The sequence below is a fragment of the Thalassospira sp. A3_1 genome, assembly GCF_017744215.1.
GTDB lineage: Bacteria > Pseudomonadota > Alphaproteobacteria > Rhodospirillales > Thalassospiraceae > Thalassospira > Thalassospira lucentensis_A.
Genome location: NZ_JAGHQQ010000004.1, coordinates 115,344 through 173,014, shown reverse-complemented (window position 1 = coordinate 173,014; position 57,671 = coordinate 115,344). Strand labels below are relative to the sequence as shown.

General features: G+C 57.3%; 34 protein-coding genes (1 of these 34 only partly in view). 9 read left to right on the top strand and 25 right to left on the bottom strand.

Annotated features, from left to right (window positions below; translation table 11 throughout):
• The 14 genes in view from J7395_RS17460 to J7395_RS17395 are tightly spaced (at most 56 nt apart) and all read right to left on the bottom strand, a layout consistent with a single transcriptional unit that may run on beyond the window.
• Positions 1-581, bottom strand: the 5' portion of a protein-coding gene (locus J7395_RS17460) for a DUF3261 domain-containing protein (RefSeq protein ID WP_209222751.1). Its footprint begins 10 nt before the window's first position; only the first 581 of its 591 coding nucleotides appear in the window; its start codon is at positions 579-581; its stop codon lies beyond the left edge, outside the window.
• 56 nt (positions 582-637) lie between these two features.
• Positions 638-1,876: an NAD(P)/FAD-dependent oxidoreductase gene (locus J7395_RS17455; RefSeq protein ID WP_209222749.1), complete on the bottom strand. Its 1,239-nt coding sequence runs from the start codon at positions 1,874-1,876 to the stop codon at positions 638-640.
• Entirely contained in the window at positions 1,876-4,197 is a 2,322-nt protein-coding gene (locus J7395_RS17450; protein WP_209222747.1) for a hypothetical protein, read from the bottom strand. Before J7395_RS17450 ends, J7395_RS17455 begins: the two co-directional genes overlap by 1 nt.
• On the bottom strand, positions 4,197-4,832 hold the full coding sequence (locus tag J7395_RS17445; RefSeq protein ID WP_209222745.1) for an outer membrane lipoprotein carrier protein LolA: 636 nt from the start codon (positions 4,830-4,832) through the stop codon (positions 4,197-4,199). The genes J7395_RS17450 and J7395_RS17445 overlap by 1 nt, the downstream gene beginning before the upstream one ends.
• Positions 4,829-5,236, bottom strand: a complete 408-nt coding sequence (locus J7395_RS17440) for a thioesterase family protein (RefSeq protein ID WP_209222743.1) — start codon at positions 5,234-5,236, stop codon at positions 4,829-4,831. The genes J7395_RS17445 and J7395_RS17440 overlap by 4 nt, the downstream gene beginning before the upstream one ends.
• Positions 5,233-6,795, bottom strand: coding sequence for an aromatic amino acid ammonia-lyase (locus J7395_RS17435; protein ID WP_209222741.1), 1,563 nt, complete (start codon positions 6,793-6,795; stop codon positions 5,233-5,235). Before J7395_RS17435 ends, J7395_RS17440 begins: the two co-directional genes overlap by 4 nt.
• Positions 6,788-8,509: a glycosyltransferase family 2 protein gene (locus tag J7395_RS17430; RefSeq protein ID WP_209222739.1), complete on the bottom strand. Its 1,722-nt coding sequence runs from the start codon at positions 8,507-8,509 to the stop codon at positions 6,788-6,790. The genes J7395_RS17435 and J7395_RS17430 overlap by 8 nt, the downstream gene beginning before the upstream one ends.
• Positions 8,506-10,194 carry an AMP-binding protein gene (locus J7395_RS17425; protein WP_209222737.1) on the bottom strand — a complete coding sequence of 563 codons (1,689 nt, stop codon included), beginning with the start codon at positions 10,192-10,194 and terminating at the stop codon, positions 8,506-8,508. Before J7395_RS17425 ends, J7395_RS17430 begins: the two co-directional genes overlap by 4 nt.
• Positions 10,191-10,790, bottom strand: coding sequence for a hypothetical protein (locus J7395_RS17420; protein ID WP_209222735.1), 600 nt, complete (start codon positions 10,788-10,790; stop codon positions 10,191-10,193). Before J7395_RS17420 ends, J7395_RS17425 begins: the two co-directional genes overlap by 4 nt.
• Entirely contained in the window at positions 10,771-11,019 is a 249-nt protein-coding gene (locus J7395_RS17415) for an acyl carrier protein (protein ID WP_062953537.1), read from the bottom strand. Before J7395_RS17415 ends, J7395_RS17420 begins: the two co-directional genes overlap by 20 nt.
• Before the next feature lie 2 nt (positions 11,020-11,021).
• Entirely contained in the window at positions 11,022-11,285 is a 264-nt protein-coding gene (locus J7395_RS17410) for a phosphopantetheine-binding protein (protein WP_007090636.1), read from the bottom strand.
• Positions 11,260-12,087, bottom strand: coding sequence for a lysophospholipid acyltransferase family protein (locus J7395_RS17405; protein WP_209222733.1), 828 nt, complete (start codon positions 12,085-12,087; stop codon positions 11,260-11,262). Before J7395_RS17405 ends, J7395_RS17410 begins: the two co-directional genes overlap by 26 nt.
• A complete protein-coding gene (locus J7395_RS17400; RefSeq protein WP_209222731.1) occupies positions 12,080-12,823 on the bottom strand; it encodes a beta-ketoacyl synthase chain length factor in 744 nt (247 codons plus the stop codon). The genes J7395_RS17405 and J7395_RS17400 overlap by 8 nt, the downstream gene beginning before the upstream one ends.
• A gap of 8 nt (positions 12,824-12,831) precedes the next feature.
• A complete protein-coding gene (locus tag J7395_RS17395; RefSeq protein ID WP_209222728.1) occupies positions 12,832-13,233 on the bottom strand; it encodes a hypothetical protein in 402 nt (133 codons plus the stop codon).
• Positions 13,234-13,374: 141 nt separating this feature from the next.
• Here J7395_RS17395 and J7395_RS17390 point away from each other — a divergent pair, with 141 nt between their 5' ends.
• Entirely contained in the window at positions 13,375-13,911 is a 537-nt protein-coding gene (locus J7395_RS17390) for a hypothetical protein (protein WP_209222726.1), read from the top strand.
• Between the two features lie 83 nt (positions 13,912-13,994).
• On the top strand, positions 13,995-14,732 hold the full coding sequence (locus tag J7395_RS17385; protein WP_209222724.1) for a thioesterase domain-containing protein: 738 nt from the start codon (positions 13,995-13,997) through the stop codon (positions 14,730-14,732).
• A 4-nt stretch (positions 14,733-14,736) separates the two neighbouring features.
• On the opposite strand, the gene J7395_RS17380 is transcribed toward J7395_RS17385, so the two are convergent.
• From J7395_RS17380 to J7395_RS17370, 3 genes are all read right to left on the bottom strand, one after another.
• The gene (locus J7395_RS17380; RefSeq protein WP_209222722.1) at positions 14,737-16,410 is read right to left on the bottom strand and encodes a cyclic peptide export ABC transporter; all 1,674 of its coding nucleotides are present in this window, start codon (positions 16,408-16,410) and stop codon (positions 14,737-14,739) included.
• Positions 16,411-16,412: 2 nt separating this feature from the next.
• Positions 16,413-18,062 carry a cyclic peptide export ABC transporter gene (locus J7395_RS17375; protein WP_114109912.1) on the bottom strand — a complete coding sequence of 550 codons (1,650 nt, stop codon included), beginning with the start codon at positions 18,060-18,062 and terminating at the stop codon, positions 16,413-16,415.
• A gap of 125 nt (positions 18,063-18,187) precedes the next feature.
• The gene (locus J7395_RS17370; protein ID WP_209222720.1) at positions 18,188-19,270 is read right to left on the bottom strand and encodes a diaminopropionate ammonia-lyase; all 1,083 of its coding nucleotides are present in this window, start codon (positions 19,268-19,270) and stop codon (positions 18,188-18,190) included.
• A 273-nt stretch (positions 19,271-19,543) separates the two neighbouring features.
• Here J7395_RS17370 and J7395_RS17365 point away from each other — a divergent pair, with 273 nt between their 5' ends.
• Positions 19,544-20,809, top strand: coding sequence for a TAXI family TRAP transporter solute-binding subunit (locus tag J7395_RS17365; protein ID WP_097053441.1), 1,266 nt, complete (start codon positions 19,544-19,546; stop codon positions 20,807-20,809).
• Positions 20,810-20,818: 9 nt separating this feature from the next.
• Here the strand turns inward: J7395_RS17365 and J7395_RS17360 are convergent, their stop codons facing one another.
• Genes J7395_RS17360 through J7395_RS17345 form a run of 4 tightly spaced genes read right to left on the bottom strand, consistent with a single transcriptional unit; the run spans position 20,819 to position 25,285 of the window.
• Positions 20,819-21,490 carry a GNAT family N-acetyltransferase gene (locus J7395_RS17360; RefSeq protein ID WP_209222718.1) on the bottom strand — a complete coding sequence of 224 codons (672 nt, stop codon included), beginning with the start codon at positions 21,488-21,490 and terminating at the stop codon, positions 20,819-20,821.
• Positions 21,487-22,503 (bottom strand): ABC transporter substrate-binding protein, encoded by a 1,017-nt coding sequence (locus J7395_RS17355; RefSeq protein WP_209222716.1) that lies wholly within the window; start codon positions 22,501-22,503, stop codon positions 21,487-21,489. The genes J7395_RS17360 and J7395_RS17355 overlap by 4 nt, the downstream gene beginning before the upstream one ends.
• Positions 22,500-24,506 carry an MFS transporter gene (locus J7395_RS17350; RefSeq protein ID WP_209222714.1) on the bottom strand — a complete coding sequence of 669 codons (2,007 nt, stop codon included), beginning with the start codon at positions 24,504-24,506 and terminating at the stop codon, positions 22,500-22,502. Before J7395_RS17350 ends, J7395_RS17355 begins: the two co-directional genes overlap by 4 nt.
• Positions 24,503-25,285 (bottom strand): hypothetical protein, encoded by a 783-nt coding sequence (locus tag J7395_RS17345; RefSeq protein ID WP_209222712.1) that lies wholly within the window; start codon positions 25,283-25,285, stop codon positions 24,503-24,505. Before J7395_RS17345 ends, J7395_RS17350 begins: the two co-directional genes overlap by 4 nt.
• 206 nt (positions 25,286-25,491) lie before the next feature.
• On the opposite strand from J7395_RS17345, the gene J7395_RS17340 reads away from it, so the two are divergent.
• The 5 genes from J7395_RS17340 to J7395_RS17320 all read left to right on the top strand — a co-directional run bounded on the left by J7395_RS17340 (position 25,492) and on the right by J7395_RS17320 (position 29,206).
• Positions 25,492-25,998 (top strand): DUF697 domain-containing protein, encoded by a 507-nt coding sequence (locus J7395_RS17340; protein WP_062959061.1) that lies wholly within the window; start codon positions 25,492-25,494, stop codon positions 25,996-25,998.
• A gap of 44 nt (positions 25,999-26,042) precedes the next feature.
• A complete protein-coding gene (locus J7395_RS17335; protein ID WP_062953552.1) occupies positions 26,043-26,240 on the top strand; it encodes a hypothetical protein in 198 nt (65 codons plus the stop codon).
• 181 nt (positions 26,241-26,421) lie between these two features.
• Positions 26,422-27,684, top strand: a complete 1,263-nt coding sequence (locus tag J7395_RS17330) for a prohibitin family protein (protein ID WP_247742257.1) — start codon at positions 26,422-26,424, stop codon at positions 27,682-27,684.
• 101 nt (positions 27,685-27,785) lie between these two features.
• On the top strand, positions 27,786-28,346 hold the full coding sequence (locus J7395_RS17325) for a DUF697 domain-containing protein (protein WP_062953554.1): 561 nt from the start codon (positions 27,786-27,788) through the stop codon (positions 28,344-28,346).
• Between the two features lie 98 nt (positions 28,347-28,444).
• The gene (locus J7395_RS17320; protein WP_209222708.1) at positions 28,445-29,206 is read left to right on the top strand and encodes a hypothetical protein; all 762 of its coding nucleotides are present in this window, start codon (positions 28,445-28,447) and stop codon (positions 29,204-29,206) included.
• A gap of 12 nt (positions 29,207-29,218) precedes the next feature.
• On the opposite strand, the gene J7395_RS17315 is transcribed toward J7395_RS17320, so the two are convergent.
• From J7395_RS17315 to J7395_RS17300, 4 genes are all read right to left on the bottom strand, one after another.
• Complete coding sequence (locus tag J7395_RS17315; RefSeq protein WP_209222706.1) at positions 29,219-32,743, bottom strand: alpha/beta fold hydrolase; 3,525 nt, start codon at positions 32,741-32,743, stop codon at positions 29,219-29,221.
• Positions 32,743-48,309, bottom strand: a complete 15,567-nt coding sequence (locus tag J7395_RS17310; protein ID WP_209222704.1) for a non-ribosomal peptide synthetase — start codon at positions 48,307-48,309, stop codon at positions 32,743-32,745. The genes J7395_RS17315 and J7395_RS17310 overlap by 1 nt, the downstream gene beginning before the upstream one ends.
• Positions 48,309-54,674 carry a non-ribosomal peptide synthetase/type I polyketide synthase gene (locus J7395_RS17305; protein WP_209222702.1) on the bottom strand — a complete coding sequence of 2,122 codons (6,366 nt, stop codon included), beginning with the start codon at positions 54,672-54,674 and terminating at the stop codon, positions 48,309-48,311. Before J7395_RS17305 ends, J7395_RS17310 begins: the two co-directional genes overlap by 1 nt.
• 355 nt (positions 54,675-55,029) lie before the next feature.
• The gene (locus tag J7395_RS17300) at positions 55,030-55,917 is read right to left on the bottom strand and encodes a LysR family transcriptional regulator (RefSeq protein WP_114109923.1); all 888 of its coding nucleotides are present in this window, start codon (positions 55,915-55,917) and stop codon (positions 55,030-55,032) included.
• A 146-nt stretch (positions 55,918-56,063) separates the two neighbouring features.
• Here J7395_RS17300 and J7395_RS17295 point away from each other — a divergent pair, with 146 nt between their 5' ends.
• Entirely contained in the window at positions 56,064-57,563 is a 1,500-nt protein-coding gene (locus tag J7395_RS17295) for a CoA-acylating methylmalonate-semialdehyde dehydrogenase (RefSeq protein WP_209222700.1), read from the top strand.
• Positions 57,564-57,671: the final 108 nt, after the last annotated feature.

Here is a 57,671-nt window from a genome sequence, read left to right as displayed (position 1 = left end):
GATCCGGTCCGTTGTGAACGGATCGTGATGACATAGCCAAACCGTTCATTGCGAAGGTTTGCCACACCCTGCCAGACATCGCGGATCGGGCGTTCGATCCGGGCATAGGCGCGGCCGTTGTCATCCATGCGAAGCATGCGTTCGCCCATGGTTTCGCGGATCGACATATTGCCCGGCAGGGCATCGCGCACGACATCGAGCGGCCAATAGACCATGACGATATCGGCAAGCATGCGCCCGGCATCAAGCGTTTTGGGCAGCCAGTCGGCGGTTTGGACCGACAGGGCATCGGTCGACCAGTCGATATCAATCGCGCGACGGCCCAGATCATCGATCATGACGATGCGGACGTGATCGTGTTCAAGGGACAGGCGGGCCTGAAAGGTGCCGGTTTCGGTTTCGTTGCTGCTGGTGTTTTTCCAGCTTGCCGTGACCTGCTGGGTGACGTCGATGGTGTCATCATCGGCCCATGGCTGTTCGGGCAGGGTGAATTCGTAACCCTCGTCAAGCATCACGGCTTGCGCCGGTGTTGATGTAAAGACGTCCGGCATGGAAAAGTCGGGCATTGTCAGATCGGGCATGTTCATTGTTTCACAGGCGCTCAGGCCCGTGGCAAGCATGCCAGCGACAAGGGTTTTTACGACGACGGAGCGCATAGATCGTGCAACATCTCAAGATAGCGTTCGGTTTTGGCGACCAGCGGGTTTTCCATATTCCATGCATAACCTGCAAGGATCGAAACGACCATACGTTTCAGTTGTGAATCGTCATCGGGCTGATTGAAAATAATCGTCTGTAACCGTCCATCATACCATGCATCGACGTAAGCCCGGAACGTATCGACGCCCTTTGACAGTGGTTCGGCAAAATCCATGTTCCAGTCAACGGCACTGCCATTATGACGCGCGATCAAGGCCTTGGCGGCCAGTTCGGCGGAATGCATGGCAATGGTGACCCCCGATGAAAAGACCGGATCAAGGAAGCCCGCCGAATTGCCCAGCAGCACATAACCATCGCCAAAAAGTTTTTCCGACTGCGCGCTATATCCGGCGATGGAATTGAGATCGCGGATCGGTTCTGCATTGGCCAGAAGGCTTCCGAGCCGCGTATCGTTGATCAGCTGATTGAAAATGTCCTGATCGGACATGCCGACAAAGGCGGGGTCATTATCGGGATAGATCGCACCGACGGATGCGGTGCCATCGGAAAACGGGATCAGCCAGTACCAGATTTCATGACGGGTCGGATGCACCGTGATCAGGATTTTTTCGCGGTCATAGCCGGGATCGGTGATGTGATCGCGCATATGGGTGAAAAGGGCACGGCGTTCAATCGACTTGCCGGGCCGGGCAAGGCCGAGCATCCGGGGAAGGACGCGGCCATAGCCGCTGGCGTCGACCACGAACCCGGCACGGAGTTCACCAGGATTGCCATTGGCATCGGTGAAACCAAGGCGGCAATCGCCATCGGCAAGTTGTGCGGATGTGACGCGATGGCCAAAGCGGATATCGACCCCGGCGCGGGCGGTTTCACCTGCCAGAATCTGGTCAAAGCGGGCGCGTTTGACCTGAAACGTGGTGCCCCAGCAATCGGATGGTTCGAAATTCTGGCGGAAATCAATCGACATATATTGGGGGCCGCATTCGAAGACGGCACCGTTTTTAAACTGGAACCCGGCATCGGTCACGGCATCCAGAAGCCCGGCACGTTCAAGTACATTCATGCAGTTGGGCAGCAGACTTTCGCCGATGACGAAGCGCGGGAATGTTTCGGCTTCGAGCACGGTAACGGCCATGCCGGCATCATGCAGGAATTTGGCAATGACCGATCCGGCAGGTCCGGCACCGATGATGGCGATATCGCAATCGGGTCTCACTATTCCTGTCCCCGCTGGTTTTGGGTTTGCGTGTTATTTTTTGCTGGCGCGGTCATCCAGAAGGCCAGGAACCACGCACCGATCAGGCCGATGGCAATCACCGATCCGATATCGCGCACCAGTGGTACGGATGATGTGGCAAGCAGGCCAAAGGCCAAGACGCTGCTGATCAGCGACAGCAATACCGCAAGTCGGGTGTCGTCATCATGGGTTTCGTTACGGCTTTCGGCCAGAAACAGCACGTAATCAGCCCCGATGGCAAAGACCAGAAACAGCGCCATGGTGGTAAAGAAGCTTTGGGCGATGCCAAAGGCATAGCCGCCCAGCACTGCAAACAGGATCGCCCCGGCGGGCGCGGCAAAAACGCAGACGCCGGTGCGAAGCCCGTAACGCAAAACTGCAAGGATGGCGGCGACACAAAGCGCACCGCCCAGGGCAATCCATGCCCACAGGCGGTAGGCGGCAAACTGGTTGTTGATCGCGGTGGGTGGATTGATCAGGGTGACGTTTTGGATATCGCCAAGGGCGTCACGAATGGCGTCAATATCGGTGGCGTTGCGAAGCCGGATGATGTCCGACCCGCCGGAATGCAGGCGGGTGATTTCGGGCAATGTCCTTGCCGCATTGTCATCGGGGATGAGGTAATCGGCATCTTTATCCGGCGCAGTGATGTTGACCGTTAACTGATCGGAAAGGGCCAGGCCAAAGCGATCATAAAGGCCGGTTGTGACCAGATCGCGGTTTTCGGTTTGCCGGGTGATGGACGGGATCAGATCGGACAGGCCGATCATGCCACCAAGCCGGTTATCGGCGATCAGCGGTGTCAGGGCACCCCGCACCGCTTCGCCGGTTTCAAGGCGGGTTTGGGGATCGGTGTCGTCAATGCGAATGAAGACGGGGCTGCCGCCGAGGCCGAGGATATCGGCGATTTCACTGGCGTCTGATATCAGCGCGTCATTGCCGTGGCCGAACTGGCGGATATCGTTATTGCCGGGGATCAGGAAGGCCGCAAGCGCAAGGGTGATGATGATCGCGGCACTTGCGATCAGTCGCACCCGGATCGGGGCAAATGTTTTGCCAAGGATAGCTTGCAGACCGTCATGCAATTTGCGGATCGGCGAGGAAGACCTGACATCACGGGCCGGGATCAGGGGCAGCAGGAACAGCACCGAACAATAGGCCGCCACCAGACCGGCGACGGAATAAACCGCGATCTGGGACAGCAATTGCGTGGGGCTGAGTGACAGCGCGCCAAAGCCGATCACGGATGTCAGAAGGCCAAGGCTTAGCCCCGGTCGGATTTTGCGCAGCCGGTCCGTGGGGGATCCGGCGGCAGAGCGCAGCACAAGGTAATGCAGGGCATAATCGACCGAAATGCCGATCATGGTCGCGCCAAACACCAGCGCAATCGAATGGATCGCCGGGAAGATCGCGATCACGGCGGCGAGCCCCGCCAAAAGACCGCTGCCGACGACGAGAAGCGCCCCCAGAAGCGGGATGGGTGAGTAGAACACCAGCCCGATCATCATAAGGATGCCGATGGTTGCGATGATTGCGATGCGTTGCACATCAGCTTGGGCGCGGGTGGCTTCTGCCACGGCAAAGAAAATCTGGCCGGTTTTGGCGGTGGTCAGGCCGGGGGTGGCATCGGTGATGGATTGCAGGGCGGTGTTGGCCCCGGTGACCCAACGTTGATCATTGCCGGAGCTGCGCAGATCGGGTGACAGGCTTGCCATCACCGGCAGGTAAAATTGCCCGTCGCGGGTGATGATATCGTTGCCGGTGCCGAGCTTGGTGCCAAGGTCGGACAGGAAGGCGGGCAGAAGCGCGAACGGGTCCTGTTTTAGCGACTGGCTGCTTAGGGTCGTTGCCGGGGAATAGAGGTTCTGAAGTGCGCGGCGATAAAGGGTTTCGGCGTTGCCATTTGCCAGCTTTTCGCGATCAGACGGTGATAGCAGGCTGTTGGCGTGCGGACCATAAAGCGCCATCAGGTCGGCAAAGCGGTCGTTGTTGTGACCGGGAAGGGTGATGGTTTGCGTGCCATCAAGGGCCGCGATCCGGCCCGCGAAATCAGTGGCGGCGGTTTCAAGTGTGTCGCGGTCGGGGTGCGAAAGCATGAAGATCGCCTGCTGACCATCATTTGCCAGCAGATGGCGGACGGTGGCGATATCGCTTTGCGGGCCGTTTGGGTCGGCATTTTCCTGCCCGATCAGGGACAGGATATCGGCATCGATCCCGGTATGGCCGCCGCATAATTGCCACGTGGCAAAAGCCGCCATTGTGATCAGGCACAGGGCCCAGAGGGTTGCGCGCAATGCCATTACTGAACCGGGCCGGTCAGAAGGTCGGCAAATTCGGGCGGCAGCGGCAGGCCTTGCAATGCCTGATCGGAAAGGGTGATGGCATCATGATCGCCGGTCGGTTTTTCCAGTCGGACATTTTCAACAAAATCGGTGCCGGTGGCGGTGATTTTGCTGATCTGGTTTTGGATGGTGCTGCCATCCTTTGGCGTCAGGATGACCTTCCATGCGCCTTGTTCGGTTGTGTCCTTGGCGATGTCAAAACGCTGTTCCAGCGGTTGCCAGTTTCCGGCAAGCACAGCCGAAATCAGTTCGACAAACTGGCGGAACTGATCGCCACGCGCCAACTCGTCGCGGTTGCCCTGATCATCGATCCGGGTGATGCCGTGATCATCAAGGATCGTGGTGCCGGGAAACGGGGCAAGGGTGCGCCAGACCAGCCCGTTTGCAGGAGACAGGACGAAATCACCGTTCGAGGTGAGCGGCTTTTCAAAGCCGTCAAGGTGGCGGTCCATGGTGAAACTGCCGCCGAGATATTGTTCGGTGCCGATGGTGGCCGGGGCCGGAATATCATCCGCCCGTGCGGTGCCGGCCATGCCTGCAGCCAGCAGGGCGGCGGTTGCGATGGATGCGATCAGGCGGCGGATCGGGATCAAACAAGGGCCTCCATCTTTTCGATGAAGAAATCGGGGCTGCGGTAAAGCATTTCGCCGGTGGATTTTTCGACAGCGACCTGAATGGTGAATCCCTTGGTCAGTTTTTCACCGGTTTTGCTGTCGCTGACCAGATAGTCGATTTTAAGCCGGTTTTCATATTCGCGGAGCGTTGCGGTGATCGTGATGTTTTGCCCGAATGTGCAAGGGCGGACATATTTGACCCGCATGTCCACTACCGGCCAGACATAGCCCGACGCATCCATTTGCGGATAGTTGTAATCGACCCTGTCCAGCAACGCGCAGCGAGCATTTTCAAAGAACTGCACGTAATTGCCGTGCCAGACGACATTCATCGGATCAAGGTGATAGAACTGAACCGTTTCGGTGACCGACGCACTGATCATGATGCCAAGTCCCCGCCATAAAGCGCCCAGTGACGTGATTGAATGCGATCAATCAGAAGGCGGAGTGTTGCTTCAAGCGGCTGGTCTTCGGCGATGAAGGGGATGTCATTGCCAAGCGCATCAAGGAAGGTTGTGATGTCGCTGCCAAGCTGATCGGCTTTGATATCACCGTTTTTAAGACGTAGCGTGATCGCCTGTTTGACGGCGATCAGGTTGGCAGCGGCGACCTGTTCGGTCAGTTGCAGGATGCGCAGGCAATCGCGCGCGGCAATTGTTCCCATGCTGACCTTGTCCTGGTTATGGCATTCGGTCGAGCGCGAAAAGACGCTGGCGGGCATGGTGTTTTTTAATGCCTCTGCCGTCCAGGCGGAAACGCCGATCTGCACGGCCTTTAGCCCATGATTGATCGAAGCGCGATCCGCATCCGATCCCGACAGGTTCGATGGTAGGCCATGATTGAATTTGGTATCGACCAGAAGCGCCATCTGCCGGTCCATCAGATCGGCCAGATTGGCGATCAGGGTTTTCATGCCATCAGCGACAAAGGCGACATGCCCGCCATAGAAATGACCGCCATGCAGGATGGTTTCGCCTTCGACATCGATCAGCGGGTTGTCATTGGCACTATTAAGTTCGGTTTCGAGCGTCGCGCGGAAGGTCGGCATCATGTCGGCCAGAACGCCGATGACATGCGGTGCACAGCGCAGCGAATAGCGATCCTGCAAGCGGGCCGGGGCATAATTGGTGCCGAGATCGGCAAGGTCGGTTTCAATAAAGGCGGCAATGCGGGCCTGCCCCGGATGGGGTTTGGCGGCAAACAGGCATTTGTCAAAATGGGCCGGATTGCCGAGCAACCCGATAGAGGCAAGTGCTGTGATGCGCGCGGTCAGGCGGCAGAGGTAATCCGCGCGTACGAATGCCTGACACATCATGGCGGTCATGACCGATGTGCCATTCATGATCGCCAAGGCTTCCTTGGGGCGTAGCGTTAACGGCGTTAACCCGGACGCGCCAAGCGCATCCAATGCGGTCATTTTCTGGCCGCGATAAAGCACGTCGCGTTCGCCAATCAGGGCGGCTGCCACATAGGAAAGCGGGGTCAGATCGCCGCTGGCGCCGACCGATCCTTCTTCGGGGATCAGCGGCGTGATGTCATGTTCGAGAAGGCCGGCAAGCTGGCGCAGAAGATCAAGGCTGACGCCGGAATAGCCGGTGCAAAGTGATGCCAGCCGGACAGCAAGGACGGCGCGCGCCTGATCGGGCCTGAGAATATCGCCAAGGCCGCAACCGTGAAACCGGCTGAGATGAAGCGGCAGTTCGGCGACCAGTTCGGGCGGCACACGGCGCGAAACGGAATCACCATAGCCGGTGGTGACACCGTAGATATGGCCGTGATCGCGCAATTCCCGATCAAGGAAATCGGCCCCGGCCTGAATGCGGCTGGTGAATTCCGGGTCGGATGACAGGACGGGCAGGGCGCGTTGTTCGGCAAGGGCAACGATATCTTCGATGCGCAGGTTTTCCTCGCCAAACAGGACAGTGGTGCGGCTGTTATTCATTGTTGTCCTTTTTATTCGCCCAGAAGTCATAGAAATTGAACCATTGCAGCGGCCGCGTCACAACAAGCTTTTCAAGCCAGCCTGCATATTGTTCGGCATATTCGGTGATTTTACCGACCCGGTTGGCACGCGGCAGGGTTATTTTATCGGCCAGTTTTTCCCACGCGATTTCAAACCGGTTTCCGTTGCGCCATGCCGCAGCCATATAGACCGGGCATTGCAGCAGATGGGCCAGAACAAACGGCCCCTGCGGGAACGGAGCCGGATCGCCCAGAAACGGGACACTTACCGATTTATCACGCGCACCAATGGCAACGCGATCCGCCGCAATCACGATCCATTCGCCGCGTTCGACCTTTTCACGCAGCAGCATCGCGGTATCGGGGCCGATTTCGGTGACCTCGATCAGGTCGACCTGACTTTCGGGGGCGAATTTTTGCAGGACACGGCCAAAGCGGGCGGCGTTTTTCTGATGCAATAGCACATTGACGCGAAAATCGCGGTCGCGGCTGGCGATGGCGCGGACCAGTTCGATATTGCCGAAATGGGATACGAACAGGATGACGGCCTGATCACGCGGCATATAGTCAAACAGGCTTTCGGCGTGATCGGGCAGGTCAAGATCATCGATCTTCATTTCGCCCGACCATGCTGCGATTTTATCCAGCGCGCTTTCGCCGAAATTCATGAAATGACGGAAACTGTCACGCAGACCCGGTTTGGGTTGGCCGGTGATGGCGGCAATCCGGGTCAGGAAATCCTGCGATGCGCGGCGCGCAATTCGCCCGGTGGCAAAGAAATAGGCGATGATCGGAAACATCACGACCATGCAAAGCCGACGCCCGCCATAACGGTAAACCATGCCAAGGAACCGGATGCCCCAATACATGCCGCGTTCATCAATTTCCGACCAGTGCCGGGCGGATTTGCCCCCGGTTTCAGGATGTTTTTCGGGATCAATACCGGTGCGGTGTTTTTGCCCGAAATGACCACCACGGGCGATGAAGCCCGGCAGGCGGATCAGCATTCCAAAGAACAGCCGGGTGTGCATCCAGCTGATCAGGACATTGTCCTTCCACATGCGGAAGTTCGATGTGTTGTTTTCGGGATAAGTGACTTCGGTCGGGACGTGATGGATCGGGACACCGCGCCAGTAAAGGCGCACCATCAGTTCGGTATCGAAATCCATCTTGTGACCGCAGCCTTCTTCGCGCCAGACCGCGAGGCTTTCGGATACCGGATACACGCGAAAGCCGCACATGCTGTCGCGGATATGGGTGGATAATGTTTCGATCCAGACCCAGACATGGGAAATCCAGCGCCCGATGCGGCGTTTTTCCGGAATGCTGTCATCATAGACCGGAAGGCCGGTGATGAGGGCAGCCGGATCTTCGCGGGCGATGCGGATCATTTCTTCGATCCGGTCAAGATTGTGCTGCCCGTCGGCATCGACCTGAATGGCGTGGGTGAAACCGGCGCGTTCAGCCATGGCAAGGCCCGCCATCACCGCCACACCCTTGCCACCATTTTCATCGAGATGCTGACAGGTAACCCCGTTTTCGGGATCATGCAGGCTGGCCACAACATCATGCGTTTGCACGTTCGATCCGTCATCAATGATGATCACCGGCAGATCATATTCGCGGATGCGCGCCACGACATCAGCCAGGACGTGATGGTGGTTATGGGTCGGGATGACGGCACAGATTTTCATGAGGCAGCCTCGCGCCATTTCAGAATACCGGAGCTGTGATCGCCTTCGGCGTCGGAATGATAGCGGAATTTGATTTTCGCACTGTCGCGGTCGCAATCAAGTTCCAGCATCACGGTCGATCCCGGTGTGATCGGCTTTCGGTATTTTAGTTGTGTCACTTCACCGATGGTGACCGGTACGTCAAAAAGCGCTGCGGCCTGATCCACGGCCCAGTGCAGTTGCACCACCCCGGGCAGGATCGGCATGCCGGGAAAATGGCCACGGAAATAAAGCAGGTCCGTTGGCAGGTGCAGCGACAGGTTGACGCGGTCATCATCGCGATTTTGTATAACGATTTCAGGCGTTAAAGGTTCCATATCGGCAAAAAGAGCGCGCAGCAAATGAAGCGGGCGTTTGCCCTGGCTGTCGGATGGCAGCTGATCGACAAAGCGCCAGCGTTGCGGCAGGGCAGCGTCGTCTTCGAATTTGGCGATTTCACGCCGCAATTGCCGGCCCATGCGAAACCGCCCGATATCGGCCAGCATATCGCGGCCCGCGGGTGACAGCACGGCCACCACGCCAAGGCGGCGGTCATTTTCATCGGGGATCAGGGCAATGGCGTCTTCGACCAGATTGCTTTGGCGCAGATGGCGTTCAACCGCACCAAGCGAAATGCGTTTGCCTTCGACCTTGACCACCCGGTCGGCCCGGCCATGCAGGGTGAAGGTGCCGGTTGCGTCATTGATCTTTGCGATGTCTTCGGTCTGATACCAATCATCGCCTGCAATATGGGCGGCCCGCACGCGAAGGCATCCGGCGTCATTTAGGGCGACCTCGACCCCCGGTAGAGGATGCCACGGGCAGTTGTCGCCGGTCTGCTGACGGTGGGCGATGCCGCCGGTTTCGGTGCTGCCGTAAATTTCGGTCGGACAAGTGCCAAGCATGGCGGTGGTTTCGGATGCGGCGGCAAGGTCAAGCGGACCGCCCGATGAAAAGATCAGTGACGGGCGCGGTACACGGGCGAGATCGGGATGCAGGTTTTTAAGATGCGCGGGGCTTGTGATCAGGACATCGCCATTATTGATATCGCCCTGCATCATTTCCCAATAGGGGGCGGGATCGGCGGTAAAGACACGGCCCGTGATCACCGGCCAGACGATGCGGAAAATCAGGCCATAGATATGCTGATGCGATACTAGGCCGACAATGCGCGCGCCTTCGGGGATGTGCGGCTGCCAAAGCGGTTCCTGTATGGTGATTTCGGCTTCGATCAGGGCCAGTGTTTTAGGGATGGGCTTGGCATCCCCGGTCGAGCCAGATGTAAAGAATACCGCGCGGCAATCGGTTGCGGCGGGCAATGTCATGTGGCTGCCGGTATTGGTTGCGGTAGCCGCAGCAAGTCTTTCGAGGATGGCGGCGTCATCCAGATACAGATCGAACTGGCTGCTGATACCATCAAGATAGGCGGGGCGGTCGGTTGCCGGGAAAATCACGGTCGCACCCGCACGCCATGCCGCGGTGATCGCGATCAGGAGCAGACGAGCCGACTGGCAATGGATGGCGATGCACGAAGATTGGCGCAAGGTTGGGGAAAGCCGGTCGATATCTGTCAGGATATCACCCGCACAGAAGACCCGGCCGCCTTCGACGCAAAGGGCGGTGGCGGCGTTTTTCGGATCATGCAGGTTTGCGATAAAGCCGGTCATGGGGTTTCGATATTGTTTCCGGTTTTGCGATCATGGCGGGCACGCAAGAAACGGCGGACCGGCCATTCGCCAATGAACAGGATGCCGATCAGGCCATAGGACAGAAGCCCATTATAAAGCGTCCAGATTTCCATGCTCGCATAAAGTGCCGTCCATGTGGCAATCATCGCGTTGAACGCGAAAAATCCGATCCAGACCTTGGTCAGTTTGCGCGTATAGGCAACCGAATAGGCATCAAGATCGGGCATTTTAAGCCGTGCCAGGCGTTCGACCATGGGGCGTTCGGTAAACAGCGTAACGGTAAAAACCGTGCCCATGGTCAGGCTGACGATCACCGGATAAAAGCGGATGGCGACCAGTTCGCTTGCGATGCCGCCTGCGGCGACAATGGCGGCGACCAGAACCGCAAGACCGGCAGGCCCATAACGTTTTTGCAGCGCAAATGAAGCGGCACGCAACAGAACGAGGATCAGAAGCCCGATCAGGATGATCTGCGGGGAAAAGACCGTCAGTCCGAAATAGACCAGAACCGGATAGATGATACCCAGTATGGCAAGCAGGATGGTCGCGATCCGTTTAGGAACTGACCAGGTCATGGATCTTCTCGACGACGTCATCGACGGTGCGGACAGACCGGAATTCCATGGCCGGGATTTTCTTGCCGGTGATTTCCTGGAATTTGACGATCAGGTCGACGGCATCGATGCTGTCGAGGTCAAGGTCCTCGAACAGGCGGGCGTCCGGGGTGATATCCTCGGACGGGACTTCGAAAAGTTCGACAAGGTAATCGTGAAGCTGCTGATAAACGTCCTGGCGACTTTGCATGATTACCCCTCCTTGCCCGATGCCTGAATGAATTTCGCCAGATTGCGCACGGATGCAAAATGGGTTTTCACATCTTCGTTCTTCGCATCAATCCGGACATCGTATTTTTTCTGGATCGCAACGCCAAGTTCAAGGGCATCGATGGAATCAAGGCCTAGCCCATCGACAAACAGGGCTTCTTCGCTGTCGATATCCTCGACACTTATGTCTTCGAGATTAAGCGTCTCGATAATGAAGGCTTTAAGTTCTGTTTCCAGCGAAGTCATGCGTCAGTCTGTCCAGATAATAATCCTTGATGATCCGGGTCAGCAAACGGGCCTGTCTGGCGCGGCTTAATGTCGGATCAGCAATGTCCCCAAATGATAGCGGTGCATCGACCACGAGGCGAAAACGGATTTTCGACGGCGGAATGCGATACCACGGTACCCCCTTTTTCAGGGTATCGTGATTACAGTGCACAACCACAGGAATCAAGTCGACTTGTGTTTCTATCGCGATATTCGCTACCCCGCGTTGCAATTGGCCCAGTTTGCGGCGGCTGGGCGTGCGCGTGCCTTCGGGGAAAATCAGGATACAGGCACCGTTTGCGAGATGATCGCGCGCCTGCGAAATCAGGTTTTCCGGGTCATCATTATTGCGAATGAAACCAGCCGCACGTACCACACCGGCCATGAACGGATTGCGAAACAGTTCGTGTTTGACGACACACTGGCAGCGATCCATCTGTGCCAGGATCATCACGACATCAAGCAATGTCGGGTGATTGGCGATAATAAGCGCCCCACGCGCGGATCGCAGGCGTTCGATATTTTCGGTTTCGGCAACCGCCACACCGGTGACATCAAGCATCCAGGTGAAAAGGCGAAAACCGCGGCAGATAACAAACTGGGCATAGCGGCGGCGTTTGGCGCGGTCCTGCAGGATGACCATCATGGCGGGGAAGATGGTGATGGCCATCAAAAGCCCGCCCAGACCAAAGGCCGAAAAGGCAAAGCCGGTCGCCAGCAACCGCCAGTACCAGTTAAAGCCTTTTGTCGGCCGTGTCGGCGTGCCTTGTCTTTCAGCCATTCGATTGCATTATCCAGCCGCCGGTCTTTCCTGGCAGGTGCAATCCGGTTTTGGATGACGCATCCAGACAGGCGGCAATCGCACGTGCCTGCCGGTGGGGCATGGGGGCGGGATCATGGTCGGGGATCGGATCGAACCAGAACATTTTGCCATCTGTCGCCGTTGGCTGATCAAAGCGGATGGCAAGGGCAGTGCCGGAAATATCGTCCGGGTCCTGATCCTGATAGATGTCGGGCAGCGGCAGATCGACGTAGCACAGGATGACCGGGCCATCCTCGCTGGTGAGCTGGCATAATGTTTCGGTCAGGGCCGCGATCAGGCTGTCATTCCCGGCCGAAATCGCGGTGTGGCTTTGGGTGATCGACCAGTTGATCGAGGCAACACCGACCAGCGCATTATGCACCGACATGCTGAAATCGGCGGGTGAGAGAGTTTCGTTTGTCGCGACCTGATGGAGGAGTTTCAGCGTGCGATCAATATTGCCGTGGCGGGAGGCAAAAACGATATGCGGGTTGTCGCCATCACAGATGGTGTGGCCGAGCACCTCGGCGGCGGCGCGGCCATACAGATCCAGACGCCGCCGCCAGGCAGGTTTGAGGCTGCGCGCCAGATTGGCATTATTCATGTCGTCAATCGGGACTGCGATGTGCCCGGACGTTCCGGATTTCAGGACCGCATGATCATTGCGGTCTTCCCAGAACGCCCAGTGCGAAATTCTGGCCTGCAGCAGCGTCATATCAAACCTTATTGGGCAAGGGCAGCCTTTGCCGATACCTCACGCAGGATATCCTGTCTCAGATTATTGACCCAGCGATTGTAATTATAATGGATCGAAGTACCATCATAATTCAGGTTGGTGCTGTCGACGTAGGAAATCGAAAATTCGGACTGATCAAAGTCGATTTCGACCTTGGCAAGATGGTCGCGCGGGGAATAGGTCGCGATCAGTTCACCTGCGGCTTTGCGCTGAACGATCCATTCGCGGTCGCCTGCGGCCTTGATGATGCTTTCTTCGATCTGTGCCATGCTGAGTTTTGCCGCATCAGCCGGGAAGGGCTGACTGCTGACATTCTGGACCGGGGCGGTGCGGCACGCGGCAACAACAAGTGCCAGCAAACCGACGACTGCAAATTTCAAACTGCGCATATCCAACCTGCCTTTTGTTGATATTATCCGATTGATCCGGTGCATTGGATCAATTATCGCGTTTTTTATTGCCCGAGCCGGGCAGACGCCCCTGATTTAAAGAACCCGTCGCCAACAACACAACCAAAACTTGCCAGATATATGAAAAAAAACGCAATCATCGATGTCAATACCGCGTTTGAGGGCAGCGTTTTATGGTGCTGGCAGCGGATCAATGATCTGAAGGGGGAGCGTGCGGAAAAGCGCCGCCAAAGTTCGATGCGCGGGTGGCAGATGCTGGGCGGTCTTGGCCGGCATATGTGGCCCGATATTGCGGGGGATGCGGCATTTGAAACCGTGCGGCAAAGTTCCGGCCGGCCCGGCCTGATCATCAATGGTGTGATCCATTGTGCGAGCATCAGCCACAGCCGCGACCTTGTGGCGGTGGCGATTGCCAAAGAGCCCGATGTCATGATCGGCATCGATATCGAATATCGCGAGCCGAGCCGTGATATCGACGCCCTGTCACGCTGGCTGTTTGACGGGGATGCGGATGGCCGGGATTTTTATCAGGGCTGGTGCGATTACGAGGCGGCCTTCAAGGCAACGGGCGAAACCGACCCGTTGGCACAGGCACGCGCGACATTGATCGCGATTGAAACCATCGATAGATTTTCCGGCGCGCTGGCGCGGGTTTGACAGGGTCGGATTTTAGCGGCTTGAATTTGCGCGATAATATTGCGACAGGTAAAGCTGTCGGCAATCGGGGGGCGGAAAGAAACATGACGCAAAATGTCTGGGTCGGTCAGAACATCACGGCGGGTGCCCGGTTGCGGCTGTTCTGTTTTCCGTTTGCCGGGGGTGGGGCGTTGGCCTATCGGCCGTGGCTGACGCAATTCCCCGATGACATCGATGTGGTGCCGGTCAATCTGCCGGGGCGTGAGCAGCGGTTTGGTGATCCGGTGATTGATGATCTTCCGACGATGGTTGAGGCCGTTGCCGCGGGGTTAAAGCCCGTTATGGATCTGCCGTTTGCGTTTTTCGGTTATTCGATGGGGGCGCTGATTTCCCATCATCTGGCCTGTCATCTGCAACAGGCGGGGATGGCTGTGCCGGTTCATCTGTTTGTTGCCGCAAGGCGGGGGCCGAATGTGGCCGGGCATCGGGCGCCGTTGCATCATCTGTCATCGGATGAGTTCTGGCGGGGGATTGCCAATTATGGCGGGACGCCCACCGAAATTCTGGAAAATGCGGAATATCGCGCCCTGTTTGAGCCCAGCCTTAGGGCGGATTTCAGATTGTCGGAAACCGCAGTTTCGACCGGATTGCCCAGACTGTTCTGCCCGATTACCGCCTTTGGCGGGGCGGATGATCCGAACCCGGTGCCGGATGAACTGGATGACTGGGCGGCGGCAACCACGGGCGACTTTGCCAAGCATGTTTTGCCTGGCGGGCATTTTTTCCTGCGTGATGCCGGGGATGACATCATGCGCGTGGTCAGGGATGCGCTGATTGCGTGATGGATCAGGCTTGGGTGGTTTGACGTCCGTCGACAAATTCGCCGTCGCGGACATGATAGATCGTATCGGCGGTATCAAACCAGCGATCATCATGGGTGACACAGATGATGATCTTGCCCTGTTTGCGTAAGGAGGGCAGGATTTTTTCATAGAAGACCGAGCGGAAATGCGGGTCCTGATCGGCGGCCCATTCATCAAGGACAAGAACCGGCTTTTCTTCTAGCAGGGCTGCGATCAGGGCAAGGCGTTTGCGTTGCCCCTGTGACAGCGAGGTCGTTGAAAAGGCGTTATCATCCAGTTCGACCTTGTCGTCGATTTCCATCTGTTTGAGCAGTGTTTCGACCCGCTTCGGATCAATATCATCAATGCCGTAGAGTTCGCGAAACAGGTGATAGTCCGAGAGCACGGTCGCGAAATGATCGCGATAAAGCTGCAGGGCGTCGGTCGGCACCGGGCAGTCATTGACCATGATTGATCCGCCTGCCGCCGGGCGAAGGCCGGTCAGAACGGCGATGATCGTCGATTTGCCCGCCCCGTTGCCGCCGGTGATAAAGGTGATTTCACCCTTTTTGAAGGTGGCATTGATCGGGCCGACGGCAAAACCCGGGCTGTCCGATGTGCCGGGATAGGCGAAACGAACGTCGCGCAGGCTGATTTCGGTGATATTGCCAAGGGCATCCTGGAATTTTTCAAGGGTTTCGAGCGATGACGTGCCGTTTGTGGCTTCCTGCGCGTGCTGGGCGTCAAGGGCGTCTTCGAGCTGATCATCGATATCCTTGATCTTGCGGAGCGCCACATCGGAATCAGTAAAGCTGGGCACGGCGGCAACCACAGCCCCGATCGGGCCGATCATGAACAGGGCTGCGGTCGTGGTTTGCACGGCAACGTCGTGATAGTCCGATGTGAAAATCGGAACGATGAACACCATGGCCGCCATCATCCCGTAGAAAGCCAACTGGATCAGGGCGAATTCGCGTGACCACTGGGCCTTGACCACGGATTTGGTATCGCGTGCCCGGATGGATCGGTCATTGAGCGCACCGAGAAGTGCGGCACGACGCCGACTGTTCATTTTGACTTCCTTGAAGCCATGCAGAAGATCGGACAACCCGCCAAAGAGCAGGTTTTCATCATCGATCGCATCCCGGGTCGCATCATTGATTTTACGGATGCGTTGCAGATGGATGGTCGAAACCACGATGGCCAGAACCGAAATCATCACAAAGGCAAAGGTCGACAGCCACGCAAGATAGGCCGCGACACAGATGATCAGGACCACCTGCTGCACGCCGTTCAGCATCAGGGGCAGGGCGGCGGATACGGTTTGCATTTCCTGGGTCAGCGCGGTTTGAACCGCACCCTGTCCGACCCTGGCCAGGGTATCGGGGGCGGCTTTCCGCACGCGATCAAACATGCCAAGGCGGAGCTGATGGAGGATGTGTTCGACTTCGGCGGCGATCATGTCGCTGGATTTCTTCTGGGCCCAGATATAGCCGATCAGCGACAGGCCCATCATGCCGAGATAGCGCATGCTGGCAACGCCGTCTTCGGCCTGTTCGGCGGCCAGGTTGACGATGATCAGCACCATGGTGGTGGCAATCGAGGCCAGTGACAGCAGGCCAACGGCAAGCCGCAGATCGATGCGGGTTCGGGATCGCAGAAGATCAATAAGCAGCATGATCAGATCCTTCCACGCGGGTCGTTGCGGTCAATTTCGTGCAGGGTGCCTGCTTCGAGATGCAGGCGGCGGTCTGCAGCATCGAAATAATGGTCGTCATGGGTGACGGCGATGATGGTCGTGCCGCGTGCCTTTATCTGTGGCAGGATTTCGTAATAGAATTTTTTACGGAAATAGGGGTCCTGATCGGCGGCCCATTCATCGAGAACAAGGATCGGGCGATGTTCGAGCAGGGCGGTAATCAGGCCCAGCCGTTTGCGTTGCCCGGCCGACAGGGCGGTGGAAACGAACTTGCCATCGCGAATGCCTGTCACATGGGACAGTTCAAACAGGTTCAGCCAGTGGGTGGCTTCGTCGGGATCAATTTCGGCCGATCCGTGCAATTCCGAAAACAGGTGGAAATCGGAAAACACGGTGGCGATCTTGTCACGGAAGGAGGCGATGGTTTGCGCGCCAAGCTGGATATCATCAAACCGGATGGCCCCGGATACCGGCCGATAAAGGGCTGTCAGAAGCTTGATCAGGGTTGATTTGCCCGCCCCGTTGCCGCCGGTAATAAAGATCAGTTCGCCCTTTTTGACCGAGAGGCTGATCGGGCCAAGCATGAAGCCGTGGCGCGGGTCGCGGTTGGGATAGGTAAAGCAGACATCCTCGAACGCGATGTTTGAAAATGTATCGGGGAGACTGGTGCCGTTTTCTTCAACCGGTTCGGCAATCGCGCGCAAATCCTGTGACAGGGTGACCATGCGCGCAGCAGCCTGTTCTGCCGAACCCAGTACCGCCATTGCCTGCACCACCGTACTGATCGGGCCGATCATGAACAGGACGGCCGTGCTGACCTTTGATATCGTTGATCCGAAATTATCGGCATAGACCGGCACGATAAAGACGATCACGGCCAGCAGGACATAAAAGGCCGTCATACCCATGATCATCTGCCGGAACATCAGGCTGTGGGTTTCAGCGGTGATCTGTTCCTTTTGCAGTGAATTTGCCGAAAAGGCATTGAAAAGGGTGCTGCTGCGCGACGACCACATCCGGACTTCGCGGATGCCGGAAAACAGATCGGCGATCTTGCCAAACAGGGCATTTTCGGCGTGATGGAGTTTGCCAAACCACATGCCGAGCTCTTTGCCCATGCGCAGGTAAATGACGATCCCGGCCCCGATCACCAGCACGATCAGGAAAAAGGCCAGCGTGGAGAGCCAGAAAACATAGCACATCACCGCAACGACCAGCAGAAGGGATCGGAACGACATGCCGATCATGTGCGAGTTTTGCGAAATGACCTGTGTGCTTTGGGTTATGCTGTCAAACAGGCGGGCCTGACCAAAGGTTTCAAGCTGGGCGAAGTCGGCATGCGCAATCTGATCGAGCAGTTTGCGGCGCACCTTGTCGATGCCCTGTTCGATCTGGGTCGAGATATTGGCAAGCAGGAAAACTTCGGCCAGGAAATAGACCACGGCAAGGGCGATGAAGCCGCCTGCCAGAAGCCAGTCAACCCGGTCCACCCCGTTATCGGCGATGCCTTCGGCGGCGGTATTGACGAGCCCCAGCAGGACCGCACTGCCCGCACCCGATAGCGCACCGGCAAAGGCAAGCCGGGCCATCAGTCTGTTATCTCCCCAAGACAACAGTTCGAGCAATTTCATCTGTTTGCAGTCCCCATAGAACCCGACGCGGGTGTTTGTCCGCGACTGTACCGGTGCCCGGCAGGGCTGTCCAGTCGCTGTCCAGTTGGGGGCATAACCGAAAGCCTTTTTCGCGTCGAAAGAATTCAGATCGTTGCGCGGTAGGGCAGCGGAATGGGGCCTTCGCTGTTGATCACAAGCACGTTGCTTTGGGCATTCAGACCAAAACGGGCCCGAAGATCGTTGTTTTTTGCGACATGCCAAAGCCCGGCAATTCCGGCAATGCCGGTATCCCATGTTTCAAGCGGGGCGTCGCCATTGATCCCGGCGGAAAGCGCGTTCTGAACCAGAAGGGCGACATCATCGTCAATCGCGATGCTTTGGGTGGAGACTTCGCGCAGGATTTCAAATGCCGGAAGACTCGGTTTGCCACACGACAGCCCGATCATGCGGGTCAGGAGTTTGCCCGGAACCGATGTCAGTTCGCCGGTTGCGAGGCTTGCCTGAATGCAGGCGGCGTTTGTTGCCTCTACCGTGCAGACATTCGGTTTCTGGCCGCTTTCATGCCAGAGCCCGATGGCGCAACCGGCCGCCATGCCGCCAACCCCGCATTGCAGGAAAACATGATCGGGGGTGATGTTTTCATCCCGAAGCTGCCGGGCGCATTCGATCCCCAGAACCGCGTAACCCGCCATGATGTCCCGGGTGACGTCGAGTTCGTGACCATAGTCGGTATCGGTGATCAGAAGGATATCGGGCGATTGCGCGGCATGTTCGGCGGCAAGGACCGCATCGTCATAGGTGCCGTCGATCCGGACGATTTCAGCGCCGTTATCGATGATGCGCGTGATGCGGGCCTGATCGACTTCGGACCCGACATAAATCCGTGCGTGGCAGCCAAATTTCCGGGCCGCCCATGCAACCGCAAGGCCGTGATTGCCATCGGTTGCGGCAACGGCGGTATAGTCCGCGCATTGGGGGCTTCCGGGTGTCAGGCCGCGTTTCAAAAGCTGCTGTTTCAGGCCATAGGGGGCGCCAAGGGCCTTGACCCCGCCCAGACCGAACCGTTTGCTTTCATCCTTGATCCAGACGGTGCCAAGACCCAGTTCGCGGGCGAGCCCGTTGGCGCGGAGCAGCGGGCTTTGGCGATATTCCGGCCAGGAGGATATCAGATCGAACGCCTGATAAATATCGTTGCGCCCGGGATCAAGGGCGATGATGGACGTCATCGATTTCTCCGAAATCTGGCCGTGGTTCGGTTTTCTGTTATATGTTCTTCTGGTTTATGAGGGGCGTATGATGTTGCGTCAAACACAATCTGAATATCAACGGTCGTGCGGGATCGTCGTGAAGATGATTGTGTTAAATCGCTGAGAATAGGGATATTAATTCATCTTCGCTCTCGACGGGTTTCCCGATGATCCATTAGGATATGGTCATTGGGATGCGGGGATTGATTCATCACTAACGATGAGTGGACGGTTTTGCGTTTTGAACTCGGCATGAGAATGATTGCGACCGGTATGCTGGCGATGCTGTTGTCAGCGGGGGCCGTGGGTGCCCATGCACAGGGAAGCGGTACCGTTGCCGAGGACGCAAATGCCGATATGTCCCCGGTTGATGTCCTGCCTGATATCGATGTCGATACTTATGACGATGCCATCATCGACCCGGCAAAAACCAATCCCGATCTGATCGACGGCCTGATTTACAAGCCCGATGCCATTCCGCTGTCGCAGTATCGCCGGCGCGCAACCGACCCGGAAAGTCTGGCGGCGTTAAGCAATGTCGATGTGATTGCCGGTGATGGCCAGACGGAACGATCCTATTACGCGGCGATTTACAGCGGCAGTACGAGTGGCGTGTATTTCAAGGTTGCCGCCCAGATTTGCGACATGATGAGCCGGACCTTTGAACGCCATCGGGTGCATTGCGTACCATTGCGATCCCAGGGGGTCGGCAGCAATATCCGCCTGATGAAAGAAGGGCGGGTGCAGCTTGCCATCGTGCAGTCGAACAATAACTGGGAAGCGCAGAAAGGCATTGCGCCGATCCCCGGTGCGCGGTCGGTGATGTCGTTGCATGACGAAATGGGATTGCTGGTGGTGCGCAATGATTCCGATATTGAATCGATCGCCGATCTGCGCGGCAAACGCATCAATATCGGACCGGAAGGATCGGCATCGCGGGAATTGTGGCTTGAACTTCTGTCGCGATACAAATTGACGCTGGACGATCTTGATACCGTTTACGGCGTTGCGCAGGATTATAACGAGCTTGGCATCTGCGAGAATTATATCGATGCGTTCGGTCTTTGGATCGGGCATCCGGCGTCGCTGATCGAAGATACGCTTGGCTGCGGGGCGCGGGTTGTCGGCATGGGCGGGCCGTTGACCGATGAAATGGTCAAGGCAAACCAGTATTTCTTTAATCAGGTTTTGCCAGCAAAGACATATAGCGCACAGGAAGAAGCGATTTCATCCTATGGTTTCAAGGCGTCGCTGATTGCCTATGAACCGGCTGATCCGTATGTGGTGTACTGGATCACGCGGATCGTGCATGAAAATATCGACCGGATGAAGGAAATGTATCCGACATTCCGGAGTGTCGTTGCTGACGACATGTTCAAAAAGGGCAATTTCCTGCCGTTCCATAAGGGGGCGGCGTGTTATTGGGAAACCGATGCGCATGCCTGCGACTGGCAGCCCTATTATCAGCAGGCCGACCCGAAAGGGCAGCGCAAATGGAATTATACCTATCAGCAATAAGCCGCGATATTAAGCGGGCGGAAGCGGCGCCCAGCCGATGCGCGGGGCGGTTCCGCGGCCCGATGACTGGCAAAACTGGCCGATAAATCCGTCATCAAGCAATTTCCGACAGGTCGCAAGATCGTCGCTGGCGCACCAGATGGCGGTATCGGGGGCGCGGGCGGATTTTGCATCCTGATCGGGGCCGATATCCCGTCGCAGCAAGAACCGGTTTCCGCCAAATTTTGCGATCAAGCCATGAATGGCAAGACCAGTTGATACGGTGCTGATCAGGCTTGGAAAATTGGTCGGGGCGACGGTGCTGAGCGCGATGGTTCGTCCGAATTTCCGGGCCATTTCGATCCGGTATTCAACCATTTTGCGTTGCCATCCCTGTCCGCGCCATTTTGGATCAACGGCGACCCCGTCGATATGGGCGACCTGGCCCAGCAGATCGGGGGGCAGGTGATGGTCGATGCCGAAATTGGGATCACCATCACGCGGCAATCCCAGCACGCAATAGGCCATCAGACGATCATCGTCAAAGACGCCAAAGATTTGCCCGCAGGCATCAAGATGATCGGCAAAGAACTGATCGGTTTCGGTGGCGGCATTGCCCGGCGGCAGATCGGCGATCACCCTGTGATGCAGGGCGATGATGGCCGGAAGGTGGGATGGATCAAGCCGGGTCAGGGTGCTCATTCGATGACTTCCGCGTAATCAAGCAGCGACAGCGGCGGATAGAGTTTAAGCTTCCGCGCCGATGACAGCCGGATCAGATAGGAAAACCGGTCAAGCGTTTCGACCGGGATATCGGCCGGCGATATGCCATCGATCAGGATCTGTTCGACCTTGCTGGCGGCAAGGCGGCCGACAAGTTCATAACGGCTGACAAGGCCCAGCATGGCGTGGCCGTCGCGGACTTCAAGTTCGGTCGCGCTAAAGGCGGCAAGCCCGTTGGCAAAACCGGCATCGGTCAGGGTATCGCGATAATTGCCGATGAAATTATCCGGTCCGATATACAGGATATCGGCCCCCTTGCGGGCAAGTTCGGCAACGGCAGGGGGAATGTCATCCTGTGAGGGTTCGCCGTCGGTGCCGAGCGGAGCGGCCAGGACTTCGAAGCCCATTTCGCGGCCCAGTTCGGTCAGATCGGCGACGTTGGAAACGGAATTGTCTTCGCGGCTGTTATAGACAACGCCAAGTTTGTCCATCGGGCGATAGGCACGGATGGCATTGATCTGGGCGGGAAGCGGGGCGATGTGGGCGGCACCCGTGACATTGGGGCGGCTTTGGCCCGCAGGGGCGGCAATGCCGGTTTTCCACGGCGATGAAACCATCACATAAACCACCGGAAGGTCGGTAATGTTTTGCGCCGGATCGACGGCATCATATTTGCCGACCACGGCCGACGTGATCCCGGTGCCCCATGTGTAAACCAGATCGGGCGGGTCTTTGCGGATCTGATCGATGATGGCAGGCACGCGCGACAGATCGCGCGCAGTGTCATAAATGGTCAGGTCGACGGGAATGCTGTTTTCATCGAAATAGGCGCGAAATCCCTGTTCGACATTGGTTTCGCCGCGCCACAGGACCATCGCGATTTTAAGCGGGTCCGGTTGCGATTGTGCATATACCGCCGGAGCAAAGATTGTGACGGCGATGGCCACAAGAATGCCCAACAGACGAAAGGCGGGGAGAAGGGAAAAGGTCATTTCGTTCCTCCCTCGTTCTTCTGTTCTGCGGGCACATGGCCGATCAGAAGTTCAAAGCACAGAACCGAAACAGCGGCAAAGGCCCCGAAGATCAGAACCGCGTGCGTTGTTCCGACCAGAAGGGTCAGACCGGCGGCAAGCAACGGACCCGCAGCCCCGCCCAGCCGTTCGGCAAGACGCAGGACGGCAAGAACCGGGCCGGTGCCGTGATCCTTGGTGAAATCCTTGCTGAGTTTCAGGCTGGCGGAAAGCTGCGCGGGGATTGAGGTCGCCTGCGCCAGACCAAGCAGGGCGACGGCAACCGCAAACAGGGCATATTCCGGAAGCCAGCCCGCCAGCAACAAGCCTGCTGCCGTTAGCCCGCCACCAATGCCGACCGCGCGGGTTTCGTTCTGGTTCTTGTCGGTCCATTTTGCCGCGGCCCAGCCGGTCAGGATCGCGACCAGCCCATAAAGCATGATCACCCGCCCGGTTTCAGCCGTGGTTGCACCCGATTGCAGCAGGATCATCGGGGTCAGGTAATATAAAAAACCGCTGAGGATCAGTTTGGCGGGAATGGCGGCGAACAGGATCAGGACCTGCAAACGGCGATTGCCGAGCATGGCGCGAAGGGCGGCACGTGTCGGGATCGGTGGCGGGGTTTTGCCGCGCACCATGTTATCCATCAGGAAGAAGGCCAGAAGGACTGCGAGAAACGCAATGGTCGCACCGGCGATAAAGGTCATGTCCGGGCCGAAATGGCCCGCAACAATCCCGCCAATCGCCGGGCCGCAGATATCGGCCAGCATGATGCCGCTGACCATCATGGCAGTACCCTGTGTGCGGTTGCTGTCATTGGTGGCATCAAGGACATAGGACTGACAGGCGACAAAGGTGGTGGCGTAACCGATCCCCGACAATGCCCGCCACAGCACAAGATCCCATATGCCCCCGGCAAAGGCGGTACCGATCAGGCCAAGCGTCGCCAGAAACGCGCCGCACAGATACATGCGAAGTGACCCGACCTGTTCCTGAAACAGGCTGCAGATCGGCATGGCAAGGGCAACCATCAGAAGATGAACCGCCATGACCACGCCAGCACCAAGCTGCCCGTCGATGCTGTGGGATGTGACCTGGCTAAAGAAGGCGGGCATGATTGGCCGGGCCAGTTCTTCGGCAAGGACGAACATGAAGGCCAGCATGCGGACACCGATCAGCTTTACCTCGCGTTCGCGCTGGGGATGGGTTCCGACCTTTTTGGCGGTGGTGTTGATCAGGGAATTGATCCGTTCCATGAACTGGCCGATTTCGTCATGGGTGCTTTGGCCATGCAGCAGGGTGAATTTGCGATCGCGCACATTGTCCAGAACCTTGCGCGCGACCCTTACCGGCAGGGCGACATTGACGGTTAACACCAGCAACATCAGCTCGAACGACAGGGCGAGCGTGATGATGAAAATGATCGCAATGTCATAAAGATTATCCGTCACCGGGCGCATCAGGGCCGCACGGGCATGCCCAAGGACGACTTCGATATCGTCCTGTCCCTCGGCGCGGGGCAGGTCCAGACGGGTGACGATATAGGCGGTATCATTGCCCGACGGTTCCTTAAGGGCGGTGGCGATTTCATCCGATGACAGACCGCCTGCATGCAGGATGTCACCGGCCTTGTCGGTGATGGCAGCAAAAACCAGATCGGGATCGCCATTGCGAAGCTGATAGACCACGGTTTCAAAACCGACAATTTCGCGCAGCGGAATGCCAAGCCGCAGGGCGTTTTCGATCTTTTCGCCAAGAACCCGGGCTTCGATCCCGGCCTTTTCACGGATTTCGGTTTGCAGATCGGCGCGCGCCAGTTCGGCGGCGCGCCACGAAATCCCGACCAGTGCGATGCAAAGCGAGATTGTACTGAACAGCAGCAGAATCCAGATCGTGCCCTTGGGGAACAGGCGGCTTCGGATATTGCCACCATGAGGGGAGGTCGGAGTGTCAGGTTTGGTATCGGGATTGGCAGAGAGGGTCATTTCAGCGGCTCCGCCGGGGTTTCCGATTGGCGTTTGGTGTTGCCCTTTTTTGTTTCGTGGGGCAACTGATCGCGGATTTCGCGGTACAGGGAAATTAGTTCGATTTCGCTTTGGGTCAGGACATCGCCATCATGGGGGCGGATATTGGGGGCCTTGCCCGCAACCGCGCGCGCCAGATCTTCGTGCAGTTCTTCGAAAACGCGATGGCGGCGGCGCATCAGAATGAACAGAACGCCAAGAATGGGGATAATCATGCCCATGCCCAAGGCCGCCGATTTCCACATTTCGGAGAAGGCATTGGCAAGTTTGGCTTCGGAGGTTTCGGCGCTTGCCGTAATGACAACCTGCCCGGCGCATTGGCCGAGGCTGTCGCGCAGGACCTGTCCGGCGGTGGCGATGCCCGGTGTGAAATCGATCCACTGATCGCGGGACTGTTGGGGAATTGCCGCGCCAGAGAGCGTCTGATCATCGGGGGATCGGGCGGCGTTGCTGATGATGGTGCCGTCACAATCAAGAACGGCGACATTGCGGATATCGTTGGACATATCCAGACGCCGGTTCAGGATTGATTGCAGGTTTTCCATGTTTTCCAGCCGCAAACCCAGATCGATACCGGCCACGATATCCTGACTGGTTTCATTGAGGATCACGGTCATGCGCTGGGCCAGAAGGGTGTGTAGGGTCTGGTCGAATCGCAGATAGTTCAGGACCGTGGTCATGCTTAAGGCGCTTGCAAGCACAAGGAAAAGGGCCAGCCCGATCTTGGTAGACAGCTTCAAAACGTGTCTCCGGCGACATATATTTTCAAAATATTTTCAAAACACAGTCCTGTTAAGCCGGTTATATCCTCAGAAACCCGCTTTCACAAACCATATGGTTGATTGCATCGGGGGTTGGGTCAAGGCTGTATAAATCCTTGATTCGGTTTGCAGTGCCGATAGTTAGCGATTATGATTTGCCGCGGGACAATAAACCGGGGGACGTGATGGGGGCTGAAACGCTTGAAGTGCTGAAACGGCGCAAACAGCACCGTCTTGCAAGTGGTGTTGTGCAACGCAATACCCTTTGGGCGGCCACGACCGGTTTTGTTCCGATCCCTGTTGTCGATTCTGCGGCCACGGTTGCCGTGCAGCTTAAAATGCTGGCGGAACTGAGCGATGTTTACGGTGTTGCGTTCAATAAAAGCAGCGGCAAATCCGTGATCGCGGCCTTAACGGCGTGCATTACCAGTGGCGTTTTGGGGCGGGCTCTTTTGGGGACGGGGATATTTGCCAATCTTGCCAAGGTGATGCCGGTTGTCGGATCGGCACTGAGCATCGTGACCATGCCGGGTTTCAATGCGGCATTTACCTATGCGCTTGGTCGGGTTTTTCAGCAGCATTACGCCGCAGGCGGGACGATGGCGGACTTTGACGCCAAAAAGGCGGAGGCCGAGTTCCGCCAGAAATTCAAGGATGGCCTGAAATTCGATCAGGACGGGAAAACGGCGTGAAGAACGCGTAATCGCGCAATAACAGGAATTCGGGTGGCGAAACGATGCATTTGATTTTGATTGTAATTTATCTATTGGCCTGCATTGTTTGCGGCATGCTGGGACGCCGGACATCGTTCGGGTTTCTGGGGCATTTCCTGCTGGCGATTGTGATTACCCCGATTGGCGATTTTCTGGTTCAGATCGTTGCGCGCCCGTCGCGGGAGCTTCGTGAAAAGCTTAAAGACCTTGATTATGATTAAGATGATGACTGACGGGCGATCAGCATGCGTCACGATACACCCGACGACGAGATGATGAATGGTTGATAGCGCGACAGTCGCACCCGGTGCACCAGACGAAAACGGAACCGCCCGCAAAAGAGGGCGATGGTCGATCTTTTGGCGGCGCTTTTTCATTAGTGCTGGCGTACGCCTGCGGAGGTTGCGCACGGCTTTTCTGATCGGTCTTCTGTTCCTGCTGGTCGCTATTTTCGCGTTGGCGCCGCAGATTTTCATTACCGTGCCCGCGGGGCATGTTGCGGTGATGTGGTACCGGTTCTTTGGCGGGACGGTCGTTGATAAAAGCTACGGCGAAGGTATTCACATGATCTTCCCGTGGGATGAAATGTATATCTATGACGCCCGCCTGCAGAATCAGGCGCGCGTTTATGACACGATTTCATCGAACGGCCTGTCGATGGAAGTCGACATCGCGGTGCGCTATCGCATCAACCGCGAAGCGGTCGGGATGCTGCACAAGCTGGTCGGGCCGAATTATGCCGAAGTCCTTGTATATCCGGAAATCGGATCGCACGCGCGTGAACTGATTTCGCGTTACACCCCTGAACAGCTTTATACCGAAACCCGTGCCTTCATTCAGGCAGAAATCCTTGAGCGCATGGTCAACGAACTTGGATCGTCGCTGGTCAATCAAAGCTTCCAGGGGCGGCTGGTGACGGTTGAAGACGTTCTGATCCGGTCCGTGACACTGCCGGAACGCGTGGCGGATGCGATTGAACGCAAGGCCGAACAGTATCAGGCGATGCTGGAATATGATTTCCGTCTGGCGCGCGAGGAAAAGGAAAAGCAGCGCAAGAAGATCGAGGCGGAAGGTATTCGTGAATTCCAGGATATCGTCGCCAAAACGATCACCGAGGAATATCTGCGCCTGCGCGGTATCGAAGCGACCATGACGCTTGCGACATCGAAAAACAGCAAGACGATCATCATTGGCGGCAAGGATGGCCTGCCCGTGATCCTCAATACCGCGGATGCACCGACGGCCAGCAGCTCGGATTCCGGTTCTGGGGCAGAGCTTGTGAACGATACGGCCGAAAGCCTGCCGAATGCCGGGGCGCTTAATGCACGGTCGCAGGAAATCGCGCCGCAAAATGCGATTTCGCCCGGCGTTCGCGAACCTGCTGATCCGTCAGGCAGACGGGCACGGCCTGCGGCGGCAAATTCGAACACGCAGCCCGTCACACCGCCAATGAAACCGGCCGCCCCGACAGGCCCGGCAGCAGGGGCGTCAGAAGATGTTTCAACAGCGGGTAAAACCGCCGGAGATGTTTTGAAATCGATTGCGCCGGTCTTTGATCAATCCAGTGGTAGCGGGGGCGGTGTCGTTAAACAGAGCGACATGGAACCGGTCGCGACACACGAGAGTGCAGGGCAGCCTGAAATTTCAAAAACCGGTAGCAAATAAAGGGTGTTGCACGTTGCTACTTCGGGTTAGTTCAGGTAAAGTTGAAGAATAAATTTTGCGTGCAGATCATCAACCTGAAGGTAGACATTCAAGAGGCGATAATGAGCGAAGCAGAAACCATCGAAGAGACTGAAGAAGTGGCCGTCGCGAAGGCGGATGAAATTCGTGCCCAGTCCCGTGACTGCATCCATCGCCATAGCGTTTATGCTGCGGTTGGTGGTCTTGTTCCGATCCCGTTCCTTGAAATGGCCACCAGCAGCACCATCCAGCTGCGGATGCTTGCAAAACTTTGCGACATTTACGGTGTTCCGTTCTCTGAGAACGCGATCAAGAATTCGATTTCGACCCTGGTTGCAACGGTTCTGCCGATGACCGGTGTCGGTTATGCAACGGCGGCACTGGTGCGCAAGGTTCCGGTTGTCGGCACGATCTTTGGCGTTGTTGCCATGCCGACCTTTGCCGGTGCCTGCACCTATGCGTTGGGTCGTGTTTTCGCCTGGCACTTTGCCAAGGGCGGAACGGTTGCCGATTTCGACGCCGATGAAATGAAAGGTCGTTTCAAGGACGAATTCGAAGACGGCAAACGTAAGGCGTCCGAATTTGTCAAAGGCGGCAAAACCACTGCCAAACCGGCAGCAGGTGCGACGACCGCCAAGGCCTGATTGATCATCAGGTTTTCAGATTGTATTTCGGGAATGCCCAAAGCATGCTTTGGGCATTCTTTTTTGTCTGTTTGCAATGACGCATAAAAGGCCACTGCATGCCCCCGATCAGAACCCATCGCCTTGTGTTCGAGCGCCCGAAGGGCACCGGCACATTTGTGCCGTCCGATATCCTGCGGGCGACGCTGGCGGTTTTTGATCTTGGCGATATGGACGATGCCGGGTGTAACAAACTGGCAGAAAGCCAGTTGCATGCCGCCGAAAAAGCCCGGCTGTCGGGGTTTCGGCATGATCGCCGCCGGAAAAGTTTTATCAGCGGGCGGTTGGCGGCGAAGGCCGCGTTGACGGCCCATTTGCCGGGGATTGATCCGCAATCGATTGAAATCGGATCAGGGGTTTTTGATCAGCCAATGATTGTTGGCGGCGGCGAAGATGTGCAGGGCATGGCAGTTTCGCTGTCGCATTCGGACCGGTTTGCGGTGGCGCTTGTGTTTCATCGTGCCCATCCGCTGGGCATTGATGTTGATCTGCCGGTGATGAAGGATGTGCCCGCAATTCTGGACGGGATCGCGCCCGATATACGGACGATGATCCGTGCCCATGATTTGGATGATCATGGGGCGGCCTGCCTGCTTTGGGTGGCACGCGAAAGCCTTGCCAAGACCATTACCACGGGAATGATGACGCCGCTTGAACTTTACGCGCCGTCATCGATTGTGCACGAGGGGGCCTGTTTTGAGGTGCGGTATGCCAATTTCGGGCAGTATCGCACCATCATCTGGCCCGGTGCTCAGGGGTGGCTTGGCCTGACATTGCCGGATCAAACGCGGTTCGATCCGGCAAGCCTGCCCTGGGCCTGAGTTTTCAGTCCATCATTTCGATTTTTCAAGATGACGGCGAATGCGTTCGGCGACTTCGATCACGTGGGGATCGAACATCATCGATCCGTGGGTGCCACCAACCCATTCAAGGGTCAGAGCATTACCCGCGACCCTTTGCCAGCCGCTATATTGATCGCCTTCGATGCTGGGTGCGGCGCGGGTTTCGGTTGTCGGACGCAGCAGCAGGACATCAATCCCGTCAATTTTCGGCGGGACGTAATGGACGGCGGCCAGTGCGTTATTCTGGAACACGGCCAGCAGGCGGCGCATGGTGCCGCGATCTGCCTCGTCAGGCAGAAGGTCGCAATTCTTGCCGCGTTCGAGTAACAGGTCGATGCGTTCTTCGGGGGTTAACGGACGCAATTCGTCAACCGTGACGAGGCCCAGTTCGGCAAAAATATCGGCAAGATATTCTGCCTCGCCCTTGCGCAATATGGCGCGGACCGCATCGGGCACGGCAATCGCATCAAGCAGGATGATATTGCGCACATCAATTCCGGCCTGCTGCATCCGGAAGGCGGCTTCGAAGGCCAGCAATCCGCCGAAGCTCCAGCCGATGACATGGATTGGCCCGTCGGGGACTGTCTGACGGATGGCGGGCATGTAGGCGGCGACCATTTCCTCGACCGTGGGCTGCAAATTCTGGCCTTCTTCAAGGCCCTGTGCCTCGACCATGTAAAGCGGCTGATCGGGGCCGAATTCACGGGCAAGGTTTTGATAGCACAGAACATTGCCGCCGACCGGATGGAAGCAGACCATTGGCGGTTTGGTTCCCGATGCATTGACGGTGACAATCGGGCTTTTGACATGCCTGGCGTTTTCACGTTCGGAAATGCGGGCGGCAAGTTTTTCGACCGAGGCGCAGGTGAACAGATCACCCAGCGGGATTTTGACGTTGGTGAGTTTGTTGATTTTTGACAGGAACTGAACCGCAAGGACGCTGTGGCCGCCGAGTTCAAAGAAATCGGCGGTGGCGTCATCGATGGTGCAATCAAGGACTTCGCCCATCAGGCGGGCGACGGTTTTTTCATGGTCGCTGCCAAGCGGCTTGGCAGTGACGCCCGTTACCTGATCGGTGTTTTCGGGGACTGGAAGGCGTGAAAGATCAATCTTGCCATTTACGGTCAGCGGTAGATCATCCATCGTGATCAGGTGGCTGGGCACCATATAGTTCGGCAGGGCCTGTTCAAGTTTTGCCCGGCACGCTGCGATATCGAAACAGGCATGGGCATCGTCATCGGTGACGACGTAAGCGACCAGAACAACATTGCCGTTCTGATGGCGGTCATGGGCGACCACGGCAGCGCGGCGGATATGGGGATGTGTCAGCAGGGCATGTTCGACTTCGCCCAGTTCGATGCGGTTGCCGCGAACCTTGATCTGACCGTCTTCGCGGCCAAGGAAAATGATTTCGCCATCACTGCGCCGCCGCCCCATATCACCGGTGCGATAGACACGGTTGCCGTTGGGGTCGGTCACAAATTTCTGCGCGGTCAGGATCGGATCGTTCAGGTAACCGCGTGCAACACCGGCCCCGCCAATGCGGATTTCACCCGGAACACCATCGGGCAACGGGCGGCCCATATCATCGCAGATTTCCAGATAAACACCCTGAATGGCGCGGCCAATCGGGGGTGGCAGGATCTGTTTGTGGTTGTGGGCGGTCATCACATACTGGGCCGATGAAACGCAGCATTCCGTCGGGCCATAGGCATTGACCAGTTTGCGGTCAGTCTGGCCGGGCAGGGCAAAGAAACGTTCGACCAGTCGGCTTGAAACAGCTTCGCCGCCCAGAACGACCATCCTTGCCGGACAGGAAAGCCGGTTTTCTTCCCAGTAATCCAGCAGCAGGGAAAACAGGCTTGGCGTTGCGTCAAGCTGATCAATGGCGTTGGTGACCATCAGGTGATGCAGGGCTTCGGGGTCGCTTCGTGTGGCCGATCCGGTGATGTTCAGGCAATGCCCGTTCAGGATGGCCGCAAAAATCTGAACGATGGAGCCGTCAAAGGCAAAGGGCGCAACACAGGTCAGGTTAAGGGCGCGGTCGGGATCATCGGCACCGATCTGTTTTAACTGCGTATCAAGTACCGACTGGGCGAGGTTCACAACCGATCCATGTTCGATCATCACCCCCTTAGGCGTGCCGGTGGTGCCGCTGGTGAACAGGACATAGGCAAGATCGTTTGCCGATGTCACGGTTGCAGGGCGCTGATCGTTCGCGGCATTAAGCGCAGCCAGATCGTGGCGGCGCTTTTTGGGTGCGACGGGGTGTTTTGCCGCATCCGATGTCAGGACGAAATCGAATGTGTAGGGCGCGGGATCAAACCCGTCAGCATCGATGGCGGATCGGTTGGCGGCAAAGCCGCCCTGTTCGCGTGCCCAGTCTTCAAGAAAGCATTGCGGGACAAACAGGTCTTCGAGGAAATCAAGTCGGGTGTTGTAACCCTTGCCCACCGTCTCGCGGGCAAACCGGGCCAGATCGGCAAGGTAATCATCGCGGCGATCCGCATCCCATACATTGCCAAGATAAATCGCCCCGCCCGGTGCGAGCAGGGTTTTTGCCTTTGTCAGGACCGTGCGCAGATAACCGTAACCGGGGAAGTTTTCGATGACGCTGTTCATGATGATCAGGTCGAACGAGCCCGGTTCATAAACATCGATATCATGCGCGCCAAGCTGCCGACCGATGACATGCGTCATGCCAAGATTGATCGCCAGTGCCTCGGTCCGTTCGACGTTGCGGCGTGACAGATCGGTCGCGACATAGGTGCCGACCACCGGGGCGACGTGTTTCATGGTGAAGCCGGACGCGCAGCCGATTTCAAGCACACGGGCATTGCGCGATACCAGACCGGCGACCTTGTTGCGCGCATTGGCCCCGAAGGCATCCATCGCACTTTGTGCAATCGGTTGCCCGGTAAAGGCACTTTTCCAGCCGCCAGCCAGAATGTTATCGGCATCATCCCCTGCCAGATGATCCCACAGTTCGACCGACATCAGGGAACCGTGATTTTCCGTCAGGGTATCGATATCGTCACGGTCAAGACACAGAATGTTGGTGACGGTTTTACAGCGCCACTGCAGCTGGTGGAGATCACCGATATGGGTGGTTTCGGAAATGATAAGTGGCAGTGCGGCATTGCGAACCAGTGTGGTGCGCCGGATCAGCGGCACATTTGGATCAAGCGGCACAAAGGCAAGACCGGCCTTGAGAACGCCAAGGGTTGCCGCGATGTAATGGCGGTTGCGTCCGGTCATTACGCCGATAAGCGATCCGGTCGGCAGGGCGAGACCGGCAATGAAATGCGCGATACGATTGCTTTGACGATCAAGGTCAGCATAGCTGATTTCGCCGGTTTCATCGCGGGTTGCGATGCGATGCGGGTAAGACGCCGCAATTGACGCAAACCGGTCGATGATGCTGCCGGTTGTTGCCGATGGCGGAACATCGGGCGTGCCATTCATACCGGGCGTTGGCGTATCGAGGGTTTCAAAATCGAAATCGGCGATTTTCATTATGCGTCCTTTTGGGCGTTTTGTGCGGCGGCAGCGGCGAATTTGCCAAGGAATGCCAACCAGCGCTGCATGGTTTCCGCATCAAACAGATCGGTGTCATATTCAAGCGTAAAGCGCGCCTGACCGGATTCTTCGGTCAGGAACAGAATGATGTCATGTTTGGCCGTCGTGTTATCGACAAAGGCATCCATATTGGATGGCAGGATGCCCGCAGCATCGGGGGCAAGCAACGGCAAGCCGGATTGAGCCCAGCCGTTTTGCGCCAATCCGCTTACGGCTTCGAAGCGCTGACATTCGAACACCACATTTACCAGTGGCTGACGGTTGGATTTGCGTTTTGGCGCGACGGCCCGGACCAGTTCATCAAACGGGAAATCCTGCCGGTCCAGCGCATCGGCAATATTGACATGGGTGGCACGGATCAGATCGACAAGATCGGTATCGTCGTCAAGCTGCATACGGATTGGCAGGACATTGACAAAGAAGCCGATCAGGCCTTCGGTTTCGATGCGTTCGCGCCCGGCAACGCCCATGCCGATCACCATGTCGCGTTGGCGTGTCAGGCGATAGAGCATGGCGGAAAACAGCGACAGGCCCACCGATGACAGGGTTGTTTTGTTCCGGCTGGCAAGTTGGTGCAGGCCCGATAAAACATCATCAGGCAGGGCAAGATGCACATGTGCCCCGCGGAAAGATTGTTTTTCGGGCACGGGCCGATCGGTTGGCAGATTGACCTGATCCGGCGCGTTGGCAAGCTGTTGACGCCAGTAATCGGCGGCATCTGCCCAATCCTGCCCGGATTGCCAATGGGCGAAATCCTTATACGTGATCGGAAGTGGCGGTAGGGCATCGTTCCGTTCATGAAGAACGGCATCATAAAGCGCGCCAAGTTCATTGATCAGGATGCGCGAAGACCAGCCATCGCCGACGATATGATGGGTCATCAGGATCATCAGGCTTTCATTGGCGGCCACCCGGATCACACGCCCGCGGATCAATGGGGGCTGATCAAGGATGATCGGTGTTGCGGCCTCAAGCCGTGCCAGGCGCAGGGCTTCGCGGGCCGGGTCGGCATGACCCGCAAGATCATCAAACGCGACGGCGGGCGGAGTGGTGGCGTGGATTTTCTGCGTGATCGTGCCGTCATGCTCGGCAAAGCCGGTACGCAATGTTTCATGACGGTCCACCAGCCGGGTCAGGGCCGATTGCAGGATATCGGCGCGCAAATCACCGGTGCAGCGGAAGACATAAAGCATGCCATAGGCGCCGCTATTGCCATCCATTTTTGAAAGAAGATAAAGCCGCTTTTGCGCGTGGCTGGCCGGGTAATATTCCATTGCCGGTGCGGCCGGGATTTGGCCATTGCCGGTGGCGTGGATATTGATGGTGGCATTGTCGATATGGCGGGCAAGCCCCATGACCGTGGGATCGGCAAAGAAGTCGGCCATACTGATGCGTTTGCCGGTGCGGTCGGCAATGCGGTTTACGATCCGGATCGCCATCAGGCTGTGACCGCCAAGCTGGGTGAAGCTGGCGTGTCGGTTACGGATCGGGGTTGCGAACACCTCGGTAAAGATATCGCAAACCAGTTCCTCGGCCGGGTTGGCGGGCGGGGTGTCGGTGCCGCCGTCAAGCGCCATCGCATTTGATGTGCGCACCGTTTCGAGTAGCGCCCTGCGATCCACCTTGCCATTGGCGGTGATCGGGATGGTATCGACGATATGCCATTTCGCCGGGATCATGTAGCCGGGCAGATGTGTGCCAAGCCACGTCATCAGGGCAGGGATATCGACATCCTGATCCTGTGTCGTCTGAATGCAGCCGATGATCGTCCCGCCATCAGGCGCGTTGGCATCAAACAGGGCAACGGCATTTTTGATGCCGGGTGCGGATTGAAGCTGCTGTTCGATTTCATCCAGTTCGATGCGGAAGCCACGCAATTTGATCTGATTGTCATGGCGACCGCCAAATTCGATCCGGCCATCACGGGTCCAGCGGGCAAGGTCGCCGGTGCGATACAGCCGTTGGCCGGGCTGATCGGGATCGGGGATGAACCGTTCGCCGGTCAGGTCGGGACGTTGCCAGTATTCACGCGCCAGCCGCGCCCCGCCAATCATCAATTCGCCCCAGACCCCGACGGGCGCGCGTTGACCGTTCTGATCAAGGATCAGGGTTTTGGTATGGGCGATGGGTTTGCCAATGATGGTGGCGTCGGTATCACCCGACAGATCATTTTCGGTGATCGGGCCGACAACGGCGAAGGTCGTGCTTTCGGTCGGACCATAGCCGTTCAGAACCGTGACGTGCGGGCAGGCGTTGATAAAGGTTCTGACATGCTGTTTGCTGATCGCATCCCCGCCGATCATCAGGATATCAAGCCCGGCAAGGGGTTGGGGATCATGATCGACCTGGCGGTTAAACAGGCCGACACTCATGAACATTTTCGTAACACCAAATTGCGACAGGGCATCGCCGAGCCTGGCCGGATCAAGCAGATCATTACGATCAATGACGGCGATTTCGGCACCGCGCAGCAGGGTCACCCAGATTTCAAAGGTCGAGGCATCAAATGCCAGCGGGCCCGCCTGTGCCACCGCATCAGAGGCAACGATTTTGGCGTAATCCGCCCCAAGTACCAGCCGACGCACGGCACCCTGTTCGATCAGAACCCCCTTGGGCGTTCCGGTCGAGCCGGAGGTATACATGATATAGGCAGGCAAACTGTCCGCGTTGGTCAGTTCGGGCAGTTTGAAATCGGTTGGTGCCGGGGTAATGCCCGCGATATTGATCCGTTGCGGGGATGGGGTAACGGTTTCGGACAAGGCACCCAACGCATCCAGCGCGTCATGACCGGCATCATCGACCAGAACCAGTTTGGCACCGCTGTCGGCAAGGATGAATTGATTGCGTGCCGCCGGATAGGCAGGATCAAGCGGGACATATCCCGCACCGATGGCAGTAATCCCGAGAATGGCGGCAATGGCCGGACGACCGCGTTCAATATGCAGTGCAACCAGATCACCCGGTTCGATCCCTGCGGTTTGCAGGCAATGGGCAATGGCACACGCATTGGCATGCAGTTCCCCAAAGGTCCATGTGCCGTTGGTATCGCGGATGGCAGGGGCATCGGGGGTGATGGATGCCTGTCTGGCGAATATCGCAAAGATCCCGGCATTCGCATCCGTATCAAGGCGGGTGTCGGGTTCTGGTCCCTGTTCCCAGATTTCGATATTGGCTTTCTGCTCATCTGGCAGAAGATCAAGGGACGCAATCGGGCCTGTGCTTGCGGAGGTGTCCGTCGCAACCAGCTTTTGCAGGGTTTTCGTGAAGATGTGACCGAGTTCGATCATGCGGTCGCGATCGAACATATCGGCATAATAGTCAAACGAGATGACCATTCGTTCCGGCAGGTCGCGGACAAATATCGCCAGATCGTTCTTGCATTGCTGTCGTCCAAGGCCGATGGGGCGCATGGATTTGGCCTGATCATCCGGTCCGTAATCGCCCTGCGCATAATTCATGTAAGACAGGGATACTTCCGATAGCAGGGTGCGTTCGGGCTCGGCCGGTGGCGAAAGATCATCCAGCAGAAGATCTAGGAAATAGGCCCGATGGCGCAGGGCATCGATATGGTGGTTTTGCACCTTGTGCAGAAGGGATGCGAAAGTTTCATCATCAGCAATCTGCATGCGGAGCGGCAGAAGCGAAACCATCATGCCCGGCACATTGCGGAAACCAGCACCATCACGCTGATTAACCGGGACGCTGATGACCAGATCGTCGGTTGCGGTGATCCTGCCAAGCACGGCAAACCATGTCGCCATCATCAGCGAGAACATGGTGACGCGTTGGTCGGATGCGAATTTGCGCGCCGATTTCAGCACCGCTAGATCAATATCAAACGCGACGATTTCGCCGGTGAAACTGTGGATGGCCGGGCGCCTGCGATCAGACGGCAGATCCAGTTTCGGAAGCGGTCCCTGATAAAGGGAAAGCCAGTAATCACGTGCGGTTTCAAGCCGCTTCAGGCTTTCGGGTTGCTGGCTCCAGTACGCATAATCGCGAAGCTGATAGGGGAGCGGGGGCAAGGCCTGCTCGCGATAAATCGCCAGCAATTCCGAGAGCAGCATTTCAATGGTAAAGCCATCGCAAACCGTGTGATGGATATCAAAGAACAGTGCCTTTTGACCGTCAACCGCACATAGCAGACGCCAGCGCGCGGGAATTTCCGTTGCCAGATCGAACGGCATGACAAGCTCTACACCGGCATCGTCAAGCGATACGGAAGCATCAAGTTCGATCAGCGTCAGATCGGGCAGGGCTTCGTTAAGTGGCAGAATTTTCATGACCCAGTCATCGCCATTGGCGATCAAGCGGGTGCGCAGGATTTCATGACGTTCGGTCAGGCGGGTGATGGCATCGCGCAGGCGATCAAGATCAACATTATCATCCAGCATGAAGGCATGCGGCAGGTTAAAGGCCGTGCCGAGATTGCCGCTTTGTTCGGCATGCAGAACCGAAACCTGTTCAGGGGCCAGCGGATAGAATTCCATTTCCGGTGCGCGGCGGGGGTCCGCTTCGACCTCGACCTCGGCCTCGGTTTTGGTCTGTGCCGGTTCTGGTGCCAGCAACAGGGAAACGGGCGATGGTGTCGCTGTTTCAACGGATGGCGATATCTTTGTGGCCAGTGCCGTGATCGTCGGGGTTTCAAACAGATCGGCAAGACCGATATTGCAGGCAAGTTCGGCATTCATGCGATCAACGATCTGCATGCCGGTGATGGAATCCCCACCAAGGGCATAGAAATCCTCGTCCGGGTCGATGGTGTCATAACCAAGGATTTCGGCCCAGATTTTTGCAATCCTGTCTGTCGGGGTGTGTTTTGCCCCGGCTGTTTCATGAAGGTCTGGCGTTTGCGCAATTGACGGGGCAAATTGCGCGGACAGGTCGAACACCGTCGGTGCGGCAAAAAGGTCCGAAATTGCCAGTGACAGTTTCAGTTCGGTATTGATGCGGTCGACGATCTGCATGCCGGTGATGGAATCGCCGCCAAGGGCAAAGAAATCATCATCCGGGGCGACGGCATCATACCCAAGCGTTTCGGCCCAGATGGCGGCGATCCTTTGCGGGATATTCGGCGCGGATGCCGGTGCAGATGCCGGTACAGATGGCTGTGTCGCTACGGATGGAGATACCGGTGCGGAAACGGGCTTTGCCGGTTGTGCGGTTGTTTCACCGGCAAGGGCGGGATCAAGCACGACAAGCTGTGCCGCCGTGGTATGCATGGCATCACGCCAGAAGATCGGTGCTTGTTGCGGGGTGATGGTGGCTCCATCCTGAAGCGGTACATTATGACGCGCGGCCATGCCCTGCTCGGCAAGGGCACACCAGTCGATGGTCAGGGCCGGGCGCCCCTGTGACCTGCGGTAACGGGCAAAACCGTCAAGGAAGGCATTGGCAGCACTATAGGCGGCCTGACCGGGCACACCGACGATGGCCGTCAGGCTGCCGAACATGACAAAGGCCTGCACGGGGTCATTTACGGTCAGGGCGTCAAGATGACGGGCGCCATTGATCTTGGCGGCCATGATATCCTCGAACGCGTCCATGTCCCGCACGGCCAGGAATCCGCCATCGGCAAGCCCGGCGGCATGGGCGATGGCCGTGATCGGGCCAAGGGTATTTCGGATCGTGGCAAGCGTATCGGAAAGGGCGTTTTTATCGGCAACGTCGCATGCGTAAATTGATACCTTAATACCCTTGGCGCGAAGGTCGGCAAGTTTTGACTGCGCAACCGCATCAAGGCTGGTTTCGCCCCGACGTGCCAGAAGGGCGAGCGCGACTTTGCCACCCATCGCCATTTCTTCGGCAAGGGCCATAGCAAAACCACCGGTGCCGCCGGTCACGACGCAGACGCCGTGATCGGGCCAGTTGGCCTTTGCCAGATTGCCCGCACCGGAAACCGGGCGGAGTTTGCGGTGATAACGCATCTGATTACGATAAACCGAAACCGGATCGCGGCCCGGTCCGGCTGCCAGTTCACCACCAATAAGCGTGATGAAATCAGTAGGTGCGATATCGGCAAAGCTCAGGACAAGTCGGGGTTCTTCGGTGCTTGCGGCGATGGCAACACCGGCAGCGGCACTTTGATCCGGATCGGTGGGGATGGTGTCGCTATCGATTTGATAGGCGCCACATCCGGTCACGACAAGCCGCATCCGTCCACGGATGCCACGCAGCACATTGCGCAGGCAGCGGGCGGTGCGAAGGGCGATGTCTTCGCCTGGTTGCAAGGCCAGAATGACGTTTTGCGCTGTTGCCAGCATATCCTTGCTGATGGCGTCGGGATGGGTGCGCTGGCAGGCAGCCGGGACCGGCCAGAAATCACCATCGGCAATCATGAGAGTGTTTTCAGGTATCGGGTGCGTTTCAACGTTTTCCGGCAGCCAGTCGATTTCGAGCAGTTCCGGCATGGCGGATGCGGTGGATGATGCCGTGCCGCTGCCATGCCGCGAGAAGCGGATGCCGCGTATGGTCAGAAGCAGCTTCTGGCTTTGGGCATCAAAGAAGGAGAAGTCGGCCTGTCCCGGTTTATGGCGTTCGGTACAGACAAGGATATCGTCGGTAAAGGGCGCATGAAGTGTGATTTCGTCAACGCCGACGGGAATGGAACCATTATCCTCTGCCGTCAGGATCATGCTGCACGCAATATCGGCCATGGCGGGATGAATGACCCAGTCACGCAGGTCGGCATGATATTGCGGTTTCAGTTTCAGATGCATCATCGCCATGGTTTCGTCCGCGCTGTATTGCATGGACACCCGGCAATCCCAACGGTCGCTGATCGTGATCGGCCCGATCTGGGCGGCGTAGGGGGCGATATTGGCCGTAAGGGTACATTTTGCGCGCGCATGGTCGAGCGACGGCAAATTATCGTGATGACTGCTTTCCGGTGTATTATTGGCCCAGCGCGCGGTGGCAAAGACCGACCATTTGCCGTTTTTCAGGCGGCCACCCAGTTCGACAAGACCATCATTTCCAAGCAAAAGCGTTGCCGTACCATCGGGCAGGGCATTGGGAAGAAGGGTTTTTTGCCATTTCAGGTCGGAAATCCGCACCGCCGGATCGCCCGTGCCATTGCGGATGGCGGTGGCGATCATGGCAGGAACAGCCATGCCGACCAGTGTCGGTTGTCCGTTCAGATGATGTTCGCCCGTCGGCCAGAAGGACGGCGTGCCAACCGGAATGGCAAAGCAGCGGCCCCTTTCGGTTTCGACCGGACCGGTCATGATGGCTATATCCGGTGCCCGGTTACCGCCAAAGACCGGTTTGCAGACGATTTTTGCAAATGGCGCGTGGGGCAGGGATACGCGGCGCGCGCGAATGTCGTCGGGCCAGATCAGATTGGCACCTTCCAGCCATTGGTGGGCGCTGGTGGTTGCATCGGCGAGATTGCCCGAAACCGCAGAAACCGATGAGGCACCGGCGGCAGGTTTGGGGGCCGCGCAATTTGCCATGTCACCGGCGATCAATCGCGCAAGGGCGTGTAGAATGCTGTCGCGATCCGAAACCGCAACGGCGAAGCGATGCCTTAGCTGGTCGCGCCCGGTTGCCAGCGTGTGGCAGATGTCACGAATAGCAAGGCCGGTGTCATTGGCAATATCGCGATGCAGCTTGGTGGCATAGTCGATTAATGCCGCCTCGTTGGCGGCAGACAGGGCAAGGATGAAGGTCCCGTTTTGCGCGGTTTCATCCTGTGCATTTGCCGCGTGTTTTGGGGCGGCTTCAAGGATCACATGGGCGTTGATACCACTTAGCCCAAAGGAACTGACACCGGCACGTCTTGGTGCGCCACGGTCCGCCAAGGGTTCAAGGCGGTTGGTCGGGCGCACCGGGGCGCGGGTAAAATCAATCCGGCTGTTGGGCGTTTCAAAGAAGGGTTGTGGCGGGGCCTGATCAAAGCGCAATGCCATAATGGCGCGTGCAAGACCAAGCGCCCCTGCGGCACCATCAAGATGCCCGTAATTGCCCTTGCCCGAGCCGATTAGCGCGAAGCCATGTTCATCCGTGCTTCCGGCGAAGGCACGGGTCAGGCCATCAATTTCAATCGGATCGCCAAGCGACGTGCCGGTGCCATGCGCCTCGATATACGATAGTGATCCCAGTTCGATGTCGGCCGCGCGGGCCGCCTGCCGGATGACATCGGCCTGCATGGCCGGGTTGGGGGCGGCAGCGCCGCTTGAGGCGCCGTCCTGATTGACGGCACTGCCGCAGATGATGGCATGGACGGGATCGCCATCGGCGATGGCGTTGCCAAGCGGTTTGAGGACAAAGACAACGCTGCCTTCGCCCATGCCAGTACCATCGGCGGCGTCGTCAAAGGCGCGGGTGCGTGCGGTGGAAGAATCAATCGTAAAGCCACCATCGGCATCGGGTGGGCAGGGGATCAGTTTTGCACCGCCGGCAAGGGCGATGGAGCATGTGCCGCTTCGCAAATTCTGGCAGGCCTGATGGACGGCGACCAAGGATGACGAGCAAGCGGTGTCGATGATATTTGCCGGACCGTGCCAGTCTTTTAGGAAGGACAGGCGTGTGACCATGTTCGAGGGCACGTTAAGGGCAAAGACCTGTTCGGCCCTGTCACGTGCGACATGTTCCATGGCAACGCGCCATGCCGGGTTCGCACCGCCACCAGCAAAAATGCCGACCTTTTTACCGCGCAGGGCCTGCCCGCCATAACCGGCATTTTCCATCGCCATCAGGGCGGTTTCGATAAACAGGCGCTGTTCCGGGTCAATCAGGGCGGCATCCGCCGGGGCCATGCGGAAACGGCCCGGATCGAAGTCAAAGATGCGATCAAGATAGGCGGCTTCGCGGAAGTTTTTCGGAATAGGACGGCCGATGGCGGCCATCATGTCGCGGGTTTCATGATCGCGTTCGGGCGGAAGCGGACGCACGCGATCCGTGCCGCGGGCGACGTCCGACCAGAATGTATTGACATCATCCGCCCCGGCAAGCTGAAGGCCAATGCCGATCACCGCAATCGGTTCGTCGGTGGCAAGCTGGGCACCTTGCGCCGCTGCAAGATCGTCGGTTGCGATATTCAACCCGGCCAGAAGTTCGGCCTGACGTGCGATGGTGGCACTGGCGAACAGATCGGCGATGCTGACCTTTCCGGGCCAGCGGGCATTGATTTTTTCATGCAGGCGCAGCAGCAAAAGCGAATTGCCGCCGACATCAAAGAAACCGTCTTCTCGATCCGCCATCACACCGGGCAGGATTTCCTGCCACAGCCGTTGCAGAACGCGTTCCAGATTTGCCAGGTCATGGTTGTCGGCATCCGACTTTGCCGCGATAGCCGGTTTTGGTTTCCGGTTGGCGACTTTTGGCGACCCTGCCATCGGTGTCCCCGAAAGGGCCTTTCGGTCGACCTTGCCGCTGCTGGTGAGAGGCAGGTGATCAAGGGCAAAGAAACGTGCCGGGATCATATATTCGGGCAGGCGGGTGCGCAGATGATCGCGCAGGACACCAATGGTCAGTTCACCGTCACCCAGTACAAAGGCATGCAATTCATCAAGGTCGCCAACCCGCACCGCCTTGACCAGGGCGCGTTCAACCAGATCGTGGCTTTCAATCGTGGTTTCGACTTCGCCGCATTCGATGCGGAAGCCGCGAATTTTGACCTGATGATCGATCCGGCCAAGATATTCGACCGACCCGTCGGCAAGGAAGCGGCCCAGATCACCAGTGCGATACAGTTTATGGCCCGGATTGCGGGGATCATCGGGGAACTTTTCGGCACTCAGTTCCGGACGGTTGCGATAGCCGCGCGCGATCTGTGGGCCGCCAAGCACGATTTCACCTGTGACGCCAATCGGCATGTCGCCCAGTTTGTCATCAAGGATGCGAATGGTGGTGTTGGCAATCGGTTTGCCGATGGGAACGATATCGGGATTATCAAGCGGCGAGCAGGCATGCCAGGTGACATCCACCGTCGCCTCGGTCGGGCCGTAAAGGTTATGGAGTTCGGTCCCGAAGCGATCAAACAGCAGATCGTTGAAGCGTTTTACCAGTGCCGGGTCAAGTGCCTCGCCACTGGCGAAAACGCGTTTGAGGCTGCCAAGGTTTTCGATATCGACCAGCCCGTGTTCGACCGAGAACAGGAAACTTGCCAGCATCGAAGGCACGAAATGCATGGTGGTGACACCATGATCGCGAATGGTCTGGGCCAGTTGTTGCGGATCGCGTTCAACACCCGGATCGGGCAGGACAACGCGCGCCCCGGTCCATGACCACCAGAACAGTTCCCAGACCGACACATCGAATGTGATCGGGGTTTTTTGCAAAATGACGTCATCAGGGCCAATCGGGAAGGCGTCCTGCATCCAGAGGATACGGTTCAGAACACCGCGATGGGCGATTTCGACACCTTTCGGGCGACCGGTCGAGCCGGATGTGAACAGCACATAGGCAAGATCATCGGGTGCGTTGATCGCATCAGGGATATCGGCATCTTCGGTGCCATCGATGATCAGGACATTGTCGACGTCAAACAGATGGGCGAGATCGTCGGTGGTGATGACACGCGGATAGCCAAGATCATCAAGCATATCCTTGCGGCGCTGTTCGGGGTGATCCGGGTCAAGGGGGCTATATGCCGCTCCACATAGAAGTATCCCGTGAATGGCGGCCAGCATATCGACCGACCGTCGCACGGCAACGCCGATCACATCACCCGGACCAATTGATGCCGCGCGCAGTTTTGCGGCAATCCCGGCCGCACGACGGGCGAATTGTTCGTAGCTTAGGGTTGCAGACGTTCCGATAACCGCCGGTGCGGTTGGCGTGGCGCGGACCTGATCAAGGAACGGTTCGGAAATGCTGCGTTCAATCGCAAGGTCAAGATCGGTGGCATTGAATTGATCAATCCGGTCGCATTCGTCCGCCGACAGGATCGGCAATTCGGCGATTTTGATTGTCGATGGTTTGGGCAGGGCGGCGCAGGCAAGGATTTCAAGCCGGTTGAAAATTGCCTGAATGGTGGATTTGTCAAACAGGTCGGTATCAAATTCGATCTGGCACAAAAGGGCGTCGTTCCGTTTGCTGAAATAGAACGCAAGATCGAATTTCGAGAACGGGAATTCGGTTTTCAGAAGCGAGAGTTCTGCATAGCCAAGCTTGCCGAGGTCGGGGATGCTGTCCTGCCAGGCGACCAGAACATCAAATAACGGATTGCGGGCAGGATCGCGCGGGGCATTGACGGCGGCAACCACATCCTCGAACGGGGCGGCCTGATCGGACAGGGCATCAATGATGGTTTTGCCGGTTTGGGTCAGATGGTCGTCAAACCCGGCATCCGGATCGACATTCTGACGCAGAACGACGGTGTTCACAAAGAAGCCAACCACGTCATCAAGGGCAGTCTGCTCGCGGCCCGCCACCAGCATGCCAAGCGGGATATCTGTCTGCCCGCATTGCCGGTACATCAGGATTTGGACCAAGGCGGTCAGAATGGAAAACGCGGTTGTACCACGCCGATCCGCCGCATCATTGATCAGACGCGCGGTGTCTTCGCCAAAGGCCGTTTCATGGAAATCACCGGCGAAACGACGGATTTTTGGCCGGCGCCGGTCCGTTGGCAGGGCCAGCGGTTCGGGCAGGGGCAACAGCCGTTCTTTCCAGCGGGCCAGCAAATCCTTGCCATCGGCTGAGCTTAAATAGCTGTGTTGCCATCTTGCAAAATCCTCGTAATGGCGGTCAAGCAATGGCAACGACGGGGTGGCTGTTCCGGTTTCTGCGGCATAAAGGGCTGCAAGATCGCGCAGCAATGTCGGCATCGACCAGCCATCGCAAATCGCATGATGCAGGGAAACCAGCATCCAGTGACGGTTCGGGGCGAGTGTGATGAGATCGGCCCTTGCCAAGGGCTTGTTTTCAAGGTCGAAGGGACGGACGGTTTCGCGCGCGATGAAAAGGCGGGCGGGGCCTTCGTCCATTTGGTGGCGGCCAAGCACCCATGAACCGGCGGGTGCCAGATACTGGCTGACGCCATCGGGATGATGGGGGTCGGATTTGAAACGCAGACGCAGCGCATGTTGCCGTTCTTCCAGTTTGTGCAGGGCGACCTGCAGGGCATCGGCATCAATCGGGCCATTGATTTCAAACGCAGCGGGGACGGAATAAACGGCCATGTCGGGCTGCATGCGTTGGAGGACCCAAAGACGGGCCTGTCCGCTTGAAAGCGGGAATTTCGGGCCGTCTGCCTTGGGGATCAGGAATTGCCTGCCATCCTGTTTATGGTTGGCAAGCAGGGTTGCGATCCCGCCGACTGTTCGGGCAACAAAGATATCCTGAAGTTTCGGACGAATGCCGCTGGATTTTTCGAGCAATCCGGCAAGGCGCATGGCGACAAGGCTGTGTCCGCCCAATGCAAAGAAATCCGACGATGCGGTGATGTCGCGGTTGCCAAACAGGGATTTGAAATGGTTGGCGACGATCTGTTCGAGTTCGCTGCTGCTGTTGGCGTTGCCGGTTTGGGGGGTAAGTGGTGCCGTATCTTTCAGAGCACCAAGAAGCTGTTTGCGATCTACCTTGCCATTCACATTGACCGGCAGATGATCCAGCACGACAAACCGTTCGGGGATCATGTAATCGGGCAGATTGCGGCCAAGGATTTGCATCCAGGTACTGCTGCTATCCTGATCGGCGGCGATGGCGGCACCAAGGAAGGCATCGGCACCACTGCCGACCGGCATCACGCAGGCATTGCGAATGCCGTCAATCTGGCTCAGTCGTTTTTCAATGGCGGCGGTTTCAATCCGGTACCCGCGAATTTTGACCTGCCCGTCACGACGGCCACCAAATTCAATCACGCCATCCGCCCGCCAGCGCGCGCGGTCGCCGGTTTTGTAAAGGCGGGTTTCGGGCAAATGATCGAACGTGACGAATGCCTTGGCGGTGCGTTCGGGCGCGCCGGAATATCCGAGAGCCAGCCCGTCGCCCGCGGCATAAAGTTCACCCCAGACCCCGGTCGGAACGGGTTGCCCGCCGGCATCAAGAATATAGGTGCGCGTATTGCCAATCGGCCGACCAATCGGAATGGTTGCCGATTTTACGTCCTGCGGCGTGATCGGGTGGATACAGGTGAAGGTGGTATTTTCCGTCGGGCCATAGCCGTTGATCAGGGCAAGGCCCGGGCAGGCGGTCATGACTTTTTGCAGGTGGGTGGGGCTTAGTGCCTCGCCCCCGGAAAGCAGTCTTTTGAGCGGCGCAAAGCAACCCGGGGCATCATCGGCGATACGGTTAAACAGGCTTGCGGTCAGCCACATGGTGGTAACACAGCCATCTTCAAGGGCATTGCGAAGGGCGGCTGGATCAAACAGGGTTTCGTTATCAATCAGAATCAGTTTGCCGCCATTCAGAAGCGGTGCCCAGATTTCAAGAGTTGCGGCATCAAAACCAAGCGATGCGGCCTGTGCCATGACATCGGTGTCATCAAATGCAAGCGCCCGATTGTTCACAGCCAGACGGGCGACAGCCCGGTTGGGGATCAGCACCCCTTTGGGCGCACCGGTCGAGCCCGATGTGAACATGACATAGGCCAGATCATCGCCCGCACGTTTGGCAAAGGATGCATTTGATGTTGCGTTGGTGTCAGGAAGATGTGCGATGCGAACGCGACCAGAAATGCCCGACAGGCGATCAAATTCGGTGTTGTCACACAAAAGAACGTTGGCACCGCATTCTTCCATCAGGGTCGCAATGGCATCACCCGGCAGCGATTTATCAATCGGTAGATAAGCCGCACCGTGCCAGGCAATGCCAAGAAGGGTGATAATCGCATTAAGCGAACGATCCGCTGCAAGGGCGACGATTGAGCCGGGCGTAACATCAAGAGCATCGAGCCCGGCAGAAATGGCGGCGACCCGCTGCCCCAAAGCACTATAGGTGATTTTCTGATCGCGATCCTGCAGGGCGATCTTGCCCGCGTTGGCCGGGTTTGTGATCTGCCGGGCGAGCAATTCGCCAAGGCCGCAGTCGCGTGGGTAATCCGATGCGGTATCGTTGAGCGAGATGGATAGTTGATCGCGTTCGTCTTCGGGAAGAATATCCACAAGACCAAGCGGCATTTCCGGGTTTTGGGCAAGCGCACGCGCAAAGGTCAGGAAACGTTTTGCAAAACGTTCGATCCATGCTTCGCCATAGATGTTGCTTTGATACTCGACGGCCAAAGATGTTTCCGCGCCGTTTTTCGTCATGCCGACCATCAGGGGGAATTTGCCTGCCCCGAAGTCGAGATCTTCGATCACGAAGGGGCTGTCACTGATTTCCATTACGTGGACGGCATCGAACGGCAGGCCGGTCGGGCCCTGTGCCGCCTTTGTCAGATCGTGCACCAGACGCGACAGGGGATAATCCTGCACATCGAGTATGGACAGGACCTCGTGCCCGACCTGTCTGGTCAGGGCATCAAGGTTATCTGCCATATCCGGTTTGATCGCGACGGGCAGGACATTCACAAAGCAGCCCATCGACTGCATGGTTTCCTTATCCCTGCGGCCGGCAAAGGGCAGCCCGATTATGGCTGTGCCGTTTTCCTTGTGCCGGGCGATCACGGCGATGGTGAGCGACGCCCAGAGTGTGGTCTGGGTCGTTTTGCGGGTATGGCTGGCAAGCTTTGCGAAAGCGTCGGCGTCAGCGCTTGTCAGCTCGATCAAAAGCCGTTTGCCACCACCGTTCCGATCCGCTGACGGGTCATCAGGCAGTCCGACGGATAGCAGTTTATCGGTTCGTGCCGACCAGAAGTTCCGTGCGATTTCGCCGCGTTCCCGATCCAGATTGCGATGCGCATTGCGCACAAGTTCTTCGATATCGGGGATGTTTCCGGGGGTGTCTCCGGCAAGAATGCCACGAAGCTCTTTTTGCAGCAACATGACCGACTGGCCATCAAAGCACAGATGATCAATTGCAATGATCAGTTGCGGGGCTTGTTCGTTGTCCTGTTCGATATAGCCAAACCGGGCCAGAGGACCGGTTGCGAGATCAAAAAGACCATGACGGATTTCACGGCTAGTTTCGATCTTGCGCACCGTTACCGGCATGTGGGCATACACACGCTGGATCAGTTGGCCGTCCTGTTCAACAAAGGTGGACCGGAGGGCATCATGGCGTTTCACAATGGCGCCAATCGCATCACGGACGGCGCTGAAACCGGTTCCTTCCGGGAGGGGGAAGCCGGTGACGATGTGGTAATTGGCGTTTATCGGCTGATCGCGCCTTGCAATCCATTGGCCTTCGATGGCGGGATGGGCCGGGAAGGATTTGAGGATCGGCCCGGCGGTGGAACCCTTATTTTCCGGTTCGACTGGTGCACGCAGCAGGCCGATGATTTCAGCCTTCAGGTCACGGGTTTCGGATTTCAGGTCATCGTCAAACGCACCAGTCGGTGCATCAAAACAAAGATCGCGCCCGTTGGCATGCAGGCTTAGCACAATGTCGCGCTGACGGAGTTTATCAAGCAGGTCGCGTGCGGTTTGTGTGCGGCGTAACAACTGATCGGTATTCATTACAGCACTCCCTGTTCGCGTGTCGAAAGGGGGGCTGCTGGCGCAGGCGGAGCATTGGTAGGCACTCTGTTTTTATCAAAGGATGCAATCAGGTTGGCAACACCTGAAACCGTGCGGCCTTCGAACATTACGGCAGCGGGAATTTCGGCATTCAGGACTTCGGAAAGACGTGTCGCGATCCGGACGGCAAATAATGAGTCGCCGCCAAGTTCAAAGAAATCGTCGTCCGGGCCGATTGCCGGATCGCCAAACATATCGCGCCAGATCGCCAAGATGGTGAATTGCGCCTGTGTGTCGGATTGGATATCCGGCGCATTCTGTGCCGTGGGCATTGTGGCCTCTGCCGGGGCGGCGGGAACGGCGAAAGGTTTCGGATCGGCGGTCGTGGTGATTGCCTTGTCCGGCCAGAACCGGCGCCGGTCAAAGGCATAGGTTGGCAACGGAATGCGGCGGGCGTTTGTGGTTTGGTTCACCCGGTCCCAGTCGGGCGAGGTTCCCATGACCCAAAGCCGGGCGATCGTCGCGGCCAGTGCATTTGATCCGGTGATCGGGGCATTTGCATTTCGGGCGGTGTCGGGACCGGGGGCCGGTTGCAGGGCAATGCTGTTGCCGGTCGGCGTGCCGTTGACGATGGCAAGGCGGCTTGCCGTGTTGCCAAAACCGCATTCGACCATGATCGTTTCGGGCATTCCGGCCAAAAGTCCCTTGATGTTATCGGCAAAGCGCACCGCATTGCGCAGATGTTGAACCCAGTAATCGGGATTGGTCGCGTCTTCGGGTGTCAGCCAATTACCTGTCAGGTTGGACTGGATCGGAAGGGTTGATACGTTCAGCCTGATTTTGGTGACTACATTGCGGAATTCGTCCAGAACCGGTTCCATCATGCGGGAATGGAAGGCATGCGAAACCACAAGCCGCCGGCCGGATTTACCCTGTGATTTGATGTGTTGTTCAAGTGCGTCGATACAGTCGTTGCTGCCAGCCACCACGCATTGACGCGGGCCGTTGATAGCCGCCATTGACAGATCGGGGCCAAAGGCCGCCAGCAGATCCCCGACTTCGGCCTCGGTCATGGACAGGGCAAACATTGATCCCGGTTCGGTTTGTCCCATCAGACGACCGCGCGTGACCACAAGGCGAAGCGCATCGTCAAAGGACACGACCCCGCCAATGCAGGCTGCGACATATTCGCCAATGCTGTGCCCGGCCAGCGCGTCGGGTGAAATGCCGCTTTCGATCAGCCAGCTTGCCAGTGCATATTCATAAATGAACAGGGCGGGTTGGGCGATTTCGGTGCGTGCCATGCGGCTTGATGTTGCCGCGCTTTCATCGGTAACGGTTAGCAATTCAAGAAGATCGTCAGGACCACCGATCTTTGCCACCTGCTGGCAGGCATTGCGGATCATCGCCGCCGAAGTTTGATCTGCTGCATAAAGGTCGGCGGCCATGCCCGGTCGTTGTGATCCCTGGCCGGGGAACAGGAAGGTGATGGACGGGGTGTTGCGTTGGGCGACGGCCTGATGATGGGCGGGCGATTTCGGATTGGTCAGGGCGGGAATCGTTGTGTTGATGTTTGTGGCAACGATCGCGGTCCGAAACCGGTAGGCGTGCCGCCGTGACAGGCTGTTTGCAACATCGGATATCGATATGCCTGACCCGTTTCGCTCAAGCCAGCTTGCGGTATTGGTCAGCAGCTTCTGCAAGGCGGCTTCGCTTGCCGCTGAGAAGGGCAGAATGAGGGGAATATTGTTTTTTGGCGTGGGTGATGCCGGTTTATCGGTACGTGGGGCTTCTTCGATGATGATATGTGCATTGGTGCCACCAACCCCGAAGCTGCTGATACCACCACGCAGCGGTTCATCGCCGCCACTTGATAATGGTTCAACAATACTGTTTACCCGAAATGGTCCCTGATCCAGGCCAAGATTTTCATTTGGCTGATTGAAATGGCAGGTCGGCGGGAATGCCCGGTGACGGATTGCCAGTATGGCCTTGATCAGACCGGCAATTCCGGCGGCACTGTCCAGATGGCCGATATTGCCTTTGACCGAACCAAGCCAGATCGGGTGCGTTGGGGATGTACCGGTTTTTGCATATGCCTTGTTGAGTGCGGCGATCTCTATCGGATCGCCAAGGGCGGTTGCGGTCCCGTGGCCTTCGACAAAGCGGATGGTGACAGGATCGATTTGGGCATCGTCAAGAGCGGTTTGCATGGCCTTTGCCTGTCCATCGACGGAAGGCGCGGTAAAGGCAGCCTTCGCCGAACCGTCATTGTTCATGCCGACGCCCTTGATCACCGCATGGATGGTGTCCCTGTCGGCGGTGGCATCATCAAGACGTTTCAGAAGGACAATGGCCGCACCGCTGCCGCCGACAACGCCGTCTGCCTTGCTGTCGAACGGGCGACAGACACCGCTTCGCGATCCGATGCCGCCCTGCGTGAAGTAATATCCCCCGGCCGGGCTAAGCCCAAGGGCCGCACCACCGGCAAGAGCGACACGGCACTGGCCGGATCGCAATGCTTCGACGGCAAGCGCAATATTGACAAGGCCGGTCGAACAGGCGGTCGAGGATGCGATGGCTGGGCCGGTCAGGTTCAGCTTGTAGGCAAGCCGTGTTGCAGCAAAATCCTTGTCATTGCCGAGTGTCATGCCATAGCGAATGGCATCGGGGCGGCCGCGCAGGCGATCACGCAGGCTGTCGACCAGATAGGTCGGGAAACCAACCCCGACATAAGCCCCAACCGGTCCATCACGCGCCGGATCGCAAGAGCCGTCTTCAAGGGCACCAAGGGCGACTTCAAGCAGCAGGCGTTGCTGCGGATCTGTTTCGATGGTTTCGCCCGTAGTCATGGCAAAGGGCGCGGGATCGAACATATCGATATCGTCAAGAATCCCGTGGCGCGCGACAAAATCGGCATCTTCCAGTGCTGATGGATCACCACCCAGCGTGCGCAGGCGGGAAATATCAACGTCCTTTATCTGATCGACACCGTTTTCAAGCATCGACCAGAAGGTGTCGCGATCATCCGCACCGGGCAGGCGCATCGACATGCCGATAATTGCAATGTCATGATTTTCAGACACATTGCGTTGGGTCTTTACCGGTTCGGCCTTTGCGATTTCAGGAACTGTCTGGTTATCGGCACACAGGTGAAGGGCAAAGGAATTGATCGTCGGGTGCTGGAATATTTCGACAGACGCAATGTTGCGCCCGGCGAGTTTTGACAGGGCAAACTGTGCGCGCGGTACCAGCAATGAATGGGCGCCAGCTTCAAACAGGTTGGTATCGAATTCAATTTCGTCGGTTTCGATCAGATCCATCCAGATTTTGGCAATTTTTTCGGCCATTTGATGAATGCGCATCTGATCGGGTTTGCGGGATGCGGGGGGCGGCGTTTCTTGTGCAACAGGCTGTTTGCCGCCCGGAGCTTGAGCAAATTGGGCAAGTGCCTTGCGATCGATTTTGCCAGACGGTAGCAAAGGAAGCGTTTCCACCCACTCAAGGCGGGTTGGAACGGCCGCATCGGACAGATGGCGCGCCAGTTCGCTGCGCACGGTTGCGATATCAGGCCGTTTCGAATGGCTTCCGTCCGGCAAAAGATAGCCGATCAGTTCGCCGCCATGATTGTTTTTGACGTACAAGACTGCACCCTGCCCGACGCCGGGTACGCGCGAAAGCTGGTATTCGATTTCTCCGATTTCGATACGCTGCCCACGGATTTTGACCTGTTCGTCGGTACGCCCGTGATAATAAAGCAGCCCGTCTTCGCCCCAGGAAGCCAGATCGCCACTACGATAGAAGGTTTCATCCGTTTCGCTGGTCGGGTCTTTGACAAATTTTTCGGCGGTCACAGCAGGCATATTGATATAGCCGCGATTAAGTCCTGTCCCGCCGAGATAGATCTCGCCCGGGACGCCAAGTGGTACCCGTTTCCCGTCCTCATCAAGTATCCGGACAAACGCACCCTTGTCGACGTGGCCAAGCGGGATGTTTTTGGTTTTGATGTCCCTTGGGACCAGATGGGTGGTGGCATGGATTGTGGCCTCGGTCGGGCCATAGCAGTTCCAGATATCGGCAGACTCGAAAACGGAATGAAGCCGCCGGGAAAGTGTTGGTTGCAGGACCTCGCCGCCAATGATCATTCGGCGCAATTTGAAGTTGCCATCGGCCGGAATGGCATCAATCACACTTTCATAAAATGACGGCACTGACATAAGGTGGGTGACATGGTGTCGCGCTACACCGTTCCAGAATTTATGCCCGTCGCTGAGTATCGCATGGGTCATCAGCCACATACGATGGCCACAGATCAATCCGACACAGAATTGATGCATCCATGGATCAAATCCGAGCGATGGGAAAAGTCCCATAGTTTCAGGATTGCCGTTTTCATGTGATCCGATGCCGAATTGCGCAATGGCGACGTCGATCTTGTCGGCAAGGGATTGGTGATGAACGGGAACCGGTTTTGGTTGCCCGGTTGAACCCGACGTATGGAAGACAAAGGCGATATCGTCACCGCAAATATCGGCACGGACATCTTCCAAGACGGTTCTGCCGTCAATGCCCGGCACGGCATTGATATCCTTCACCGTGATGGTGGTGTTGCCGATCTCGCGCCATGCGTCGGTGCTGTCACTCAGAACCAGTCGGCAATCAAGATGACGTGTCATCGACGCGTTGCGTGCGACGGGCTGCAACGGGTCGAGCTGCACACAGACTGCCCCGCATTTCAGGATGCCGATCACAGTGGCAATTTGCTGCGCGCTCGGCGAAACATTCATGCCGACAAAGTCACCCGCTGCAATCCCGTTTTGGCGCAGGTGATGCGCAACGGCATTGGTCATGTGGCCCAACGTTGCAAAGGTGACTTCGCGGCCATCATCGGTGATCAGCGCGATATCGCCGGGGCGTGATGATATGGCGTGCTGAATTCGGTCAGGAATGAGAAGTTCGGGAACCGGTCTTGTGAATGCCGGGCCGGTTTCAAGTTTGCGGATAACGGCAAGCTCGTCCAATGGCGGTGCGGCAATCGTCGCAATTTCCTGTTCCGGATCGTCCAGTGCACGGGACAGGAAATGACGGAAACGGTCGGCGATGCGGGTAACGGATTTAACATCATGGCAAGCGGTATCATATTGCCAGATGATTTCGGCTTCCTGCCTGTCCGGGCTTAGGGCCTGCATCATATAGATCAGGCCAAGGTCGGTGACCGGCCCGTTATAGATATTGACCCGGCGTGTATCGAGTCCGGCAAAAGATAAGGGGTCTGCCCCGTCCAGACTGTTGAAAAAGGCACCATTGCCCGACAAGCCCCTGGCACCCAGCCGTGCCGCGCGCATGCGCGGCGCGCCAAGGCGCATATGCCGGACATCGCGCCGCGCCTGGGCAAAGATATCACGGGCCAGATCGGAAAACCGCGCATGTTTGCCCAAATCGGCATCGAAGGGCACGATATAGGAAAATGCCCCCGGCGTCTGGCGTTCGGCCCGTCCCAACCGGTTCAGAAGCGGCATGGTGACGGTCGGGTGCTTGATATGGGTGATCTGACCAAGCAGGATGAAATAGGCGGCCATGACAATGGCGGTCGGCGATGTGCCGCAGGCTTTGGCTGTCTGGGTCAGTCTGGCGAGTTCCTGACCATCCAGGGTTTGTTCAAGCCGGGCCTGAACCAGTTTTCCCGACGGTTTGTCGGATGAAAACCGGGTAATTGTGTGATCGTCTCTCAGGCGTTCCTGCCAATAGGCAAGATCGCGTTGGAAGGCCGGTGTTTCGGGATAGGTCGTATCGGCGATGATAAAATCGAGATAAGACCCGAATGTGCTTTCGGGCACGGGGGTAGCGGTTTTAAGCGCGCTGTATATTTCTGCTGCGCGCATTGCCATCAGATGGCCTGCATATCCGTCGCAGACCAGATGATGATAAACCCGGACCCACCAGAAACGCCCTTTGCCCAGTTGCAAGAGGCGGTGGCGGCAATGGTGTCCGTTTTCCGGATCAAGCGGACGGCGGCGGATTTCTTCGACTTCGTGATGGGCGATCAGAACCGGATCGTCGGCAAAACTTAAATCGATGACGCTGAAATCGGTTTCGCGACAGGTATCGGCGAGGAACTGGAAGGGATTGCCGCCTTCGGATCCAAAGCGCAGACGAAGGGCGTCATTTTCCTGATCGGTTTGGACGATGGCCTTGTGAAGGGCAGGAATATCAAGATCGCCGTCAAAGCGAATGACGCTGCAAATATTGTAATTTGCGCAATCATCCCCTTTGGCCCAGTCAAGCCATATGCTTGCCTGCGGCGTTGTAAGTGGTGCTCCCTGCCGTTCTGTCCCCGGCGCAAACGTGTTTGTGCGCTTCTGCAACGTCTGACCTTTCAAACGTTGATTGCGCCATGCAGCAAGCGGTTTTTGAAATCCTGTTCAACAGGCTTTTTGTATGCCCCCGACCACATGGCTCATCCCCAACCATATCCGAAAGAATATGCCCGGGAACGCCCTTCAAATGCAAGTGATCGTAGTGAAAAATCGCAAGTTAAGTCCGTGAAAATACAATCAAAGGTACGCTGTTTAGATGCCTGAACAGCTTGATGTTTCTTGTCTTTCTGTTGATTTTGCTTCGGAGTTTTTCTGTTCGTATAGTGTGGCGATATGATCCGGATTTTAACCGTGATACGGTGTTTGCGTGCAGATACAGCAATCAGATTCGCGAAATTTTAGATCACTGTGCAATGAATAGATCACGCGCGGTACGTACGACCCGACTGATATGATCGGCGACGGCGGCGACCCCGCGGGTGTCCTTGGTATCGGGATGCAGCAGCATCCAGTAATTTCGGGTAAAGCGGATATCGGGCAGCAGGCGGATCAGGTCGGGCACATCATGGGTGGCGTAATCATGCAGGATTCCAATGCCATGCCCGTTGCGCACCGCTTCCATCTGGGCGACCACACTGCCGCATTCGAAACGCCGTTTCATCAGTTTGCCCAGACGTGCCGCGTAATCAAGGGCGCGGCTGTAAATCAGGTCTTCGATATGGGTGACAAACAGCCGGTCGGTCAGATCGCGTTCGGACCGGATCGCGCCATAGTTTTTGATGTAGCTTTGGGATGCATAGACGCTCAGCGTGTAGTCGGTCAGTTTTTTGATCACCAGCCGCCCCTGTTTGGGGCGATCAAGGGTGATGGCGATGTCGGCTTCGCGTTGGGACAGGGAAAAGGTGCGCGGCAGCGGCACCAGCTGGATCACCAGATCGGGATGCCCGGCGGCAAAGCCCGCGAGTTCACGTGCAAGGAAGTAATTGCCAAGTCCATCGGGCACGCCAACGCGCACGGTTCCGGCAATGCCTTCTGCCCGGCTGGGGAAGGCGGTGCCGACTTTAAGGAAGGCTGATTCAGCGGCCTCGGCTGCACCCATCAGGGCTTTGCCTGCCTCGGTCAGTTCCGATCCGGTGGTGCGTCGTTCGACAAGTTTGGTGCCGAGTTCCTGTTCAAGGGCGGTCAGTTGCCGACCAACCGTGGCGTGGTTCAGGCCAAGCTGACGGGCGGCCGAGAGGATTTGGCCCTGTCGTGCGACGGCCAGAAAGATGCGAATGCGGTCCCAATCCATGATCTATCGACTTCAAAAATTGCACATCGAATTTGCAATAATGGTAATTGATGTGCATCCATATGCATATCCATAATCGACCTGCTTTGCGGACGATTTTTTATGATCCGCGACAAAAGATCACCACGATTATCGGGAGAAGCCGAATGTCCAGCCAGATCACCCATTACATCAACGGCAAACGCGTCGCCGGGACTTCCGGCCGGACAGCGGCCGTGTTCAACCCGGCCACCGGTCAGCAGAGTGCGACCGTTGACCTTGCATCGAAGGCCGAGGTTCGAAATGCTGTCGAAAGTGCACGGTCGGTAGCCGCGGAATGGGCCAATACCACGCCGCTGCGTCGTGCCCGTATCCTCAATAAATTCCTGGGCATCCTTGAAAGCCGTTCGGAAGAACTGGCTGCGGCAATCACGGCCGAGCATGGCAAGGTGCTTTCGGATGCGCTGGGTGAAGTCACCCGCGGGATCGAGGTTGTTGAATTTGCCACCGGCGCGCCGCAGCTTTTGAAGGGCGAATTCACCGAGAATGTCGGTACCAAGGTTGACAGCCATTCGGTGCGCCAGCCGCTTGGTATTGTGGCCGGTATTACGCCGTTCAACTTCCCGGCCATGGTGCCGATGTGGATGTTCCCGGTTGCGCTTGCCTGCGGCAACTGTTTCATCCTGAAACCATCCGAACGTGATCCGTCTGCGTCGCTTCTGCTGGCGGAATGGCTGAGCGAAGCCGGTTTGCCGGACGGCGTTTTCAACGTTGTGCAGGGCGACAAGGAAGCGGTTGATGCGCTTCTGTTTGATCCGGATGTCAGCGCAATCAGTTTTGTCGGATCGACCCCGATTGCGAAATACATCTATGAAACCGCGACTGCGCAGGGCAAACGTTGCCAGGCGTTGGGTGGTGCGAAAAACCACATGATCGTGATGCCCGATGCGGATATGGATCAGGCGGTCGATGCCCTGATGGGAGCGGCATATGGATCGGCCGGCGAACGTTGCATGGCGATTTCGGTTGCGGTGCCGGTTGGCAAGGCAACGGCGGATGCGCTGGTTGAAAAGCTTGTACCGCGCATTAACGAACTTCGGGTCGCACCGGGAACGGATCCGGCGGCCGAAATGGGCCCGCTTGTGACCGCGCAGCACCGCGACAAGGTTGTCGGTTATATCAACAAAGGCGTTGAAGAAGGGGCGAAGCTGGTTGTTGATGGCCGCGACATTCGTTTGCAGGGCTATGAAGACGGCTATTTCGTTGGCGGGACCCTGTTTGACAATGTCACACCCGACATGACGATCTATAAGGAAGAGATTTTCGGCCCGGTCCTGTCAATCGTGCGGACCGATGATTTTGAAACTGCGGCCGATCTGGTTGATAGCCACGAATATGGCAATGGTACCGCGATCTTTACCCGTGATGGCGATACGGCGCGTGAATTTGCCAACCGCACCCAGACCGGCATGGTCGGCATCAATGTGCCGATCCCGGTTCCGATGGCGTTCCATTCATTTGGCGGCTGGAAGGCATCCTTGTTTGGCGATCATCACATGCATGGCATGGAAGGGGTGCGGTTCTATACCCGCCTTAAAACCATCACCTCTCGCTGGCCGACGGGTATTCGCAAGGGCGCCGAATTCGTCATGCCGACGATGAAGTGATGCCGCTGGCGGCAGAAATCTTAAACTGAGCGTATCGGGCGGGAATATTGATTTCCCGCCCGATTTTTATTGGGCTCGCGCGAGGAACTTTGAGGAATGCGACCAACG

Excerpts from the sequence above, each read along its gene's own strand:
- J7395_RS17400 (WP_209222731.1), bottom strand. The coding sequence starts at position 12,823 with ATGACGCTGCTGCAGGCCAGAATTTCGCACTGGGCGTTCTGGGAAGAC.
- J7395_RS17435 (WP_209222741.1), bottom strand. The coding sequence starts at position 6,795 with ATGAATAACAGCCGCACCACTGTCCTGTTTGGCGAGGAAAACCTGCGC.
- J7395_RS17390 (WP_209222726.1), top strand. The coding sequence starts at position 13,375 with ATGAAAAAAAACGCAATCATCGATGTCAATACCGCGTTTGAGGGCAGC.
- J7395_RS17410 (WP_007090636.1), bottom strand. The coding sequence starts at position 11,285 with ATGACTTCGCTGGAAACAGAACTTAAAGCCTTCATTATCGAGACGCTT.
- J7395_RS17300 (WP_114109923.1), bottom strand. The coding sequence starts at position 55,917 with ATGGATTGGGACCGCATTCGCATCTTTCTGGCCGTCGCACGACAGGGC.
- J7395_RS17360 (WP_209222718.1), bottom strand. The coding sequence starts at position 21,490 with ATGAGCACCCTGACCCGGCTTGATCCATCCCACCTTCCGGCCATCATC.
- J7395_RS17430 (WP_209222739.1), bottom strand. The coding sequence starts at position 8,509 with ATGAAAATCTGTGCCGTCATCCCGACCCATAACCACCATCACGTCCTG.
- J7395_RS17315 (WP_209222706.1), bottom strand. The coding sequence starts at position 32,743 with ATGAAAATCGCCGATTTCGATTTTGAAACCCTCGATACGCCAACGCCC.
- J7395_RS17295 (WP_209222700.1), top strand. The coding sequence starts at position 56,064 with ATGTCCAGCCAGATCACCCATTACATCAACGGCAAACGCGTCGCCGGG.
- J7395_RS17355 (WP_209222716.1), bottom strand. The coding sequence starts at position 22,503 with ATGACCTTTTCCCTTCTCCCCGCCTTTCGTCTGTTGGGCATTCTTGTG.
- J7395_RS17340 (WP_062959061.1), top strand. The coding sequence starts at position 25,492 with ATGGGGGCTGAAACGCTTGAAGTGCTGAAACGGCGCAAACAGCACCGT.
- J7395_RS17320 (WP_209222708.1), top strand. The coding sequence starts at position 28,445 with ATGCCCCCGATCAGAACCCATCGCCTTGTGTTCGAGCGCCCGAAGGGC.
- J7395_RS17395 (WP_209222728.1), bottom strand. The coding sequence starts at position 13,233 with ATGCGCAGTTTGAAATTTGCAGTCGTCGGTTTGCTGGCACTTGTTGTT.
- J7395_RS17405 (WP_209222733.1), bottom strand. The coding sequence starts at position 12,087 with ATGGCTGAAAGACAAGGCACGCCGACACGGCCGACAAAAGGCTTTAAC.
- J7395_RS17385 (WP_209222724.1), top strand. The coding sequence starts at position 13,995 with ATGACGCAAAATGTCTGGGTCGGTCAGAACATCACGGCGGGTGCCCGG.
- J7395_RS17365 (WP_097053441.1), top strand. The coding sequence starts at position 19,544 with ATGAGAATGATTGCGACCGGTATGCTGGCGATGCTGTTGTCAGCGGGG.
- J7395_RS17425 (WP_209222737.1), bottom strand. The coding sequence starts at position 10,194 with ATGACCGGCTTTATCGCAAACCTGCATGATCCGAAAAACGCCGCCACC.
- J7395_RS17450 (WP_209222747.1), bottom strand. The coding sequence starts at position 4,197 with ATGGCATTGCGCGCAACCCTCTGGGCCCTGTGCCTGATCACAATGGCG.
- J7395_RS17310 (WP_209222704.1), bottom strand. The coding sequence starts at position 48,309 with ATGAATACCGATCAGTTGTTACGCCGCACACAAACCGCACGCGACCTG.
- J7395_RS17370 (WP_209222720.1), bottom strand. The coding sequence starts at position 19,270 with ATGACGTCCATCATCGCCCTTGATCCCGGGCGCAACGATATTTATCAG.
- J7395_RS17335 (WP_062953552.1), top strand. The coding sequence starts at position 26,043 with ATGCATTTGATTTTGATTGTAATTTATCTATTGGCCTGCATTGTTTGC.
- J7395_RS17420 (WP_209222735.1), bottom strand. The coding sequence starts at position 10,790 with ATGACCTGGTCAGTTCCTAAACGGATCGCGACCATCCTGCTTGCCATA.
- J7395_RS17415 (WP_062953537.1), bottom strand. The coding sequence starts at position 11,019 with ATGCAAAGTCGCCAGGACGTTTATCAGCAGCTTCACGATTACCTTGTC.
- J7395_RS17375 (WP_114109912.1), bottom strand. The coding sequence starts at position 18,062 with ATGAAATTGCTCGAACTGTTGTCTTGGGGAGATAACAGACTGATGGCC.
- J7395_RS17350 (WP_209222714.1), bottom strand. The coding sequence starts at position 24,506 with ATGACCCTCTCTGCCAATCCCGATACCAAACCTGACACTCCGACCTCC.
- J7395_RS17325 (WP_062953554.1), top strand. The coding sequence starts at position 27,786 with ATGAGCGAAGCAGAAACCATCGAAGAGACTGAAGAAGTGGCCGTCGCG.
- J7395_RS17380 (WP_209222722.1), bottom strand. The coding sequence starts at position 16,410 with ATGCTGCTTATTGATCTTCTGCGATCCCGAACCCGCATCGATCTGCGG.
- J7395_RS17440 (WP_209222743.1), bottom strand. The coding sequence starts at position 5,236 with ATGATCAGTGCGTCGGTCACCGAAACGGTTCAGTTCTATCACCTTGAT.